The organism is Sorangium sp. So ce117 (genome assembly GCF_051524395.1).
In the GTDB taxonomy this organism is placed as follows: Bacteria; Myxococcota_A; Polyangia; order Polyangiales; family Polyangiaceae; genus Sorangium; species Sorangium cellulosum_B.
Genome location: NZ_CP150309.1, coordinates 10,720,379 through 10,778,049 on the forward strand (window position 1 = coordinate 10,720,379; position 57,671 = coordinate 10,778,049).

Sequence of the window (57,671 nt, forward strand, 5' to 3'; positions counted from 1 at the left end):
GAGCGATCGTCGACCGTTTTCCGTACGTCATTGCGTTCGAGGTGCACCCTGAGCACACGCTCGTGCTCGCCATCGCGCATGCAAAGCGACGTCCGCTGTACTGGCTCACTCGTGCCTTGTGAATGGCCCGCCCAGTACGGCAATGCACCCGACGCCTCTTCGCGCTGCGGGTGATTGTCAAGGCGCTGTGTGGGCGCGGGCGAGCTCCGACTCCAGCCATTCAGGAAACCGGAGCGTCTCCACAGCGACGCCGTCCTCTCCCGAGATCATCGTCGATCCACAGTCGAACGCCGTCACGAATCTGGATTTTTGATTCTGAACGCAAAGCATTTCTATGCCGGCAAACGACGACATCCCGCCCACCGCGCGATCATCTATGGGGGCGTCCTCGGCGGCATGAGCAACGACCGCATCAACGAACTGCTTCACGAGGTCAAGGAGCGAGCGCTGCCGAAGTCGAGCTACGACTCGATACGCAAGCACTATGTGCCCTACTTCGAGAAGGACATGCGCCGCCTCGGTGCGGCCATCGAGAATCCGCCCACGTGGTCCGCCCTGAAGAATACGGGCGAGCGCGCCATCCCGGCGGACGTCGCTCCCGACGACGATCCCACCGACGATGAGTGAGCTGCGTCGACGCGAGATTCGCGTGGAGTGGACCCCGGGGTCACGTGAGCGTTCGCCCGGCCGTCGACCGCGGGCAGTGTAGGGCGGGGAGCATCTCGGCCTTGCAGGCCGCGGCGTCGGGTGGGATCCTCGGGGTGCACCGGCAGGACGTGAGGCAGCATGGGCTCGTTCAACCTCGAGATCTCGGACGACATCCTCGACGAGGCACGCATTCCGCCAGTCGAGCGGGAGGCCGTGCTCAAGCGGGAGCTGGCCGTGCAGCTGTACGCTCGCGAGCTCTTGCCCAAGGCCGCCGCTCGCCGGCTGTCGGGGATGGATCGGGTTGCCTTCGACGACCTCCTCGGGCAGCGCGGGATCCCGTCACGGCTCACGGTCGAGGACTTCGATGAGGATCTCGCCGACCTCGCTGCGTTCCGGCGAGCCGCGGGCAGTGGCGAGCTCCCATGACGACGCCGCTGGTGGTGACGAACAACACGCCCGTGTCGCACCTCCTCCGGATCGGACAGCTTCCGTTGCTCGGGCTTCTGTTCGGGCGCGTGCTCGTTCCCGCCCAGGTGGTCGACGAGCTCGATCGAGGCCAGCACGCCCTCGGCGCTTGGCGTGAGGCGCCAGGTGCCAATGCGTTGGTCGTGGCCGCGCCGCTCGATGGGCCTTTTCTGCGGCAGCTCCTCGTGCAGCTCGACCCCGGAGAGGCTGCGGCCATCGCGCTGGCGGTCGAGAGGAGCGCGTCGCTGTTGCTCATCGACGAGGTTGACGGCAGAAAGGTGGGCCGGCGACACGGGCTACGGATGACGGGGACCCTCGGCGTCTTGCTCGAGGGGAAACGTCAGGGGCACCTTGGCGAGGTCCGAGCGTGGATCGACGCGCTCGGTCGTCAAGGTTTTCACATCGGCGCCGCGCTGAAGCAGCACGTCCTCGCGGCCGCCGGAGAAGCCTGAGAACGGGCGTGAAGCTCAAGAATTACGAATCTGCATGAAGAGACGACGCCGGGGCTGCCCAGGAGACTCCCCGGGGCTGCCCAGGAGCCGCCTTCGCCGCCGCCGTGGCCCGGCGTGCCCCAGACGCCGTCGACGGCCCAGTCCGCTTCCCAGCCAGCCTCGCCGATGCGCCCAGGACCCGCGGCCCAGGACCCGCGCCGAGGCGGGCCCGGCTCGTGACCCTGCCGAACTTGCGGTAAGCTCCCTGCATCATGAGCGACGTCGAGGATGTCCTCGTCGCAGCGCTGCGTCTGTCGGCGGAGGACCGAGCGGCCGTGGCGGCCGCGCTGATCCAGAGCCTCGACGAGACCGAGCAGACGACCGAGGGGGCCGAGGCTGCGTGGGCCGAGGAGATCCAGCAACGTCTCGCCGACGTCGACGCCGGAGTCGTCACGCCGGTACCTTGGCCGGAAGCCAGGCGCCGCATCCTGGCGGCTGCAAACGGCCGTCGTGAAGCTCCTTGAGGTCCTGCCAGCCGCACTCGCGGAAGCCGAGGAGGCTGCGGCATGGTACGCGGAACGGGATCCACGCGTAGCGGCACGGTTCGCCGAAGAGATCGAGGCGGCATTGAACCGAATTGCGGAGGCGCCGGACCGCTGACCCACCACCCGTTATGGGACGCGTCGGGTGCGCTTGACACGGTTTCCCTATCTCGTCGTGTACCGAGACGAGCCGACGCGCATTCTTGTCGTGGCCATCGCCCACGCAAAGCAGAGGCCGGGCTACTGGAGAAAGAGGTGATGGGAGCGCCGCATGCGGTCCCAACAGGCCCTTGGACGCCGCGCCGCACACGCCGAGCCCGCCCCTGCGGCCGCCGCCTCCACCGCCGCCCTGGCCCGGCGTGCCCCGGCCGCCGTCGCTGGCCCAGTCCGCCTCCCAGCCGGCCTCGCTGATGCGTTTGATGCTCGGGTGGGCTGCACGGCCGCCGATCCGTGGCGGACCTTGGACGGCAGACCAATGACATCCTGCCGCGAGGCGCTGAAGACGGAGACACGCATGGAGAAGCGAACCATCGAGCAGCTCGAGGCGGCGCTCGACGCCGTCAGCAAGGACCTGGCGCCCCGCGTCGAGGAGCTCGCTCAGAAGAGCACAAGCGGCGTCCTCACGCCTGAAGAGCACCGAGAATATACCGAGGTCGTCCGCTTGAACGACATGCTTAGCCTCCTCAAGCTTCAGGCAGAGGAGGTATGGAGCATGCGCGCGGCGTCGTGAAGCTGCCGAGCGACACGCGAGAGCTGGTCCAGCGGCGCGCCCAGGGGGCATGTGAGTACTGCCGCCTTCCACGACCAGTTGCCGGAGGGTGAGCGTGACGCGGGCGAGGCGTCATGTGCGGCGGCCGGTCGGGACCTCGTAGGCGAACGAGCCGCGCTCATCGAGGTGGTAGGCGGAGACGTCACGGTCGATCTTCCGCCCGCCGGCGCTCGTGAACATGCGCCGGGGAAAGACGCGCACGCGGGCCTGCGCGGCGCCGGGGAGCAGCTCGAAGCGGCCGGCGCTGAAGCCATGGAGGCGGGTGACGCTGCGGCCGCCGGGGCCGTCGTGCTCCTCGAGACCGAAGAGGGAGGCGCCCTGCAGGGCGTGACGCGCGTGGCCGCCGCCGTGGGCGGTCGAGGTGGCGGTGCCCTCGTGCATGTGGCCGAAGAAGTGGGCGGCGAAGCGACCGGCCGGGTCCACCTCCTGGCGGAAGTCCTGGCGTGCCTGCGGGTGGAGCCACTCGGGCGGGTGGTGGGTGAGCAGCAGGTTGATGTGATGGCGCTGCAACCACTCGGGGGCGTCCTCGTCGCAGACGACGTGGAGCTGGCGCGGGTCCACGGCGAGGCGCTCCTGGTAGTCGCCGCCGGTGAGCTGCAGGAAGGCCGAGTTGAGACCGATGACGCCGAGCTCGAGGCCGTGGAGCGACAGCGAGTACGAGCTGTCGCCCGGCAGGATGCCGAGCGTCCGGCGGTCACGGACGTGCCACCGGCAAGAATCGACCCACGCGGTGTAGGGCCTGAAGATCTGCGCGAGGCGCTCGCGGTAGCCGAGGCTGTCATTCACGTCGAACACCTGGTCGCGCAGGCGCGCGTTGGCGTGCCACTGCGAGAGGGCCAGCACGTACGGATCGAGATCGCTGGGGCGCCTCAGGTCGTGGTTGCCGGGCACGGTGATCAGCCGCGGTTGCGAGCCGAGCTGGTCGAAGCGCCGCCACAGCCTGTCGAGGGTAGCGTCGAGCTTCTTGAACTCGTCGGCGCTGCCGCGCTGGGTCAGGTCCCCGGTGAACAGCACGAGGTCCCACGGGCCGCACAGGTCGTGCAGGCGCGCGAGGTCGTCGAACAGCGTGGCCATGACGTTCGGCCACAGCCAGCTCGTGCCGCCCATGCCCTGGTGGAGGTCGGTGAGGTGCAGCCAGCCGACCGAAGCGGGCCTCGCGGGCGTGGACGGCGCTGGCCGCGGGGCGCTCGGGTCTTTCTCGGGAGGGCGGGTCGGGCGCGACAGCTTGGCCGAGGAGTCGAGACCCCGAGCGGCCAGGCCGACGGTCGTGGCGTCGCGTCCGGCGGTCGGCCGCGCGGGCTCCGGCGCGGGGGTCGCGGCCGGGGATTCTTCGAGCTCGCCCGCGTCCGAGTCCGCGGCCTCTCCCGCGAGCTGGGCCCCCTGCCAGAGCAGCACGTCGGCGCCGTGTGGCGAGATCGTGTGTTCCTCGAGGAGCTTGCGGACGCGTGCGCTGTAGTCGAGGTACCCGGTCGGCTTGCCGAGCGCGATGGGCGGGCCGCCGTCGATCGCGGCGAGCCCCCGCGCCATCGTCGTGGTCGCCGGCGAGAAGCGCATGGGATCCCGGGTGTGCAGGATCATCGACGGGAACAGCCAGCCGCCGCCCGGCAGGCTGCCCCCGCGGCGGAGCGCGGCCAGGTGCTCGGCGAGCCAGGCATCGTCGGCTTGCCATAAAGAAGGCACCGCCGCGTTCACGCTGTCCAGCGCGGCGACCAGCAGGTTCGCGTTGTTGCCGACCAGGCCAGTGGCGAAGCGATTGTTTACGTCGCGGCCGTCGACGTGGTCGGCGTTGAAGAGCTGGAGCAGCCGCCGGAGGCCGGTCTCGTCGAGCTGCCCGAGGGAGCTCTCAATCAGCATGCGCGCTCGCGCGAGCGCGCCCTCCCGCCGGGCGATGCGCTCCGGGTGCAGCCGGGTCCGCGTCTGGTGCAACACCTGTTGGCGATCGAGCATAGGCGGCGACTATACCCGGGCGCGGCTCCCGTCGGCCGCCTCGCGCGAACGGGCGTCGCCCTGGCCGGGCAAGGCCCATCTGAGCGATCATGCCCTTTCGCGTGCCTGGGTCGCGTAGGCACCGAGCTGCGCGACGAGGTGCTCGAAGACGAGGCGGACGCGGCGCACGGCGCGCAGATCCTCGTGCATGACGACCCAGGCGTCCAGGTGGAAGGCGAGCGCGGGCAGCACGCGCACGAGCGGCACCGGCCGCCGGCTGAGCGGGAGCTGGCACACCCCGATGCCGAGGCCGGCGCGCACCGCGGCGAGCTTCACGATGTCGCTGTCGCTGCGGAACGCATAATCGCGCGGCGTTGTGACGAGCCCGGCGGCGGCGAGCGCGTCGATGATGGCGCGGGAGCCGTCGGCGCCGATGAGGGCGTGGCCCGGCACGAGCCCCGCGAGCGACGTCGGGGCAGCGTGCGCGGCGAGGTACGCCTTGGTGGCGAAGAGGCCGAGCTCGATGCGCCCGGCGCAGCGCCTCACCAGGCCGGCCTGCGTCGGCTCCGCCATGCGCACGGCGACATCGGCGTCGCGGCGCAGGAGATCCTCGGTGCGATTCGTGGCGACGAGCTCGATATGAAGGCGCGGATGAGCGACGAGGAGCGGGGCGAGCATCGGGGGAAGCACCTCGACGCCAACGACCTCGCTGCACGTGACGCGCACGGTGCCGCGGTCGGCATCGGTGGGGCTCGACACGGCGCGCACGAGGGCGCGCGCGCTCGCGGCGATGGACTCGGCGTAGGGCAGCGTGGCAAGCGCGAGCTCGGTCGGCACCAGGCCGTTCGGCGCGCGGGTGAACAGCACGACGCCGAGCTGCGACTCGAGCTGCTCGATCTCCCCCCGTGTCAGAGAAGTTGTCGCCTCCTCTGATCCGCTTACTCAGGATCAGATCACCGGTTTCGGGGAGCGGAGACAGGCTTTGAGGTGAGAGAGTACTCAGAATCCTTCAAAAGAAAAATCATCCAACGGCTCCTCGCCCCAGGAGGACCGACGGCGGTGGCGCTGTCCGCGGAGACCGGGGTGCATCAGACGACGCTCTCGCGCTGGCTTCGCGATGCTCGTAGCCTCGCGCCCATGTCCGACGACGCTCGCCGCTCCGCGCCCACGCCTCCTGCCGCCGCTCGCCGCCCGGAGGACTGGACCCCGGAGCAGAAGCTGCGTGCGGTGACGGAAGCCGCCGCGCTCTCGGAGCGGGAGCTGGGCGAGTTCCTCCGTCGCGAGGGGCTGCACGAGGCGCAGCTCGCCGAGTGGCGCAAGGCCGCGCTGGAGGCGCTGGGCGGGCCGGCAAAGCCCGGGCACGGCTCGGCCCCGTCGCGACGTGTTCGGGAGCTGGAGAGGCAGCTGCGGCGCAAGGACAAGGCGCTGGCCGAGGCGGCGGCCATCCTGGTGCTCCAAAAAAAAGCCCAGGCCATCTGGGGGGACGGGGAAGACGACACGGACTCGGAGACCGACAAGTGACACTTGAGCTCATCGGCGAGGCCGTCCGTGGCGGTGCCACGCTCGCGGCGGCCTGCCGTGCGCTCGGGCTCAGCGCACGCACCGTGGCCCGCTGGCGAGCTGAGGCCGGTGGCGAGGACGGCCGCGCCGGACCGCGCCACTCCCCGGTGCACAAGCTGACCGAGGCCGAGCGCCGGCGCATCGTCGAGACGGCCAACAGCCCCGAGTTCCGCAACCTCTCGCCCAAGCAGATCGTGCCGCGCCTGGCCGACCGCGGCGTGTATGTCGCTTCTGAGTCGAGCTTCTATCGCGTCCTTCGCGAGCAGGGGCTGCTGGCGCACCGCAATCCGGCTCGACCGGCACGCGCCCATCGTCCTCGCGCGCTCGTCGCCAACAAGCCCAATCAGGTGTGGTGCTGGGACATCACCTACCTCAAGAGCTCGGTGCGCGGAGCGTTCTATTTCCTGTACCTGATCGTGGACGTCTACAGCCGCAAGATCGTCGGCTGGTCGGTCGAGGCCGAGGAGTCGATGCTAGCTGCCGCTCGGCTCGTCGAGCAGACCTGCGGCCGCGAAGCCGTGGGCTCCGGCTGCCTGGTGCTGCACGCGGACAACGGCGGGCCGATGAAGGGCTCGACCATGCTCGCCACGCTCCAGCGCCTGGGCGTGGTGCCCTCCTTCAGCCGCCCTCGCGTCAGCGACGACAACCCCTACGCCGAGGCCCTCTTCCGCACTCTCAAGTACCGGCCCGAGTACCCCCGCCGCCCGTTCGCCACCGTGGATCAGGCGCGCCAGTGGGTCGAGCGCTTCGTCGCCTGGTACAACGGCGAGCACCTGCACAGCAGCATCCGCTTCGTTACGCCCGACGAGCGCCACCGGGGCCGCGATGGCGCGCTCCTCGCCGCCCGGCACGCCCTCTACCAGCGGGCCCGCCGCAGGACGCCCCGGCGCTGGACCGGCCAGACACGCAACTGGACGCCTATCGGCCCCGTGACCCTCAACCCCCACACGCACGAGGCTCAAGCACTCACGAGGATGTGACCGAATCAACGGACAACTATCTTGACACCCACCGATCTGGCGGCGCACGGTGGGCTGCGCGACGTCGAGGGCGCGCGCGGCGGCGGAGAGGCTGCCGGTGCGCATGACGGCAAGGAAGGCACCGTAGAGGTCCCACGAGGGCTCGGCTGGGCTCATCAAAAGATGATGAGCGGATGGACGCATTTGTACAATGTTCATGAGCACCCGCAGCGACCATGCTCTCCACGTCGCCGGCACCCGCGCCGGTCCGCACGACGAGGACAACGACCATGACCACCGCCGCGATGCTCCCTGCGCTCGACCTCGCTCCCTCTACCCGCCGCCCCGCGCCGCAGCCCACCTGCGGGGTCTCGGCGGGCGGGGCCACGGGCATGCCGCGCGCGCTCCTGCGCCTCGAGGGCGCGCTCGTGCTCGGAGCAGCGCTGCTCGCCTACGGCCACCTGGGCGGGAGCTGGGGATGGTTCGCGGCGCTGTTCCTCCTGCCCGACCTGTCGATGCTCGGCTACCTTGCGGGCCCGCGGGTGGGCGCGGCGGCCTACAACGCGGGGCACAGCCATCTGGCTCCGGCGCTGCTCGCGGTCGCGTCGGTCGCGCTTGGCTCGCCGGCGCTGCTGCTCGGCGCGGCGATCTGGGTCGGGCACATCGGCTTCGATCGGATGCTGGGCTATGGGCTCAAGTACGGGACGGCGTTCGGCGACACGCACCTCGGCCGCGTGGGCGCGAAGCGCTCTTTCGTCCCCAGGGGACGGCGGTGACCAGCCGCTCCAGCGCGTCGGCCACCGTCCCGAGGTGGAGCGTCGCGCCACCTTCGACGAGCGCGCCCGCTGGTCGCGTGGCCGCCTGCGCCAACGCCCCGGGGCGTGGTGTTCACGCCGCCATCTTGGGCGCGGGCGGGCTATCCCGGAAGGTGGGGCTCACGCAGCGGAGTTGACGTCACGACATTCAAACCGCGACGACCCCGCCGTCCACGAACAGCTCGGCGCCCGCGACGTAGCTGCTGTCGTCCGACGCCAGGTAGAGCACGGCCTTGGCGACCTCCTCCGCGCCCCCGAACCGCCCGAGCGGCACGGACTGACTGAGGCCCGAGATCTGCGCCTCTGCAGCCGCTGTGTGGCCGCCGACGAAGCGGCGCATGCCCGGCGTGTCGATGGCCCCCGCCGAGACCACGTTCACGCGGATGCCGCTGCCTCTCAGGTCGGTCGTCCAGGTCCGCGCGAACGAGCGCACGGCGGCCTTGGTGGCGTTGTAGACCGACTGATTCGGGAAGCCTTTGCTCCCGCTCATCGAGCCGTTGAGGACGACGACGCCTCCGCGCTTCATGAGAGGCAGGGCCTTCTGCACCGTGAAGAGCAGCCCTTTGACGTTCGCGCCGAAAATGCGGTCGAAGTGGTCTTCGTCGATCGCGCCCATCGTCGCGACCCCGGAGATGCCGGCGTTGGCGAACACGACGTCGAGTTTGCCCTGCTCTCGACGGATCCGCGCGAAGAGCCGGTCGAGGTCGGCCAGGTTGGCGACGTCGCCCTGGACGCCGACCGCGCCGCCTCCGATCTCCTCGACCGCTTCGTCGAGCCTCTCTTGCCTCCGACCCGTGACGTAGACGGTGGCTCCCTCCGCGACGAAGAGCTTCGCCGTCGCGAGCCCAATGCCGTCGCTCCCACCCGTCACCACCGCGACCTTCCCGTTCAATTTCGCCATTGGACGCTCGCTCCTTGTGGATGCGCACCCCCGATATTCACACTGTGAACATAGGCGCCAGAGTTCACAGTGTCAACATCGCGTCGCACGAGCGCGCGAACGGCGCGGTTCGGGCCGGTCGTCAGGACGCGAGGGTCACGGGCGCCGCCGCCGTTGCCGAGGCCCCTTCGCGCCGGCCTGGCTCGCGCCGAGCCCTCGAAGCGCGAAGTCCAGGAGGCCCTCGAGCACCTCCGCGCGCGAAGCGACCGTGGCGAAGGCGCCGTCGAGCACCAGCGAAGCGAAGCCGTGGACCACGGTCCAGGCGCGGATCTCGCCGTCGATGCGGCTCTCGGGCGGGATCACCCCGCCGCTCACCAGACGGTCGAGCGCCTCACCGAGGATCCGATCCGCCGTGGGATGGTCCGCGGCGTCCGCACGTGGCTCACGCTTCATCTGACACAGGCCGCTCGGCCCGTGCATGAGACGAAAGAGCTCCGGTTCCTCGGTCGCGAAGGCGACGTACGCGCGACCGATCGCCTTGAAACACTCGATCGCGATCTCCGCGTCGTCTCGTCCCTCGAGGGCTCGCTCGGCGTCGGCCATCTTGCGTCGCATCCTCCGCGCGAGCTTGTCCGCTTCCGCGCTCGCGACCGCCGTGAGCAGCGCGGACTTGCTGTCGAAGTGCCGGTAGGTCGCGTTCGCCGAGACCCCGAGCGTCCGGGCGGCGTCGCGGAGGCTGAAGCCCTCCGCGCCGGAGGTGCGCACGAGCTCGGTCGCGGTCTCCACCAGCGCATTGCGCAGATCTCCGTGGTGATAGGCGGCCTTGGCGTCCGTCATCCAGCGGAGGGTGACACCGTGAACCTCGCGCGTAAAGCGCCCCATGGCTCGCTGACGACTTGCAGGTGGAGGCGTCGAGCAGCCAGCGCGTCGTGCCGGTCGCGCCTTCGTTGCAGCGTTCGGTCACCACGATGTCGACTCGACCGAGCAGCGCCTGATCGCGCTGCGGCTGATTCATGAGCGCGATCAGATCGACCATGGCTCCGTGGAGTTCGCGGAACTTCTATTGTGCAATTCGAGACGCTCCCGACGCTCGAGCCAGGCGATGTGCTCCAGATCCGGTGCACGTACAATAACTCGACGGAGAACCCGTACGTGGTCAAGGCGCTCAAGGAGGCGAACATGATCTCGACGATCGATGTGGCCTACGGCGAGGGGAATACGTTCGACGAGATGTGCGTCGCCGGGCTCTCGCTCGTGTACCCGATGCCCTGACGGGAGCGGACGCGGGAGGAGTAGAAGGCATCAGCGAGCCACGGCCCCTCGCCCAGGACCCGCGCCGAGGCGGGCCCGGCTCGTGACCCGCCCGAACTTGCGGCGTCAGCCCGCAGCCCCGGTGGGCTTGGGACGGCGCACAAGAAGACTCACTCTGGCACAGGCACATCCGCATCCCGCAGAAATCCTCGCGATTGACGCTGGCCCGCCACGTGCTTCAGGGGCGCGGCATGAAGACCTCGATTCGATGGCTCATCCCCGTTGCGCTGCTCCAGGTGCTCGCCTGCTCCGATTCCGTCGAGCAGCCCGCGGAAACCGGCTCGGGGGGCAACTCGTCCGGAGAAACCACGTCGTCGAGCGCGTCGAACGGCACCGGCGGCACCCCCGAGGCGTCGTCGAGCGCGTCGAACGGCACCGGCGGCGGCCCCGAGACGTCGTCGAGCGCGTCGGGCGATACCGGCGGTGGCCCAGTGGAGTGCGACGTCGGGGGAATCGGCGGTCCGCCCGGAGCGGCCTGCACGAACGAGGGCGAGATATGCGACAACCCCTGCTCGGGGTGCTGGAGCAGATGCATCGATGGCGTGTGGGTCGAGCAGTGCAATCCGTGCCCCGATGCGCTGCCCGAGAACGGGACGAGCTGCGAGGGCCATTACGGTGCGACGCGGTGCAGCTACCGCGCCGCATGCGGCACAGCGAGCGCCGACTGCGACGGAGCGACCGGGTTGTGGGTCGTCGAGGGGGACGGCGACTGCGACGACGAGGAGTACCGGCTCAGCTGCGGCTGAGCGTCTTCCGTGGCGTCAGAGCGACTCGAGGTACGCCACGAGATCGTCGAGCTGCGCCGGCGCGAGCGCGGAGACGTCGCCGTGGCGGTCGCCGCCGCAGGCCGGGTCGAACCGGTCGCGGAGCGTCTTCGCGCAGCCGTCGTGCATGAACGGCGCTCGCGCGGAGAGGCCGATCAGCGAGGGCACCTGGAGTGCCTCGCCGAACCCGACATCCTCGTTAAGGTTGTTCGTGAGCATCGGCCCTGCGTGGCATTTCGCGCAGCCTACCTGCGGGTCATGGAACAGGGCCTCTCCTCGCCGGACGGCGGCCAGATCGTCGGGGGGCGAGGCAGGGAACGCCGGCACGCCGTCGAGGAAGCGCTCGAGGAGCCCGACATTCCAATTTCCGGGCCATGAGCCGCCCATGCGCGAGACGAAGACCTCCTGCATCAGGTGGGTGAGGTCGCTCTGGTCGCCGCTCCAGTGGAAGGGAGCTGTCTTGAGCACGCCGCCCGCGACCGTCTGGGTGCGCCGGAGGCCGAGCTTGTCGAAGCGCCACGTGTGACCGTCCTCGTGCGCTTCCGGATGGCAGGAGGCGCACGCGATGCCGCGGGAGCTGAGCGGCGGCTTGTGGAACAGCGCGTGTCCCGGGTCCCTCACGCTGTCGCCGGGGAGGTCGATGCCCACGCGATCGAACGTGTCGAGTTCGAGCACCTCGATCCTCGCCGACTCGCGAAACTGGACGACCGCACGGCCCCGCGCCGTGAAGGCGACGGCGATCGGCTGGTTCGAGTGCTGCCACTGCTTGTAGGAACCGCACGTGCCCGAGGCGTCCTCGCTCGTGATGGTGTCGAGGTCGATGAACTCGATCGTGTAGTTGCCGGCGCCCACGACCGCGGCGCGCTTTCCGTCCGGCGCGACCGCGATGTCGACCGGGAGCGCGATCTGCCAGAGGGCCGGCGTCGGGAGCTCGGCTCCGTCCCCTGGAGCGGCCGAGGCCGGGGGCAGGACGCTGACGGCGCCGTGCAGGATGCCGCCATCGCAGGCGGCAGCCTCGTAGTAGCCCGTGGGGGCGAGCACGACGGGCGAGGTCAACGCGCGCTGGTGGACCATCGCCGCGCCGCCGCCGGGGAGGGCGACCATGCGCCAGGCGACCGAGGGGCGGTAGTCGGAGGCGACGGCGGCGGCGTTCGTTGTGAACGACGGGAGCGACCGCCGCGAGAGCACCTCTCCGTCCGGGCCGATGACGAGGGTCTCCGCGGATCTGAACCGGCTGACGAGCAGGCGATCGCCCTCGACGATCACGTCGCGCAGGTCGGCGTCGAGCCGTAGCTTCCGGAGCGCGGCGCCGCCCTGGGCCGGGAGCGTCACGAGCTCGCCGCCGGCGCAGGCCACATGGATCGCGTCGAGCGACGCGTCGTAGGCGAGGCCGCGCGGCGCGGGGCAGACGGCGCGCCGGTCGAGCACCTTCGCCGTCCCGACATCGATCGTCGCGAGCTCGCCTGCGCGGCGCAGGGCGACGTGGACGCGGCCGGCCCCGTCTTCGACGACGCGCCCGGGCTCGTCGCCGCGCGCGAGGGGGATCGCTCGGGGCTCGCCGCCGTCGGTGTCGACAACCCAGACGCCGTCGCGATCGGGGTCGGCCGCCACGGCGGTGTGCCCGTCGCGGGCGATCAGCAGCGTGCCGCCGCTGATGGGCGGCGGGGGCGCGTCGATCGCGGGGCTCGACGGCAACCGATTCCCGGAGTCGTCGGGGTGAGAGGAGCAGGCCGCGACGCCGGCGGCGATCGCGCTCAAGGCCGCGAGGGCCAGGTGGGTTGTCGTGCAGGAGAGGTTCCGATGCATGAGGCCTCCGGAGGTGGCGGGCTGCTCGGCGAGCGCGAGCAACAGCAAACCCTGAACGCGGTCGGGGAGTCGACAGCGCGCGGCCGAGCAAGAGCAAGACGCGTGCGCGGGCGCGGGGGCGCGCGGGCGCGCGGCGCGCCCGGGAGGCGCCGTGTTCAGAGGTGCGGGGAGCGATGGGCGGCGGCAAGGTGGGTGTGGTCGCCTGGCATCAGTGTTCTGGCATCAGTGTTACGGACAGCCACACGGGGGCGACGCGGAGCGGGCGGGAGCTCCGGCGCGAGGGCGTGCGGCGGAGCCTCGCGCGCCGTAGATCCCGTAGTTAAATCGCGCGCATGAACGCACGCGTGCAGATCTCGGGTATACCTCCCCCATGAGCAACCTGTCCGCGATCGGCTTCGCTGCTTCCTCCGAGGACGATTTGCGGCGTACGGTCGGCGCCGCGCTCGAGCGCGCCGCTCCGCCGCCGGACCTCGGCGCGTCCGCGGCGCAGTACCTCTGGTTCCGCGACGCGAGCGGCGCCGCGCTCGCTGCCCGGCTTGACGACCAGAAGGCGATCGATTGCATCACCCCCTTCTTCGCCGCGCCCGACGGCGGCACGCGCTGGCGGGTGCACACGAGCGCGCCGCACCTCGATCGCGAATGCCTGCATTGTAGCGGCGCGGACTGCGACGTGCTCGACCCTTCGTCCGGCGAGATGTGCACGCGGACCGCGCTGCAATTCCTGTTCTTCGAGCCCTATCAGGCCTGGCTCGCGGACGAGCGGACGTTCGAGGTCGTGATCGTGGGCTTCGCCTCGTCCCTTTCACTCTGCACCACGCCCGACGACCTCGAGCGCGCGCAGGCGGCGCTCTTCGGCGAGGCAGAGCCCGGCGTCCCACGCGAGCCCGGCAAGCCCATGCGCCTAGCGGACCAGGCATTCCTGCCGCACGGCATGTTCGGCGCCGAGGGCGAGCTCGGCGCGCGCGCGCGCGCCCTGCTCACGGGGAACGTCGAGTCGGTCACCCTTGCACGCAACGAGCTCACCGGGAGCAGGTTCGTACATACGCGCGTCCGTACCCTCGGCGGTCCCATCGACATCGTCGCGCCGGCGGACGCCGTGGAGGTCCCGGAGCGCGCGACGCTCGTGGTCGCCGACTGCTGGCTGGTCGGGCGACCCGTCGAGGCCCCGCCCCCGAAGACCGGTTTCTTCCGCCGCATCCTCGGCAGGGCCTGAGGACGGCGGGCGGAGATGAATGCGTGATCACTCGATGGGACATCGAAGGCACTCTGGCGCGCTGGTTCGCCGTCGATGCGGACTCCCAGCTTGGTGTCTTCACGGGACCGTACGCGGCGTGGCCTGCGTCGGTATTCGATGACTACCAAGCGGTCGAAGCGGCCGACGAGCTCCTCGCGTCCGCTCCCCTCATCACGGAGGCCATCTTCAGTGCTCGGTGGCGCGCATCAGGGGCATCTCCAACACTCCCGTCGCTCGAAGCTTCCTGTGGTCTCTACTCCTTTGATGCAGACCTCGGTTACGGGGGACAGACGGTCTACTATCTCGACGCCGCACCCGTGCGCCCTCTGCCGGAGCCCGAGGCGCCCCTCATCCTTCGTCGCGCTGCACGCCTTGTCTGCCTCCCAAGCATCCGATTTGCCACCGTCACGCAGATCGACCTTTCCGGCCTCGTCCCAATCGTGGTCGGCGGTGGTTGAGCCTGTGCCCATCCGGGCGGATTTCTCGCGGCACGTGCCGCCCAACTCGACGGCAGAACCGCAGTCGTTGGGCGGGTAAAGATCAGGGTACGGTCTTTCATGGTGCAGGTTCCGGCACATCGCGCCCGGTCGAGCCCGCGCCTGCCGGACGTGTCCGTCCGGGCCGCGCGCACCGGGCGGCCCGCCTCGGGCATCGCGCGTGACGCAGGGGAGCTCTGACGCTAGACTGAGTCCGCCGGTAACGGAGCAGGAGGAAGCAGCGTGCAAGCCGCCAAGATCCCCATCGTCATCCCCGCAGACCGTCGAGTAGAGCTGCAGGTGCCCGCAGACCTTCCAGAAGGTCCAGCGGAGGTGATCGTCCTCATCACCGCCCCGCAGAAGGCTGCGCCACGCGACAAGCGGGCAGCGCTTGGCATGGATCGGGGTACGGTCCAGATCGCCGATGACTTCGACGCGCCGCTGCCGGAGGACCTACAGCGAGCGTTCGATGGCGAGACATGAGGCTGCTGCTCGACACACACTGCTGGCTCTGGCTCGTCGCCGACCCCGAAAGGATCAGGCGCGACGTCGTGGAGATGCTCGTCGCAGAAGGGACTGACGTCTACATCTCGGCAGCGACAGCATGGGAAATTGTCATCAAGCACGCGCTCGGACAGCGCTCCCTTCCTATCCCGCCTGCCGAATACATTCCTTCTCGCATGGCCGCCCTCGGTCACCTTTCTCTGCCCATCGAGCAACGGCACACCCTCCAGGTCGCCGGACTTCCCCTGCATCACAAGGATCCATTGGATCGGATCCTGGTCGCGCAGGCCCAGGTCGAGGACATCGAGCTCGTCACCGCCGATCGGCTCATGGCGCCCTACGATGTCCGTGTGATCTGGGCAGATGCATGAGCGTGCAGCGCGATGATGCCGATGCTCGGGTAGCCGTTCTCGCCCCCTTGCCGCCTCGTCCGCCCAGCCGCCGGCCCCTCCCGATCCTCCCCCGACGCCTACTTGGACGCCGCGCCGCACACGCCGAGCCCGCCCCTGCGGCCACCGCCGCCCGGCCCGTCAGACAATTGAAGGCATCGAAGGAACCAGGTGCGATGAGTAAACCGGAGCTGGTGAGGTTCGAGATCGAAGGTGCCGAAATGGCGGTCCGCCTGGCGGGCGATCGGGAGAAGCCGGCGCTTCTCCTGATCCACGGTTTTCCAAGCTCCTCGGAATCGTTCCGGAGCGTAATCGACACCCTCGCGCGGGATTGCTTCGTGATCACCCCGGACCTTCCGGGGTTCGGCGGCTCCGAGCCGGTCGAGCGCCCCTCATTCTCGCGTTTCGCGGACCTGATCGACGGACTGCTCGCGCGGCTCGGAGCCGGGTCCTTCCACCTCTACCTCCACGATTATGGAACCGCGGTAGGACTTCATCTCGCCACGCGCGCGCCGCGCAGGATACGCAGCCTCATCGTCCAGAACGCCAATGCCCATGAGAGCGGGATGGGGCCGCAATGGTCGGCGACCAGGGCCTATTGGGGCGAGCCCACGCCGGAGCGGCAAGCCGAGGCGACCGCGCACCTGACCTTCGAGGGGACGCGCGACCAATATCTGGGCGGCGTGCCCCGGGATATCGCCGATCGCATCGATCCCCGGCTGTGGGAGGAGGACTGGCGGATCATGTCGCTCCCCGGCCGGCTCGAGACGCAGCGTGCGCTGGTGCTCGACTATCGCAGCCATGTCGCGCGGTTCGGGGAGATCGCCGATTATCTTGATCGCTGGCAACCTCCGGCGCTGATGCTGTGGGGGCGGCACGATGTCTTCTTCGATCTCGAGGAGACCCTCTCCTGGATGAAGGCGCTCCCGCGCATGGAGGCGCACATCCTCGACGGCCCGCATTTCCTGCTGGAGACCCATCCGGCCGAATGCGCCGCGTTGATGAGCGCCTTCGTCAGGCGCGTGGAGGGGCTGCGTTAGGACGCACGCACCGTGAGCTAGTACAGGGAAGCCTCCTCGCGTTGGTCCTCGCCGAGAGCGCTCGCGGGAATTGTACGACGCGCTGCGATCGACCTATCGTCGACGCCATGTCCACGATCGCCCGCTTCGAGGCGACGTACGGTGTCAAGCTGCTGCACCGTTCGACGCACGCGCCGTCGCTGACCGAGGACGCTCCGCAGCTGGGTTCCGGGCGCGTGACGCGGAGGCCGACCTGTGGACGAGCCGGGAGCATCTTGCGTCGACGTCCCCCGCTCTGGAGGAGCTTTGCCGGTCAGCAAGAGGCGCCTGACCGGCGCTTGCAGCCGACGGCGCTGACGCTCCCTAGCTGAAGCGGAGCACGTTCGCTATCATCAGGTGCATTCATGTCGAAAGTCGATCTCAAGCGGGAACTCAAACATCTCTACCAGGCATCCGCGAAGGAGGTGGTTCAGGTTGACGTGCCGACATTTCAGTTCCTCATGATCGACGGCAAGGGCGATCCCAACACATCGCGGGAGTATGCCGAGGCCGTGGAAGCGCTATTCTCCGTTGCCTACACGACGAAGTTCATGGTAAAGAAGGGGGCGCGAGGGATCGACTACGCGGTCATGCCTCTCGAAGGCCTCTGGTGGTCGGATGACATGTCCGCCTTCACCTCCAACGATAGGTCAAGGTGGAAATGGACGATGATGATCATGCAGCCTCATTTCGTTGGGGAGGCGGTGATTCAGGCGGCCATGGTGGAAGTGAAGCGAAAGAAGGCGCTCCCAGCGCTGGACGCGCTCAGACTGGAGAGCTTCACCGAAGGGTCATGCGCTCAGATACTTCACATTGGCCCCTTTACCGAAGAAGGGCCGACCATTCAGCGAGTCCATGATTTTATCGTTGCGCGCTCGGCGCTTGCAGGAAAGCACCACGAGGTGTATCTGAGCGACATACGTCGCGCCGATCCGGCCAAGTGGAAGACCATCATCCGCCAACCCATGGAGTGATGGCCAACAGATCGTTCAAGCGGACGCCGCTTCGCGGCACGGCTCAACCCAGGCGTCAGGTCGCAGAAAACGCACTCTCCCTCACCACCACCGTCCTCGGAGGTTCTATGAAGCGAGTCACCGGCATTGGCGGCATCTTCTTCAAAGCCAAAGACGCTCCGGCCCTACAGGCTTGGTACAAGCGGCACCTCGGGATCGATGTCCAGGAATGGGGTGGTACGGCTTTCAGCTGGACCGACGGTGAAGGTAAGCCGGTCGCCGGAACGACCGTCTGGTCCATTGCCTCGGCGCAAGGTGACCAGTTTGCGCCCAGCGCTGCAACATTCATGGTCAATTACCGGGTCGAGGATCTCCACGCCCTCGTCAAGGCCTTGCGCGAAGAAGGCTGCAACGTCCTCGAGAAGATCGACGATTCCGAGTACGGAAAGTTTGCCTGGGTCATCGATCCAGAAGGAAACAAGGTAGAACTCTGGCAGCCGCCTGCCGGCCAATGACCAGGGCAACCGGCCTCAGAAGCCCTCGCCGCACCGAGCCCCATTCCGCTCGTGCCGCCGACGATGACGACGCGCCGGCCCTGGAGAGATCCGTGAGGGTCGCTCGCTACTTTGCGAGCTTGCCGATCACCTTGAAGCCGATGTTCGCGCCGTACTTCGTCGCGCCGTAGCCGAGCTGGATGTTGAGAAAGCCCAGCGCTTCCAGGTAGCGGGCGTTCGCCAGCGGGCCTGCGTCGACGCCCTCGAAGCCGAGCGCCTTGCCGAGCTCGAGCACCTGCTTCTTGGCATCGTCGTGGTCACCCGCGACGAGCAGACTCAACGACTCGCCGTCGACCTTCCCGCTGGCCATGTTCTGCGCGAACACGGTGTTGAAGGCCTTGACGACGCGCGCGCCCCGGGCCCACTCCTGGACCTGCTCGGCGCCACTCTTGTTCAGGTCGCCCGCGTAGCTCCAGTCGGCGTTCAGCAGGTTGGTCGGGTCGACGAGGGTCTTGCCCTCGACGTCGCCGAGCTTCTCGATCGCGTCGGCGCGCGCCGGGGCCGGGACGGCCAGGACGATGATGTCGCCCCAGCTGCCGGCGGCCCGGACCTCGCCGGGATCGGAGCCGGTGGCGCGCACCTCGTAGCCCGCCTTCGCGGCGCCGCTCTGGATGGCACTTCCGACGTTTCCCTTGCCGATGATGGCGATCTTGCGCGTACCCATGTTCCGCTCCTTGGTTGCGTGAGGTGACGGAAGTCAGCCTAGCCTCGTTCCAGAGTTGTCGGCAGGGTGCAGAACGTGGTAGCAGCGTTCCATGCCTGGAACGCCGGATTGGAACCTCCTGCCCTTCTTCGTGGCGGTCGTCGAGAACGGCAGCATCTCCGCAGCCGCCCGCAAGCTGGGTGCTCCCAAGTCTTCCGTCAGCCGCTCGGTCACGGCGCTCGAGCAGGCGCTCGGCGTGCAGCTCTTCCATCGGACCGCGCGCGATGTGCAGCTCACCACGGCCGGCATCGCCTTTTACGAGCAGGCGCGCCCCGTCCTGGCCGCCTTCCGGCAGCTCACGGGCAGCCTGCCGGAGCAGGAGCCCGAGCCGTCTGGAACGCTGCGCATCACCGCCCCCAGGGACATGGCGCTGACCTTTCTCGTGGCCACGTTCGCCCAGTTCCTGATCCGCTACCCGGGCGTGAACCTCGACGTGCGCCCCTCGAACCAGGTGGCCGATCTCGCCGGGGAGGGCTTCGACGCCGCCCTGCGCCTCGCTCCCAGGCTCAAGGACTCGAGCCTGGTGGCGCGCCGGCTCGGCGCCGTGGATCTGGGGATCTTCGCTGCGCCCAACTACGTCGCGCAATTCGGTGCGCCGCGCTCGCTGGCCGACTGCGCCAAGCACCGCTGGGTGTCCTTCTCTGACATGCGCCGCCTTCCGAAGGAGCTGCAACGCCCGCCGTCGCCGCGCGTCTCCACCGATGATCTGCTGCTTGCCCACGGCATGGTGCGGATGGCCGCGGGGCTCGCCGTGCTGCCCGGCTACCTGGCACACGAGGACGTGCTCGCGGGGCGGCTGGTACGGCTGGTTCCGAGCTGGAAGCAAACCGTCGGAACGCTCTTCTTCGTCTACCCGCCGGCTCAGCACGTGCCGCGCAAAGTGACGGCCCTGCGCGACTACCTCGTCGACGTCATCGCCCAGCGGCCTCTCGCGCTCGCAGAGGGATGAGCGCCGTCAATACCGCTCAGGCGACCACGAGCCCGGCGCGCGCCAGCCGACGAAGGCCGCGAGGATCCGGCCCAGCGCTGCCCCGAGGCCAGGCGAAGGCTCGTCGCACAGCGTCGGTGCGACCGAGAGCCGCAGCCGGTCCTTGAGGATCTCCTGGGCGCGGCGAATGGATCGTGGATCCCGGCGGTCGAACCAGATGGCTTCGCCAGACGACTCGCTGGCCTCAGGGCCTTCGTCCTCCGCCGGCCCGACGTACAGGGTCACTGTGTTTCGTCCCAGCGTGGCAGGTGGGTCGATCCGCATGTTCCACAGCATGCTCCGCGCTCGTGACAGATCGGTGGCGCAGGCGAAGACTCTCCGTTGCAGCGCGGCGCTCACCCAGCTGCGGCGGCGCCCCTGGACGAGGCCGAGCGCCTGAAGACGAGCCCGTCACCCTCGCCGTGGACCGCGACGAGCGCATGAGCCTGTCGGCGCTCCTGTCGGAGAAATGCGCAGTTCCCTGAGTGCCATTCCGTCCACCGTACACGGCGCATGGTCTCGTGAGATCCTCGCCGCTCCGAGGAGGCCTTGACATCTGCCCCCCTCGGCTCGCCTCTCTGCACCATGCGACATCCCCACACTCGCCGCTTCGAGGCGGACGACCTGCTGTCGTTCAAGCTTGTCGCCGAGATGGTCCTCTCGCCCGACGGCCGCTGGATCGTTTATGTCCTCGAGGAGATCGACGCCGAGGCAGACACCTACGTCTCCAACCTGTGGCTGATCCCCGCGAGCGGAGGCGCTCCCCGGCAGATCACGTTCGGCTCGGACACGAACGAGAGCCCCCGCTTCTCTCCCGACTCCTCCCGGGTCGCCTTCCTTTCAGATCGGGACGGCGGCCCGGCGCAGCTCTATGTGATCCGGATCGACGGCGGCGAGGCGAGGCGACTGACCGACCTCAAGTCGGGCGCCGGCCTCCCCGCCTGGTCGCCTGACGGCGCTGCCCTGGTCCTCTCGGCGAAGGTCGCCTCCGATGCGCCGCCGGGGGCTCCGCGGGTGGTGACGAGGGCCCTGTACAAGAGCGATGGGGTGGGGTTCGTGCTGGACCGCCGGACACACCTCTTCATCGTCCCTGCCGACGGGGGCGAGGCGCGGCAGATCACGCGCGGTGACGCGAACGAGAGCGACCCGGCGTGGTCGCCCGACGGGCGCCTCATCGCGTTCAGCCGGACGCGGTCGGGCCCTCGTGACGCCCACTGCAGCGATCTCTGGGTGATGACGCCGTCGGGCGAAGGGCTCCGGCAGGTGACGCGCAGCTGCCCGCTCGCCACGATGCCCTCCTGGTCGCCGGACGGGCGCACCCTCGCCTTCTACGGCCCGCGCGAGGACGGCGCCTCGCGGCTGCACGTCTGGGTCGCCGACGCGCGCGGCGAGGCGGAGCCGCGCATGATCACCTCGGAGGACACGGAGGTCGCGATCTTCCCGCTCGGCAAGCTGATGCCCCCGGCGTGGTCCTCGGACGGGCGCGAGATCGCCGTGGTGCTCGCGACCGAGAGCACCTCGGAGGTCGCGCTGGTCTCTGTCGAGCAGCGCGCGCTCCGCAAGGCCATCTCGGATGATCGTCAGATCACCCAGATCAGCGCGGCGCCCGGCGCCGGAGCCATCGCGTTCCTGTGGAGCACCATGCGAATCTGCGGCCTGCTCGGGAGCGCGCGCTGGGACGGCTCGGACGCGCGGCTCCTCATCGACGTCAACGAGGCGTGGGGCGAGGATCGCGTGTGGCCCGACGTCTCGCTGCGGGAGTTCCCTGGCGCGTCGGGGATGAAGAACGTCGGCCTCCTGATGCTGCCGCCGGGAGGCGGCGGGAGACCCGTACCGCTGCTCGTCCATGTGCACGGGGGCCCGCACGCCTCTGTCGAGTTCGGCTTCACGTACCGGCCGTACTGGTATGTGCTGGTGTCCCGCGGGTGGGCCGTGCTGTCCTTGAACCCGGTCGGCTCGACCGGACAAGGAAAGGAGTTCGCCGATCGCCTGCGGGGGCGCTGGGGCGAGCGCGACCTGCCGGAGCACCTCGCCGCCATCGACGAGCTGGTCGCCGAGGGCACGGTCGACGGCGATCGCGTCGCCATCGCGGGCAAGTCGTACGGCGGCTTCATGGCGGCGTGGGCGATCGGCAAAACCACGCGCTTCCGCGCCGCTGTCTCGGGCGCGCCGGTGGCGAACCTCGAGTCCCATTTCGGGACGTCCGACACCGGCTACTACGTCGATCCCCACGACATGCGAGGAGAGCCGTTCGACAAGCGAGAGCTCTACCGCAAGCTCTCGCCGGTGTCCTCGGCCGGTGAAGCCACGACGCCCACCCTGATCCTGTGCGGCGAGGAGGACCACCGCTGCCCCATCGGCCAGTCGGAGGAGCTCTTCGCCGCGCTCGCGCGCTCGGGCAAGGCGCCCGTCGAGTTCATCCGCTTTCCGGGCGGCGACCACCACCTCGCCGAGCACGGCAAGCCGAGCCACCGCGTGTTCTATAGCCGCCGCATCGTCGAGTGGATCGAGCGCTACTGCGCGAGAGACCGCGCTCCGGACACGGCCTGACCGCGACGCGCGGCGGCGAGGCCATCGTGGTAAGGAACTGTGGACCGCTCGGCGCGCTCGTTTTAATGCTCGGCGGCCGCCGTGCCGGCTATCGAGAGGGCGGCGGCTTCAACGAGGGGCGGCGTCGAGCCGCATGTCTACGGGAGGACTTATGCAGGTGATCGTCGCGGGCGGTGGGATCGGCGGCCTGGCCGCGGCGCTGGCGCTGCACGCCGCGGGTCATGAGGTCACGGTGTTCGAGGCGGCGCCCACCATCCTGCCGCTCGGGGTCGGCATCAACCTCCTGCCCCACGCCGCCGAGGTGCTGGGCGAGCTGGGTCTTCTCGAGGCCCTGCTGGCCCAGAGCGTGGCGACCCGCGAGCTCATCTATTTCAACCGCTTCGGCCAGCGCATCTGGGCCGAGCCCCGCGGCCGCTTCGCGGGTCATGCCACGCCGCAGCTCTCCCTCCACCGCGGCGCCCTCCAAGGCGTGCTGTTCGACGCCGCCGTCGAGCGGCTGGGCCCCGACCGGGTGCTCTGCGATCGGCGCCTCGCGGGCCACGAAGAGGGCAATGGCCGCATCGTGGCGCGCTTCCTCAACCGCGAGGGCGTGGCCTGGAAGGTTCCAGCCGATCTCCTGATCTGCGCCGACGGCATCCACTCGGCGGCGCGCTCCGGCCTCTATCCGGACGAGGGGCCGCCGATCTATGGCGGTCACATCCTCTGGCGGGGGACCAGCCTGGCGGCGCCCTTCCTCACCGGCGCCAGCATGATCATTGCCGGGCATCAGGACCAGAAGTTCGTCGTCTATCCGATTTCCCCACCGGGGCCGGACGGCCGCCAGAAGATCAACTGGGCCGCCGATCTCGCGTTCGCCAGGAGCCTGCGACGGGAGGACTGGAACCGGCGGGGCGACCCCGCCGACTTCCTGCCCAGGTTCGAGGACTGGCGCTTCGGCTGGCTGGATGTGCCCGACCTGATCCGGAGCGCCGAGGCGATCTACGAGTTCCCGCTGGTCGACCGCGATCCGCTGCCGCGCTGGAGCCATGGGCGCATGACGCTGCTCGGCGACGCCGCCCATCCCATGTATCCGAACGGCTCCAACGGAGCGAGCCAGGCCATCCTGGACGCGCGCGCCCTGGTCCGCGCGCTCGCCGCCCATGCCGATCCGGTGGAAGCGCTGGCTGCCTACGAGGCCGAGCGCCTGCCCCCTACCGCCGCCATCGTCGCGGCCAATCGCCGCAACGGTCCGGAGCAGTGCTTGCAGATCGCCTATGAGCGCGCGCCCGACGGATTCGACCGCATCGAGGACGTCTTCGCCCCCGGCGAGCTGGAGGCCATCGCCGCCCGCTACAGGGTGCTGACCGGCCTGAAGCGCGCCTCGGAGCCCCGCACGCCGGCGTGAACCAGGCGCCGAGCGCTCAGACCTGCGCCATGCCGCCGTCGACGAAGAGCTCGGTTCCGTTGATGAAGCTGCTGTCCTCGGAGGCGAGGAAGACGGCGGCCTTGGCCACCTCTTCCGGCAAGCCGAGCCGCCCGAGGGGGATGCTGGCGACGAGGCTCGCCTTGATCTGCTGCGCCTGCTCCTCGGTCGCGCCGAGCCCGTGCAGCCCTGGGGTGTCGATCGGCCCCGGGCTGATCACGTTGACGCGGATGCCGCGGTCCTTCAGGTCGAGCGCCCAGGTGCGCGCGAAGCTCCGCACCGCGGCCTTCGTCGCGCTGTAGACGCTGAACGCCGGGGATCCGGTGGAGGCCGCCGTCGAGCCGTTGAGGAGGATCGACGCCCCGTCGCGCAGCAGCGGCAGCGCCTTCTGGACCGTGAACAGCAGCCCCTTCACGTTGGTGGCGAAGGTCTTGTCGAAATGCTCCTCGGTGATCGCGCCGAGCGCGGCAAACTCGCCGCCGCCGGCGTTGGCGAACAGGACGTCGATGGGGGCGCCTTGCTGCTTCACCACCTCGAAGAGGCGATCGAGATCGGCGAGGTTGGAGACGTCGCTCCGGACGCCGGTGGCCCTCTCGCCGATCTCCTTCACGGCCGCGTCGAGCTCCGCCTGACGCCGCCCGGTGATGAAGACGCGCGCGCCCTCCGCCGCGAACCGCTTCGCCGCCGCGAGGCCGATCCCCGTGGTGCCGCCTGTGACAATCGCCAGCTTTCCCTGGAGTTTGTTGCTCATGGTGTCCGTCCCTCGATGGCGGCGCTCAACGTCGCCCGCCCCCCTCGAGGTAGAGCCGAAGCGGGGGGCGGCCAGCCGGCGATCGTGGCACGCTGCGTTCCGCTGACAGAACGAAGAGATCACCGATGCAGGATCTGAACGACTTCTTCTTCTTCGCCGAGGTCGTGGCGAACGGCGGGTTCGCGAAGGCGGGGCGCGCGCTGCGGCAGCCGAAATCGAAGCTCAGCCGGCGGATAGCGCAGCTCGAGGCGCGGCTCGGCGTTCGCCTCATCGAGCGCTCGTCCCGCCGCTTCAACGTCACCGAGGTGGGCCAGGCGTTCTATGAGCGCTGCCGATCCGTCATGAGCGAGGTGGCGCTGGCGGAGGCTGTCGTCGCCGAGGCGCAAGGCGAGCCGCAGGGGCTCGTCCGGCTGAGCTGCCCCACGGGCATGATGGAGCTGGTCGGGCCCATCCTGCCCTCTTTCATGGAGCGCTACCCGCGTGTCGCCCTGCAGGTCATCCCCACCAATCGGCGCGTCGATCTGATCGAGGAGCGAATCGACATCGCGCTTCGGGTGCGCACGAAGCTCGACACCGACGCCACGCTCACCCGGAAGACGCTCGCGAAGAGCCGCCGGTTCCTCGTCGCGAGCCCCGCCCTCGCGCGTCGCCTGGGGGGCGCGCCGGAGATCGCCGCGCTCGCCTCCGTACCGACCCTCAGCCAGAGCGAGCAGGCCGGCGAGGATGCGTGGGAGCTCGTCGGGCCCGACGGGCAAACGCATGTCGTGCATCACGCGCCGCGCCTCTCGTGCGGCGACTTCGCCGCCCTGCGAGAGGCGGCGATCGCTGGGCTGGGCGTGGCGTTGTTGCCCGATCACATCGCCGCGGCGGACTTGAGGGCTGGCAAGCTCGTCCGCGTCTTCCCCGAGTGGTACGTGACCGAGGGCATCGTCCACATCGTGTTCACCTCGCGCCGCGGCTTACCGCCCGCGGTCCGGGCGCTGATCGAGCACCTCGCGAGCCACATCCATGACGACGTGATGAAGGAGGGTATCGACTGAGGATGCTGTCGCCCCGAACTTCAGTCTTCGCTCGACAGAAGCCTCAGAAGGTGAATGTTTGGGCCCTGAGAACATCGGGGCTCTGCGTGTGGCTGCGTGTGGCTGCGCCTCGCCTGCCGGCCTGGCAGAACCAATTGACCCGCGGCAAGCTCGGGAGTAGGATGAGCCCACCATGCCGTCTGTCCACCTGACGCGCCATCTCTTCACCTTCTTCCCGCACCTCGAAGGTCAACACCTCATCGTCGAGGCGTCGACGGCAGGCGAGGTCGTGGCGGCCCTGGAGAGGCTCGCGCCCGGCATCGGCTTCTACATCTGCGACGAGCGCGGCCGCTTGCGGACGCACGTCAACATCTTCGTCGGCAAGCAGATGATCCGCGACCGCAAGGGACTCACAGACGCGGTCGCTGCCGACGACGAGGTCCACATTCTGCAAGCGTTGAGCGGAGGGTGAAATGGCAAGCCGTATCCTGGTAGGCACGCGAAAAGGCACGTTCATCGTCGAGAAAAAGAACGGCTCGTGGAAGCCGCGCCTCGCGGGCCATGCCGGCGGCGGCGTCAACTATGTCGCGCGCGATCCCTACACGGGCAAGCTCTGGGCGCTGCTCGGCTTCGGCCACTGGGGCGCCAAGCTGTCCGTCTCGACGGATGAAGGCGAGACCTGGAACGACAACCCCGCCCAGATCAAATATCCCGAGGGCGCTCGCTACATCGGCCAGGACATGTACGAAGACGCCGGCAGCGACTTCGGCGTCGGCATCAAGATCGTCACGCGCCCGGCCACGGTACAGAAGCTCTGGATCATCGGCTTCGGCCCGGGCGGCGCGGTCTACGTGGGCACCATTCCGGGTGGCCTGTTCGTCAGCCGCGACGGCGGCGGCTCCTTCGAGCTCAACCGGCCGCTCTGGGACCACGAGTCACGCGGCGGCGACCTGTTCACAGGCGAGGGCAAAGGCGAGACGAAATGGTTTGGCACGCCGGCCTCCGAGGGCGGCGAGTTCGCCCCCGGCATTCACTCCATCGTGGTGGACCCGCGTGACCCGAAGCGAATGCTCGTCGCCGTGTCCACGGCGGGCGTCATCGAAACAGCGGACGGTGGAGAGACCTGGCGACCGCGCAACAGCGGCATGCGGCTCGATCACACGCCCGAACCGGACGCCGAGTGGGGCCACGATACGCATTACATCGAGCAATGCGAGGGCGATCCCGACCATGTCTGGCAGCAGAACCACGTTGGGATCTACTACAGCAGCGACGGCGCGAAGAGCTGGCGCAAGGTGAGCCGCCCGGAGCAAGGCGTGCATTTCGGCTTCCCCATCACAGCGGACGCGAAGGACGGACGCACGGCGTGGGTCGTCCCCGGCAAGTCGGACATGCAGCGAATCACCGTCGACGGCGCGCTCTTCGTGGCACGCACGAAGGACGGCGGTGAGACCTGGGAGCAGCTCCGCAGGGGTTTGCCCCAGGAGCAAGCCTACGACGTCATCTACCGCCACGCGCTCGCCAACAAAAACGGCACTGTCGCATTCGGCACCACCACGGGCAATCTCTACGTGAGTGATGACGGCGGAGAGGGCTGGACGACCGTCACCAATAACCTGCCGCCGATCTATTCAGTACGCATGGCGTGATGGGTTGGTTGGCCAGGGAAAGCGGTGTACAAATAGCTCCGCGCAGAAGGCGGAGCTGTCCGCACTGCTGGAGCTGACCGGGGCGTCCGACCTGGCCCGACGGGGCGCGGGCGCGCCGGCCGGCCGCGGATGAAAAAACTTCGCGGCCCCCGAACAGTTTCGGCCCCGGCGGCAGTCTTGGAGGGGAGAGGCCAAGACTGCCATGAAACTTTACGATTTCGCGTTTTCTCCCAACTGCCGCAAGGTCCGTGCCGTCGCCTACGAGCTCGGCGTCTCGTTCGAGCCGGTCCACGTCGACCTGTTTCAACGAGCTTCGCGCGCTCCCCAATTTCTCGAGCTGAACCCGAACGGGCGCGTCCCGGTGCTGGTGGACGACGACCTGGTGCTCTGGGAGTCGACCGCCATCATGCGTTACCTGGCCACGAAATGCGGCGGCGGCCTGGTGCCGGCCACGGCGCGCGCCCAGGCCGAGCTGGATCGCTGGCTGGCCTGGCAGCTCGCGCACCTCGGACCGGCCATGACCGCGGTCGCGTTCGAGCGCATCGTGAAGCGCCTGACCGGCCAGGGGGCGCCCAACGAGGCGGTCATCGCCGCCAGCAGCGCCGACTTCGCGCACCTCAGCAAGGTGCTCGATGGGGCGCTGTCCGGTCGCGACTACCTGGCCGGATCGCTCTCGCTCGCCGATTTCGCGCTCGCGTCGCACTACAGCCTGGCGCCCCTGTGCGGGCTCTCGCTGGCCGGGTTTCCGCACCTCGAGTCGTGGCTCACGCGCGTGCTCGGCCGCGATAGCATGCGCCGCGCCCTCGCCGACGCCCAGGCCGCCATGAGGCCCCATGCCGCCTAAAGACGACGCCACGTTCTTGCGATCGGTCGAGCCCCTGCGCGGCGCGATCCGCCTGCATTGCTACCGCATGCTCGGCTCCGCGCACGACGGCGACGACGTGGTGCAGGAGACCTGGCTGCGCGCCTGGCGCGCCAAGGACTCGCTGGAAGACGAGGCGCTGGTCAAGCCGTGGCTCTACCGCATCGCGACCAACGTCTGCCTGGACGAGCTGAAGCGCCGGCCGCGGCGCCTGTTTCCGACGGACGCGTTCCCCGCGACGGAGGACGCCCAGCCCCCGCTGCCGCGCGTCGAAGAGCCCGTCTGGCTGGAGCCGATGCCCAGCGCCTGGCTGGAAGGCGTCGAGGAGCGCGACCCCCAGGCGCGCTACGCGCTCAAGGAGAGCGTCGCCTTGGCCTTCGTGGCGGCCCTGCAATGCCTGTCCCCGCTGCAGCGCGCGACGCTGCTGCTCCGCGACGTTGTCGGGCTGTCCGCGGCGGAGACGGCGCAAGCGCTCGCCACGAGCGTGGAGGCCGCGAACAGCGCGTTGTTCCGCGCCCGCAGCGCGATCGGCAGCAAGCTCGGCGGGGCGGAGCCGGTCGACATCGCGACGACCACGCAGGTGGATCCGCGTTTACTCGAACAGTACGTGCGCGCCTTCGAGGAGGCGAACCTGGACGCCCTGGTCGCGTTGTTCCACGAAGAGATGCGCACCACCATGCCGCCGGCGCCGACCTGGGTCTCCGGGCGCGCCGCAAACGAGCGCTTCTACCGGCGGATGTTCGGCGGCATCGTCCCTCGACAATTCCTGCACTTGCGCATCGCCGCGAACGGACAACCGGCGCTGGCGTTCTATCGTCCCCGAGCCGCCGGCGCGCCACACACCCTGTCGGCGATTCAGCTCGTCACCACGCGCGACGGCGCGATCGCGAGCGTCGACCATTTCATGCTGCCCGAGGTGTACCCGCTGTTCGGCGTGCCGTCGGAGCTGCCCACCTCGTGAGCGAGCCCATGCTGCTACCAGGCGCCGCGCGCTTACCGGCGACCGCGAGCGCCACGATACCGGCCATCGCGGCGCGCAGCGCGGGCCCGTCGAGGGCCGCTCGCTGCGCGCGCCGCCGAGCCCTTGCAACATCACAACATCAGCGCTGGCGCTTGCATCGATCCGCGGACCTGGCTACGTCATCGTCTCCGTGACTCCCGCCCCCTCGCCCTACGGTGTCCTAGGCCACCTCGACGTCCCCCTCGGCCTCGGCCTGCTCCGGCTGGCCACGGAGGGGCGCCCCTCCGAAGAGGACGCGACCGCCGTCATCCACGTTGCCCTCGATCGAGGCATACGCCTCCTCGACACCGCCGATTCTTACTGCCTCACCGACCGCGAGGCCCACTATGGAGAGCGCCTCGTCCGCAAGGCGCTCGACGCGTGGTCCGGCCCGCGCGACGACGTGCGCGTCATCACCAAGGCGGGCCTCACCCGACCCAAAGGGCGATGGGCCCCGAACGGCAGCCGCGACCACCTGCGCCGCACGGTCGAGGGCAGCCTGAAGGCGCTCGGCGTCTCGCGGATCTTCATGCTCCTCCTCCACGTGACCGACCCTAGGACCCCCCTCGAAGAGAGCCTCGCCGCGCTCGCCGAGCTCCAGAAAGAGGGCCTCATCGAGCACCTCGGCCTCAGCAACACCTCCATCGCAGAGGTCCGCCAGGCCCAGCGGCACTTTCCGGTGCGGGCCATCCAGGAGGAGCTGAGCGTCCTCGATCGCGGCAGCGCAACCCGAGGCCTCTTCGAGCTCGCCAGGCAAATGGGCATCCCGTTCCTCGCCCACCGGCCGCTCGGCGGTCACGCCAAGGTCGATAGCCTCCTCAAGAACCGCGCGATCAAGCCCATCGCCGCGCGGCACAGCGTCACGTCCCAGGAGGCGGCCCTCGCGGCCCTGCTCGATCTCGGCCCCCCGGTCCTTCCCCTGTTCGGGGCGACCAAGCGGGAGAGCGTCGAGTCCTGCTTGCGCGCGCTCCGGGTCCCCTTTGGCGCGCGCGATCGAGCCGACCTCTCGAAGATTAGCTTTGCGCCCACGGCCGATGTGCTGGCCTCGGTCGCGCCGCCCGTGATCCCCGCCGGTCTGCGCAAGCTCGAGCCCGGAGAGGGCCCCGGCGATGCGCCCGAGGTGGTCGTGGTCATGGGAATTCAAGGGGCAGGCAAATCGTCGGAGGTCGCCCGCTACACGGCCAAAGGGTACGCGCGCCTGAACCGCGATGAGCTCGGCGGCACGCTCGACGGCGTGGTCAAGAAGCTCGGAGAGCTGCTCTCCTCGGGGCAGACGCGGGTGGTCCTCGACAATACGTACGGCACGCGCGCGTCGCGCTATGCGGTGCTCCGGATGGCGCACGCGCACGGCGTGCCGGTCCGGTGCCGGTACCTGGCCACGCCCATCAACGAGGCCTATGCGAACGTCGTCCTCCGCGTCCTCGAGCGCTACGGCAAGCTGCTCGGGCCGGAGGACATGAAAGCGCTCGGCAAAGAGGATCCCAACCTGCCGCCGCCGCAGGCGCTCTCGCGGTGGGCTGCGAATTTCGAGGCGCCGCACGTGGATGAGGGCTTCTCGGTGGTCGAGGAGATCCCGTTTGCCCGGCGCGTCGATCCGCTCTTCACGGGCAAGGGCCTGCTCCTCGACGTGGACGGTACGCTGCGAACGACAAAGAGCGGCGAAATCTACCCGCGCGACCCCGACGACGTCGAGCTCCTGCCCGGTCGGCGCGCGGCCCTGGAGCGCTGGGTCAACGACGGATACACGCTCTTCTTCGTGTCGAACCAGAGCGGCATCTCGAAAGGATCGGTGACCGAAGAGGCTGTCCTGGCCGCGTTCTCGCGGACGATCGAGCTCCTCGGCCTGCCCGTGGCCGAGGTCGTGTACTGCCCGCACCCGGCGTTTCCGGTCGGCTGCTTCTGCCGCAAGCCCCTGCCGGGGCTCGGGATATCGCTGATCCAGCGCCACAAGCTCGCGCGCGAGCACCTGGTCATGGTCGGCGATATGGAAAGCGACCGGGAGTTCGCGCAAGCGCTCGGGGCGAAGTACATGACGGCCGAGGAGCTCTTCCCAGGCGAGTGAGCGCCCGCGATGGCGTCCTGCTGCGGGCGCCCCGTCGGGCCACACCGGAGCCGTCCTTGACGGCGAAACAGGCGGGAACCATGGCAATCGCTCCTGTTTCCAGCCTGCTTCACGGCTCTTCCCACGAGGGCTCGACGGCCGGCCGCTCGCGCTCGATGCGCCCGCTCCCCTCCTCCTGCCGGTCGCGGAACGGCGTCGACGCCGGCGGGAAGTCGCGGAGGCCGCGGAGGGCGGTGTAGTCGTAGCGGAGGAAGACCAACCCCGAGACGCGCGGCGAGGCGCGCGGCGAGGCCTCGGCCGGGCTCGGGAGGTCGAACAGGAACGTCCCCTCCGCGCCGAGCGAGACGCGGTGTCCGCGGGCGAGCCAGCTCCAGAAGGTGAGCCCCGCGGTGAACGCGTCGCGCAGGAAGGCCTCGTCGCGCGTCTCGTTCACCGGCCGGTAGCTCGCGAGCCAGCCGAGCTGGATCCATGGCCACAGCCCCCGGCCGGGGAGCAGGTCGAGGTCGAGCGTCGCGTCGATGCGGTCGAGCGCCGACGGCACCGGGCTCAGGCGCAGCGACGTGCCCGCCGTGACGAGCGCGTCGACGAACGGCCGGTACCGCAGGCGCGCCCCGAGCGAGGCCTGCGTGTCGTGCCTGGCGCCGTAGGGCGTGTAGACGTCCTTGTCGGCGCCGACGAAGCCCCGCAGCGACTCGTCCACCATGAGCCACGTGAAGCCCGCCCACGGCGAGAGCGTGAGCTCGCCGAGCGGGATGGACCAGAACGCGCTCGCGCTCGCCCTGGCGCCCATGGCGTCGCTGGCGTCCGGCTGGAACACAACGCGGCCGCTCAGCGAACCGCCGGGAACCCAGCCGCTCGAGCTCAGGTCGAAGCGCGCCTCCGCGCCGAAGCTCTCCGGCCCGTCGCGCAGGCGGCCGAACCCCGCGGCCGCGATCCAGGCGCGCCGCTCGATCAGCTCGCGGTGCACGTCGAGGCCGAGCTCGAGGAAGCGGACCGGAAGACGGGCGTCCTCCTCGGCGAGCTCGCTGTCGATGAGGCGCGCGTAGCCGCCGACGGAGAGCGGGCCCGGGTCCGGGTCCTCTCCCACCGGGGGCGCCGGACGAAGCAGCTCGTCCGCGGGAGCGATCGGCGCGGGCAGCGGCGGCGGCGCGGGCGGCGGCACGCGCGGGCGGGGCGCGCCGTTCGCGACGGCGAGCTCGACGCGAAGCAGCGCCCGGCCGCCGGGCGAGGCGACGCGCAGCACATGCGCGCCCTCGGGGAGGACGGCGACGCGGGACTCGACCTCGCCGCCGAGCCAGAAGAACGGCTCGCGCGTGACGCCCAGGCGGCGCGCGGCGCGGTCCTCCGAGGCGTCGAGCGCGAGGGTCCCCTCCTCCACCGCGTCGCCGCCGGCCTCGCCGCCGACACCGTCGAGCGGCGCCACCGAGAAGCGCAGCTGGCCGGAGGGCGCGGCCGCGGCGACCTCGGGACGGCAAGCCGGATCCCCGCCGTCCGCGGGCGCGGCGCGCGCGCGGGGCGACGCGCACTCGTAGGCGGCGCGGGCGCGGATGCGCACAACGGTCGGGCCGACGAACGCGAGCTCCAGGGGGCGCGCGGGGTCGATGTCGTTCCATGTCGACAGGACGCGGCCCGAGAAGGGCTGCGCCGCGCCGGCCGCGGTCGCGCGGATCCAGCCGAGGACGCTCCGGTCCGCCGGAGGCCGCGCCTCGATGCGGTGGCTGCCCCGCGGCACCTGCACGACGCAGCGGTCGGCCATCGGCGCGGACGCCGCGGAGCACGCGACCGGCTCGCCGTCGAGCGCGATCGAGAACGCGCAGGGGGTCTCCTCGCGGTCGAGCGCCCGGCAGACGCCGTCGAGCACGACCGCGCCCGGCGCGGCGCGGTCGAGCCGGAACTCGGCGCGCGCGCCGTCGGTGATGAGAAGCGACGCCTCCGGCGCATCGACGAGCGCGCGCCGCACCCGCACGCGGAGCGGCAGATCGCGATCGGCCCTGGCCCGGATCTCGAGCGTGGCCGTGCCGGCCGTGGCGTCGGCGCGCGGCGGCACGGCCCAGCCGGTCACCGGGGCCAGCCGCGCGAGGGCGGCCGGCGGGAGCTGGACAGACAGCGGCGTGGCGCCGGCGGGAGGCGCCACGGCCGGGCCCTGCGGGGCGTTCCCCGAGGCTGAAGGCGCAGCGCCTTGCTGACCAGCGGAGGCCTCGCGGGCGGCCTCCTGCACGGCGAGCTCGGCGAGCACGAGGGCGCGCAGCGTGAGCCGTCGATCGGGCGCCGGGGCGGCGGAAGCCACGTCGGTGGCCAGGTTCGAAGCACGGGCGAGCGCTGCGGCGGACCGGTGGGCGAGCCCGATCCGGGTGAAGGCGTCGGCGGCGAGCTGCACCTCGCTGGAGCGCTCGGCGAGGAGGCCGAGCAGCAGCGCGTCCGCGCCCGAGCTGTCGCCCGCAGGGCCCGCGAGCAGCGCGACGCCGCGCCGCGGGTCGACGCTGGCGCGCGCGCCGCGCGCGGCCGCGAGGGGCGCGCGGTCGTCGGGCAGCGGGAGCGGCGGCACGCGCGCGGGCAGGCCGAGCGGGACCGCCACCGGGCTGCCCGGCGGCAGGGTGAGGACGGTGCTCGGCGGCGCGCCCGCGGTCGACGCGCCGGGCAGGTGCGCCGCGTCCCAGGGATCCTCCTCGGCGGGGCGGTCGAGCGCGGCGAGCGCCGGGAAGCCGAGGGCGTCGAGCGCAGCGGCGCGCTGCGCGTGGAGCGCGGCGCGGGCGGGCGAGGGCGCGGCGCGGAGGGCGCGCGTGGCGCCGCGGATCTGCTCGAGCGTGCCGTCGACGGGCGCGCCGTCCGGCGGGCGCACCGGCGTGACGGCGCGGGGGGCGCCGGGCGCGGCGGGGTGCAGGCGCACCGAGGCGCGGAGCAGCGTCGGCGCATCGGTCTCGACGCGCAGCTCGTGCGCGCCGGCGGGGACCGGGACCTCGATCGAGCCCGTGGCGCCGGCGCGCACCCAGGCCTCGTGGACGGCGGCGCCAGCGCGCACGCGGAGCACGCGCGCGGGGCCGTCGGCGGGGGGCGGCGCGCCGCCCGCCGTGGCGGGCGCCAGCGCCGCTGCTCCGGACGCGGGCGCTGCGGCGCCCTGCGCTCCAGGCGCCGGCGCAGCGACGCCTTGCGCTCCGGACGCCAGCGCCGCCTCGCCCGCCACGGCGGGCGCCGCGAGGACGACGCGGGCCAGCGTGGCGCGCTCCGGATCGGGGAGCGCGAAGGTCGCGGAGCCGTCGACCCAGGCCCACTGCACGATCTCGCGCAGGGACGCGCACGGCGCGCGCCCGCTGCGCGGGATGCGCGCGAGCACCGGCGGAGCGCCCGCCGGCCGCTGGAACGTGCGCGCCCCGGGCGCCACGGCGACGACCGACGTGAGCCCGGCGCCGCCGTGCACCGCGGCCGGCGCGCCGTCGATGAGCACCGGCGACTCGGGGACCACCTGGTTCGAGGCGCTCCGCAGGAGCACCCGCGCGTGGGCCCCCGGCGGCGCTTCGACGTCGATCTGCGCGCGCGCGGCATCGAGGAGCGTCCAGCGGAGCCCGGACTCCGCGTCCACCTCGCAGAAACCGTCCGCGGCGGCGCGCCCCGATGTGCCGCCTCCCGCCGGCGGCAACGCGTCGCGAGGCAGCGCGATCGCGCTCCACGCGGCCACACCATCGGGGATGTCGAGCGCGTCCCACGGGGCCTCGCGCGCCCAGGCGGTGCGCGCGAGCGGCGCCGCGCTCTCGACGTCGCCATGGCCGAGCGCATAGCGCTCCGCGAGCGGCGCCCCCGCTGGCCGGCGGCCATCGCGCGGCGGCGACATCGCCGCGCCCAGCGCGGCCACGGCCGCGACGTCGTCCGGGTGCGCGCGGCCTCCGGCGGGCTCGCGCGGCGCCGCGGCCCCGGGCTGAGCGGGCCCGGGTCCAGCAGGCCAGGACCAGGGCGCGTCCGCGGCGCCGGGCTCCGCGTGCGCCGCGGCGAGCCGCGCGAGGATGGCGCGCTGGAGCGACGTGGCGCCCGCCGCCGCGCGGCCCTGCGCCGCCGCATCACCTTGCGCGGCGGCCGACGCCTGCGCCGCCGCGTAGGCTTGCGCCGCGCGCGCGAACGCCGCGCCGGAGGAGGGCGCCCACCGCACCGACTCGGCGAGGAGGAGCGCCCGGAGCGGCGGCGGCACGGCCGGCCGCGCGGCGAGGTCGAGCGCGGCCTTCGCGGCGTCCGGCGCGGCGGCCCGGTCCGCGGCGGCGAGGAGCCGCGGCGCCTCGGCGTGGACCGGCGCGCGATCGCCGTCGCCGGCCTGATCGCGCCGCGCCGCGCGATCGAGCAGGCCGGCGCGGTCGCGCTGCGGCGCGAGGAGCTCGGCGACGCCGGTGCGTTGCTGGTAGCCGCTGGCGGCGACGGCGAGCTCCCCCTCGACGACGTCGACGGTCGCCGCGCGCGCATCGACCGGCAGCGGCACCCGGATCCACCGAGGCTCGCTCCAGCGCGCGGCGTCCGCGAGGCGCGACCCGGTGCGAACGACGAGCTCCCGGACAACGGCGCCGCCCGCGCGCACAACGACGCGCGTGGTCCCGTAGGTGCGCGCCCGGAGCGCGATGCGCAGCACGTCCGCGCCGGGCGCGCGGAGCTCGAGCCGCGCCCCGGCGCCGAGCGAGCGCCATGGCGTGGCGCGCTCGACGGCCGGGAGGTCGGGGCCTTCGCGGCCTCCGCGCAGCTCGACGCCGCGCGCCCCGAAGTACGGCTCGACGAGCGGCCGGAGGAGCAGCGACTCCTCGAGATAGCGCGCGGTGAGCCATGCGGCCGCGGCCGGGTCGAGGCGCGCGGAGGGCGCGCCCACGGCGGCCCGGGCGGAGAGCGCCGCGCGCGCGGCGTCGACCCAGCGGAGCAGCGCGCCCGCCTCGCCCGGCGCGGTGGCCGGCGCGGGCGCGCGGCCGCCGAGCCATGCGGCGACGTCCTCGTCGAGGCGGTACCAGGCCAGCGGCGCGCTCTCCCGTGCGGCGACCCGCACGGTGACCGGCGTGCTCCCGGCGCCGCGCGTGGCGGCCGCGCGCACGACGACGAAGCGCGCGCTCGACCACGTCGGCACCGCGACGTCGCGCGCGCCGGCCCTGGCGGGGGGCAGCGGCATCCAGGTGATCACATCGGGCACGCTCCCGACGCCGGAGCCGAGGCCGATCCCCGCGACGTCGCCGCGCACCTCCAGCCGGTCGCCTGGCTCCACGGGCACGAGGAGCAGCCGCCCCGCGGCGAGCGCGACGGGCGCGGTGGGGTCGACCGCGGCGGGCGCGGCGCGCGCCTCGTCCGGAGCGGGAGCACCCTGCTGCGGGCCGTTGCTCCACGGCACGATGCCGGCGCTGCCGGGCGCCACCCAGACGAGCGGCTCTGCGGCGGCGGCTTCGCGTGCCCCCGGGACGCCGTGGGCGACGCCGAACGCGAGCACGAGCGCCGCGGCGAGCAGCGCGCGGCGGGCGGCGGCCCCGGGGAAGGCGTCGAGATCCACGGCGATTACCCTTGCACCATGCCCACTCACGCCCCACGCCGTGACCTACCGGGCTACCCGATTTCCGGGTTCGAGCGCAAGCACGCGATCGGCGAGGGGGCCTGCGTTCCCGGGCACCGGTCCGACCGCCCGCAGGACACCGGAAACGCTCCCCGCCGACCGGTCCTACCGCCTCCGGGACACCGGAAACGCTCCCCGCCGACCGGTCCTACCGCTCCGGCGCACCGGAAACGGTGCCTGAAAGCCATCGAGTCGACGGCACCACAGGCCTCGGCACCGCCGTCGTATCGCCGCCCCTACTCGCCCCGCGCGCAGCGGAACCCGTAGAAAGACAGCGTCCTCTCCGGCAGCTCGCCGATACGGTACGTCGGGCTGAGCGTCTCCTCGGTGTGCGAGAACGCCCCTCCGCGGGAGCCCCTTCCGAAGCCTCCGTCGGTCAGCGCCGCGCAGTTGGTGCACGTCGCCGTCAGATCGGCGTGGTAATCGAGGACCCACTCGAACAAGCTGCCCGCCAGATCGGCGTGTCCCCATTTCCCGTCGCCCGCAGGGGATTTCGACCCGACGGACGGGATCGGGCACACCGTCGTCGTGGAGTCGCAGCCGAACACCGCCAGATCCTGGCTCGGGACCTCGTCTCCCCACGGATAGGCGCGGTGCTCGTTCCCCCCGACCGCGGCGTAGTTCCACTCTGCCTCCGTGGGCAGCCGGCCCTCGTCCCATGCGCAGAACGCGAACGCGAGATACCAGCTCACGCAGTTGATCGGCGCCGCCTCGTTACCGGCGGGCTCATCGGTCCACGTCCGGAAGTTGGCGTCGCATTGCAGCGAGGCCCGCAATTCGTCCTGCCCCGCGGGCAAGCTCGCATCCCACGCCGGGTCCCAGCCGCTGCCCTCGATGAGCGGATGAGCGCCCGCCCCCGCCTTCGGCTTTGTCGCCGGGTACCCCGCGACGAACTGCCGGAACCGGCCCACCGTCGCCTCGAAGCGATCGAGCTGAAAATCGGCGACCGTGGCCGGATAACGCGCGTCGTTCAGGCGGTTGAACTGGCCGCCCACCACCACGCCCTCCGTGGGCTCCACGTCAGGAATGCACGCGCCCGCCGCAAACAGCGGGATCACCATCGCGGAGAGAGCCCTGAAGAACACCACCCGTCTTGTCTCGCCCGTTCGCATCAGAAGCTCCCGGAGATGCTGGCGCCGGCGCCGGACGGCGCGATCCACGGGAGCGCGACGGCCGCCGGCGCCTCTTCGCCGCCCGACCGGACGATCCCATAGGCCGCCACCCCCACCGCGACGAGCCCCGCGGCGCCCAGGCCGACGAAGAGGCCGAAATCGCGGTTCTTGCGCGCATTGTCGGCCGCGAAGTCATAGCCGGGGTCGCAGTACGTCCCGCCAGCGACATCGCGGCAGTTCTCGCGCAATGCGCTGATCGCGGAGAGGTCGTCGATCAGGAACCCGACCGACGCGCCGGCAAGGGCGATCCCGGCGGCTCCGGAGATCCAGGCCCAGGTCGGGGTGCCCCCGCCTCGCGTCTCGTCCGCCTTGGTGGGCGGCGTCGCGGCGCTGGCCGCGTCCGCAGCCGCGGGTCGCAGCGTGAGTTCGACCGTCGTCGTCTCGCCCTCCGCGAGCGTGATCGAGCGGGTCTCTGCCTGGTGCCCGGGGGCGCTCGCGCGGATCTCGTGCGGGCCGGGATCGACCGGCAGGGGCTCTCCGAGCGCGGCCGCCGGGAGCGCCGTGCCGTCGCGCAGCACCTCCACGCCGGCGGGCGCGCCCTTGACGACGATGACGAGCTTCGGCACGCGCGGCTCGAGGGCCGCGATCCCCTTGTTCGCGACCTCCTCCAGGCTTCGCCGCCGCTGCTCCCCGGCCGTCTCGCGGTTCAGGACGAGGGCCCGATGGTAATCGTGCCAGGCCGTCGCGAGCTTGCCCTCGCGCTCGCGGCAACGCGCGATGTTGATCTGGGTGCTCGCCGAGGGGTTGAGCGCGAGGCTCGCCTCGAACTTCGGGCACCCCGCCGCGTCGTCCCCCTTGTCGACGAGCGCGCGCGCGGCCTTGAAGAGCGCCTCCGCGGCCACCGGGTCGCGCGCCGGCCCCTGCGCGTGCGCCGCCGCGCCCCCGAGCGCGACCGCGACCGCAGACGCGAGGCCTGCGAAGGCACGCGCGCCTCGCGCGCGGCTGGCGCCACGACGGGGCTCCGGGCGGCGAAGGAGCGCCACCGCAACAAGGCATTTCCCGAGCGGGCTCGTCGTCGTTTCCGCCATGTGTGCTCGTTCCGCTGCCGCGCCGTGTGGGCGCGCGGGGAGACCCTACAACAAAAAAGGCGCACGACCAACCCGTCAATGAGCGAGCGCATGGTTCGGCTTGACGAGGAGAGCCCCTTCCAATGCCATCCGCACCGCTCGACGTAGCTCCCACGTGGCTGTGCGGCGCGCGGCGCGGCAAGCCGCTCGTGACGAGGACAGCGACCCATCGAGTCGATCCGCGACATAAACGCTCACGAGGAGCAGAGTTCAGCGGCGCGCAACGTACGAGGCGCTTCGACGACGCTCTGCCCTCCAAACCGATCCGGCGCTCCACCCCGGCTCCACATCATGGGTCGTCCTCTACTCACCGCCGCGGCCCGTCGTCCCTCCCCGGCGCCTTCTGCCCGACCAGCACCGCCCCCACCCAGACCGCCTTCGCCGGCTCACCCGTATCGGCCCCAGCAGCGACCACCTCGGCCGGTCGGCGCGGATGGGAAGCGCGTCAGGAGATCGTCACGGTCGAACGCGGCGGCGGGGTTGGCGCTGGTCTCCATCGGCGTGCTTGCAGGCGGTGGTGCGGCCGTGGCATGCGTCAAGGCAGCGTACAGGGGAGCACGTCCGCGTCCGTGCCCCTCGCGGACTCACGCGCCACGCATGTGGACGTGCTCGGGAGCAAGCTGCCATACTCCCCAGGTGATCACGCGGCTCGAAAAATTCCGTGAGTACATGGCGCGGTTCAACCCCGCCGGAGATCCGCGCGGCGCGGTCCGCGACGGCCTCTACATACCGCGACCGGGGCGGTCCACGGCCGACGAGGTCGCTGCTCGGCTGGAGATCGACCCCACCTCGTCGCACCTGATTGTCGGCGGCATCGGCTCGGGCAAGACCACGCAGCTCCTGGTCGCGTGCGACCGCTTGAATCAACTCGCGGATACACGCGCCGAGTACATCGACCTGAGCCTCATCCATGATCTCCAGAGCATGGTACCTGGAACGCTGATCATCGCTGCCGGGCTTGCAGCCCGCCGGCACCTGGAACCCGGGGATGACAAGGTGGCGCTCGAGGCCGGCGAGCAGTTCCGGCGCTGGGCCTACGGTCATGATCGTCACGTATGGATCCCCTTCGACGAACCCGGTGAGCCCGATGATGATGAGCCGGAGCGCGGCTACCATGACATCATTGAAGAGAAACCGCTCCTGTCCTCGCCGGAGAAGCCGCTCGATTCGTCTGTGGAGGACAAGGCTCAGCGGCTCGCCCATATCCGCAGCGGCCTGCGCAGGCGCTTCCCGTACCTCGTGCTCCTGTTCGACTCACTCGACCGGCTGCCGGACCCGGCGGCGTTCGCGACCGTGGTCGAGCAGGACGTCCGCGCCATCCAGGAGGCCGGCATCGGTCTCGTCCTCGTGGGGCCGCTCCGATCCATGTTCGGTCCGCACCGCACGGTCACCGACTACTTTCAGCACTTCTACCCGCAGCACGCGGTCGACGTTCAGCAGGACGAGCGAGGGCGCGCCTTCCTGGTCGACGTCCTTCAAAGACGAGCGCCGTCGGAGTTGCTCCCCGAACCCGTGTGTCGAAAGCTCGCCGAGCGCTCCGGCGGCGTACTCCGCGATCTCATTTCTCTGGCGCGTTCGGCGGGAGAGGAGGCGTATATGCGCGGCGCGGATCGTGTCGAGGAAGAGCACATCGACGTGATCGCCGACGCCTTCGGGCGTCAGCTGATCTTCGGGCTCAAGCCCGCCGAGATCGAGGTCCTGCAGCGCGTACGGCAGACCGGGACCTTCGTCCCGACGTCGGACGACGACATGGTGCTCCTCATGACCCGCCGCGTGCTGGAGTATCGGAACGGCAGCGCGCGGTTCGTCGTTCAACCCACACTGGAACCTCTCCTCGATCAGATGGCCAATCGCCAGGGGGCAGCATGAGCGCTGTCGGGCTCCCGTCGATTCGTCTTGACGAGTTGTGCCGCAGGAACGACGCGGCGCTCGCTCCTGGCGGAATCCGGGCGGTCGTCGTCTCCGAGGGAGATACGCTGTCCCTGGCGCGGCGCATCGCTGGCCGTTCCAGGGGGCAGCATCTGGAGGCTCCCCCGGATGCGGCCGCGCTCGCGAGGCGCCTGCGCGCGGGCGGAGGCGCGCTGTTCGTCGTCTCCGGGCTGGAGGCGTTCTCGGGTGACGAGTGGAAGCGCCTCGATCTGCTGAGGAGCCGCCTCTCACGCGAAGGGTCCACCGTCCTTGTCCTCTCGCCGAGATCCCTGGATCTGCTGGCCAGAGCCGCGCCCAACCTGTCGAGCTTCATCAGTCCACCTCTATGGAACCTGGAAAGCGACCCTGACGATGCGGCCGAAGAGGGCATAGAGGCGGCTCAGCGGTCGTCGGCTCATGTCAATGACTCGTCGTCCCAAGCACGGCAGCGCTTGATCCGGCGCCAGTATGAGGAAGCGAGCAAGTTCCCTGGCGAGTTCGTCGTCATGATCGGGACGCGAGTGTTCTTTCATTCCACCGATCGGGAGGAGGCGATCCACAGCTACGAGTCGGCGTTTAAGGAGGTTCCCGACGGCACGCCAGTCTTTATCGAGCCTGGGGTTCGGCTACCCGAACGCGATCCGGTAGTCCGTGGTCGCTCGCTGCGCGGCGCCTGAGCATGGTGATCGTCCAGCGGCAGCCGTTCGGCGTCTCTCGGTTCTTTACGGAGCACCAGGGCCAGCCTCAGGAACATGACCTGGGTCTGGTCGTCCCGGTCAGGATCCAGTTCGAGCGGTGGCTCGGGGGCACGCCGCTAGAAGCTGATGTCTTCATCGACTCTGGAGCGGACTGCACGCTGCTGAGCCATCGCTGGCTCGAGGCATGCTGGAGTACCGCGTTGCCTCGCGAAACGCTCCGCTTGCCGCTCATCGGACCTGGGGGCTGGATCCGCGAGAACGTCTCGATGAGCATCGGCGACTGCGTGCTTGATCTCCCACCCTCGCCCCAGCTCGCATGGCAGGTCGGTGGGGCTGAGCGGCCGGAGCTCCGAGAAATGTCAGGCTATGAAGATCTCTTGCTGGGCCGGGATTTCCTCCGGCACCACGGGATACTCCTCGTGATCGACAGCGAAGACTTCTCGCTCCTGTTACCCGACGACGAGGACAATCAGCGACGGCGCGATCAGGTTCGTCGGGCGCTCGAATAACTCGGGGGAGGAAGTGCTCATCGGGCTGGCTCGATCGCCTTCCTCCTCACGGATCGTCCTCCACCCACAGCCTCGGCCCGTCGTCCCGCCCCGGCGCCTTCTGCCCGACCAGCACCGCCCCGACCCAGACCGCCTTCGCCGGCTCCCCCGTGTCGCCCGGCTGCGCCCCCAGCAGCGACAGCCGCACCGCCCGCTCCCCGGGCTCCAGGTCGTCGCCCAGCCGGATCACCGCGCGCCCCACCCCGTCCGTGCCGCGCTTCTCTGTCGCCGCCTCCCACAGCGTCGCGCGCGTCAGGTCGCCGCCGCGGCCCGCCAGCACGCCGTCCGGGATCGTCACCCGGCGGAAGAACGCCGCCTCCCGCGACGCCGGCTTCGCCCCCTCGAGCCGGTACCGGATCCGGTAGTCCGCGTTCTCCCCGGGCGTCACCACGAACAGCACCAGGTGCAGCGTCTCGCCCGCCTCCTGCTCGAACTCGTACGTCATCGGCCGGGCGCGCGTCAGCTCGAACACGTCGCGCCGGCGCACGATCGCCCCGCCGTTCGCCGGCGGCGCGTCCGTGTACGCCACCCCCGTCTCGCCCAGCCCTTCGACCTCGACCCGCCGCGCGCCGGCCGGCGCCGCCACCCGCAGCGACCCCGAGAGCGCGACGATCGGCTCCTTCAGCGCCACCTCGCCGTCGACGCGCACCGCCACCTCCTTGCCAAGCGACGCGCGCGCGGCCCGGTAGATCACCGACAGCCGCCCGGCCCGCGCCCCCGCCCCGTCCACCCGCACGTCCTTCGCCACGAGCAGCGGCGTCCACGCGTCGCCCGGCGACGGCTCCCCCGCCGACTGCCACGCCGGCATCAGCAGCCGCCGGCGCACCGGCGCGTGCTCCGGGACGAGCACCCGCTCCGGCCGATCCGCGTTCGACCTCCCGCCCTCCCCCGCCCGCTCGATCCGCACCTGCTCGCGCAGATCCGAGAAGCGCTCCTTCCGCTCCAGATCGTCGAGGTTGAACGCCCGGACGTCCGTCCACGTGCTCACGTCGAACGGCGCGTAGCGCCACGTCTCGTCCTCGGCCAGCGTGACCCGGTACGGCAGCCGGTACAGCGTCTGGTTCACGCCCGGCTCGATCGCGCGCAGCCGCAGGCGCGTCCTCGCGTCGCCCGTGATCTCGATCCGCTCCACCCCCGCCGGCGGCCGGAGGATCGCGAGCCGCGGATCGGACGCGTCGAACCCCTCGTTCCACCACTCGAACCGCGATCGCGGGAGCGTCACCTTGAGCTCCGCCCGCTCCGACGGCCCAGGACCCCACCGCGCTACCACCGTCGCGTCGCCCTGGTTCGCGCCCCCGCTCGCGTCGATCTCGGTCCGGATCAGCAGCCCGAGGAGCTCTTGCCCGGGCGCCATCCGCGCGATCACCGGGTCGCTCGGATCCAGCGCCAGGTAGCGCACGATCCGCACGTCCGGCGGCGTCTGCAGCCGCGCCGGAGCCGCCTCCGCCGCCGCGGCGGCGGGCGCGGACGGCGCGGGCGGCTCCGCGGCGGCCCCCGGCGGGAGCGCCCCCGGCGCGGCGCCGGGGCCGCCCTCGCCCGCGGGCGAGGGCATCGCCGGGTGGACGATCTCGCCGATCTGCTGCATCGCCTGCGCCTCCGGCGCGCTGAACCGCACGCCGAAATCCGGGCCGACGCCGTCGATCACCACCGTCCGGATGTCATCCCGCAGGAGCCGCACCGTGGCCCTCCCGAGCGGGCCGAGCGCGACGCTCGCGGACCCGCTCGCGCCGTCGGCGACCCGCACCGTGCGGCCCGGCGGGCCCTCGATGTCGAGCGACAGCGGGCCCCGGAAGTTCAGCGCGGCCGCGCGGCGCTCGCCGATCACGAACTCGGACGCGCCGCGCCCCTCGGCGCGCGGGTACGGCATCCGGAACCGCCGCAAGAGCAGGCGCGACATCTCGTAGTCGATCCCCTCGCGGCCCCCCGCCTCGAGCCGCCGCGCCCAGCCCCGGAGCAGCTCCTTCCGCGCCGGCTCCGGCAGGTCGGCGAAGCCGAGCGCCGACGCCCGGAGCCCGAGCTGCCGCCGCTCCTCCGCGTCGAGGCTCTGCTCGTAGACGGCGCGCGACGCCTCGCTGCGCTGGTAGCGCCCCTCGAGCCGGGACAGGATCGTCAGCTCGCTCGGCACGCGCACGCCGTCGCCGCCGTCGCTCCCCACCGCGGGCTTCGCCCGGAGCCGCACCTGCCCGCCCTGCGGGAGCACGTCGTGCGTGATGAGCAGCGTCGAGCGCGGATCCGTCACCGCGCCCCCGCCGCTCGCGAGCCGCGCCGCGTACTCGCCCTCGCCGAGCGGACGATCGGGATCGCAGCTGACCCGGCTCTCCAGATCGATCGCGTGCCGCGCGACCTCCTCCCCGCGCTCGTTCACGAACGCCGCGACGAACCCGTACGGGTAGCGCCGCGCCGAGTCGCAGGCGTCGGCCCTCACGCTCCCCCAGGTCGTCACCTCCACCGCGTCGATCTCGGCCGGGACCTTGACCACGAGGTCCCGCTCCGGCTCGATGTGGTAGGCGAGGATCTCGTCCTCGGCCGGCAGCGCGCTGCCCAGCGGCGGCGCGCTCGACAGCTGCGAGAGCGCGAACGCCGTCACCCCGAGCAGCGCCATCGCGATCAGCCACCGCGGGTTCAGCGCCCTGCGCGGCGCGCCGTCGCGGGCGCGGAACCCCGCCGTCGCCAGGCGCGCCCGCGACGGCGGCCGCGCCGCGTGGGAGCGCGGCGGCGCGGGCGCCTCGTGGCCCGCCGGCGCGCGGCGCTTCGCCGGGGCGGTCACGGGCCCCCCCGCTGAGGCGCCGCCCCGGGCCCGGCCGCATCGACCCGGAGCGCGCTCGTGCCGACGGTGACCGCGCGCCGCAGCCGCGAACCGCCGGGCACGGCCGCGCCCGGCACCGCGACGAGCGCGCCGTCGATCGGCAGCAGCTGCGCCTCCCCCGGCCGCGCCGCGATGACCCACGGGCGCCCCGTGATCACGTCGCGCCCGATCTCCACATGGCACTGCGCCTCGCGCCGCGGCGCGGCCGGCGCGCTCCCGCGCAGCGCGGCCGCCGCCGCGGCGCGCGCCGCGGCCGCCAGCCCCGCCCGAGGCACAACCGCCACCGCTGCCCGCGACGCGTCCGACCCGGCCCGCGCCGCGTCCGCCACCGCTGCCCGCGTCGCGTCCGCCTTCGCCGGCCCGGCCGTCGGCGCCGCCTGCGTCGCGAAGTGCGCCCTCAGGTAATACGGGTTCCGCTCGGTCGTGTAGCGCCGGAAGGGCTCTATCGCAGCGGAGAGATCGCACGCTGCGGTCACCGCCCGGGTCGGGCAGAGCTCGTCCCCGCTCGCTCCTGCGCCGGCGCTCCCCGCGCACGACGCGAGCGCCTGAGCCCGCGCGGCCACGTCGATCGGCTCGGGCGTCACGCCGAGCCGCGCGAGCCGCGCCTCGAGGCGCGTCTCCCCCTGCCCCGGCTCCACGAAGCGCCGGAGCTCGAAGAAGCGCCGGATCGCGCTGCCCAGGTACACGATCGCGAACCGCCCCTCGGCGAACCGCTTCGCGTAGGCCATCGCCATGTCCGTCGCGCCGCTGAACGGCACCTGCTCGCGCGTGCCGTCGAAGATCCCGACGCGCAGCTCGAGATCGCGCAGCGTCTCCAGCAGCGGCCCCGCGAACGTCGGCACGTGCCCCGGCCGCACGACCTCGTACCCGAACGAGATCACCGCGTCCCGCTCGTAGGTCCGATCCGCCTCGATCGCCTGCACCGACAGCGCGTTGCCGCCGTCCCCCACCCAGACCTCGTGCGCCCGCTGGAAGTAGCTGCGCAGCCCCTCGGCGCGCCGCACGTCGGCGGCCCCGCTCGGCTCCGCCGTGGGCACCGCCCCGGCGAGCAGCAGCGACTGCGCCGAGAGCGCGTCGGCGAGCGCGAGCCCCGCCCCGAACGCCCCGATCTGCCACCGCGGCGCGGGCACCTCGACGAGCATCGCGCCCGTCAGCGGCGACCTCACCGCCTCCGTCGAGGGCGCCGCGGGCAAGATGGCGCTCGTCGACGCCGCCGGCGGCGACGCCGACGCATGCGCCAGCACGAGCCACGCCGGGTTCCCGCGCCGCTCCGGGCCGCCCTCGGCCGGCCCGGGCTCCGCGATGCCCCACGCCGCGGGCGCCGCGTCGGTGCCGCCGATGCGCACCTCGCGGAAGCCGAGGCGCCCGAGGATCGCCCGCTCCCACGCGGTCGGCGGCGCCGCGCCGGACGCGCCGCCGGGGCGCGTCGCCGCCGCGATCAGCCGCGGCGCCACCACGGCGTCGAACAGCCTGAGCTCCTCGAGCGACGGCGGGCGGAAGCAGCCCGGCTGGACCTCCGTCAAGGACACCATCCGCTTCGCGAGCTCCTCCTCCAGCGTCCCGGTCCAGCGCACGGCCTCCGGCGCGCCGAGCGAGCGCGCGCCGACCGCCTCGGCGACCTCGCGCGGCACGTGCAAGCGCGGCGCGTCGCCGAGGGGCGTGGACGGCTCCGCCGCCGGGCGGAACGTCATCGCCGTCTCGGCGCCGAGCCCCAGGCCGATCGACACAACGGGCAGCCCCGCCGGCGAGCCGACCACGCTGAGCTCCGGCCCGTCACCGCCGCCCGGCTCGACGAGGAGCACCTGGGGGCTCTCCAGGGCGTCGATCATCGCGGCCACGAACGCCTCGTCGTGCCGCCGGATCGCCCCGTGGCGCGACAGCAGCACGACCCCCGCCGCGTCGAGCAGCTCCGCGACCCGGAGCGCCACCGCCGGCAGCGCCGAGCCGAGCTCGGTGGGCGCCGCCAGCACCAGCCACTCGGGCGCGGACGTCGGGCTCCGGCCGACGCGCTTGCGGATCGCCGCCCGCGGCGCGCTCGGCGTGTCGTCCGGATCGTCGAACCGCGGGCTCAGCACGAACCACGGCCGCTCGCCGTCGCCCTCCCGCGCCACCGACACCCGCGCGCGCTCCGCCGCGCCGAGCAGCTCGTCCGCCGGCCGCCCGTCGCGCAGCACGCTGCGCGCGAGCCGGTGGGCGATCCGCCGCGACTCGATGTCGGCGGCGATCGCGGCCGCCCTCGGGCGCGGGCCGGGCCGGGGCGCCGTGTCCGCCAGCACGAGCGACAGCGCGGCGCTCTCGACGCGCGGCAGCGGCCTCGCCGCGGCCGCGGGCGGCGGCGGCGCGCCGCCCCAGCCGAGCGCCACGAGCGCGTAGCCGACGCCGTTGCCGACGAGGAACGCGGTGAGCGACACCTGGATCGTCGGCATGATCACGATGCCGACGTGCTCCTTGTTCCACATCTTCACGGCGAGCAGGCTCGGGAGCAGGTAACCGAAGCCGAAGTAGTCGACCATCTGCAGCCCCGGCGCGTACCGCACCATGGCGAAGCCGATCGCCATCTTCAGGGCGAAGCCGAGCACGTACACGAAGATCATCCGCCGCGGCCCCACGAGCAGCATCCGCGAGAACGGGCGGACCGAGGTGATCCAGCGCGAGAGGTAGAAGACGACGAGCGCCTCGATCGTCGTCGTGAGCAGCTTCGTCGGCTCGTACCACGCCACGGCGAGCAGGCCGGGCACGAGGATGCCGTTGTAGTCCCACCCGTAGCGGACGTTGTTGCGCGCGCCGAGCAGCGCGCCGATGACCAGGATGATGTGGGCCTTCGGCAGCTCGAGGAACTCGAGCGACAGGCTCTCGTTGAGCACCTGGAAGCGCGAGACCGAGAGGTTCGTCGTCCGGAGCAGCACGCCGAGCACGAGCGCCGTCAGCGCCGTGACGAGCGCGAGCCGCGGCGCCGCGCGCAGGAGGCCGCTGTTCCAGAAGGCGTTCGCGATGAGCGGCACCAGCACGAGCCCGATGCTGTAGAGCTCCCGCGAGTGCACGAAGTCGTAGCGCGCCGAGACCTCGGGCACGACGAAGCCCTCGACGAAGAGCCGCACGATCACCGCGCCGACGATGAACAGGTAGAACCGCTCGCGCCCGAACGCCGTGGACCACGCGCCCGTCCGGGTGATCCAGCGGCCGATCAGCGCGACGAACAGGTACGTCACGATCGACTCCGCGACGATGAACACCGCGGTGACCGGGGCCGCGAAGAACACCGTCGCGAGGTAGCCGGGCACGACGAGCCCCGCGTACGTCCAGCCGAGCGTCTCGGTGAAGAAGGTCCCGAAGACGAGGCCGATCAGGACCGCGGTGTGGAGGCTCCGATCGAGCCCGTTCGGGGGAAAGAGCGGCAGGTTCTCGAGCATGCGGCGGGACGGCGGCGGCGGGGCGGGTCGGCGCGCGCCGGCGCCCGGCGCGGTTGCCGGCGCGGGCGCGCTACGGCAGCGAGGTGGCCAGGCCGATCGCGCTCGGCGCGCCCCAGCCCGTCGGGTAGTCCCAGCCGGGCCCCGCGGCAAAGAACTCCGTCTCGCCGCGCACCACGTCGCGGAACGTCGCCTGCACCGCGGGGGTCGTATAGAGGATCGAGTTGAGGAACCCGGCGCGCGGCAGGCCCTGCGCGGCGCGGTAGCTGTTCACCACGGCCATGAGCCCCGCGAACGCGGGCGCCGAGAACGACGTCCCGCCGTACGTCCGCCACTCGCCGAGGTAGTAGACCCAGTACGGCCTCGGCGAGGTCGCGGCGTGCATGGCGACGTCCGCGACCGCCCGCTTGCCGCCGGATCCCTCGACGACCCCGACCTGCCAGGAGGGGATCGGGAACGAGAGCGTCGGGCCGGAGCCGGAGCCGGACCAGGCGCGCTCGTCCTCGACCTCGCCGTCCTCGTCGAGCGAGAGCGACGTCCCGCCGACCCCGGTCACGTACGGGCTCGCCGAGGGCGTGTCGGTCTGCGCCGAGTCGCCTGTCGCCGCGACCACGGTGATCCCGAGCGCCGCGGCCATCTGCGCCGAGCGGTGGTACTGGAGCCGCACGGCCGGCGGCTCGGAGTCCTCGCGGTGGGCGAACGAGTCCGTGATGACCGACACCTCGCCGCGGCCGATGGCCTCGTTGAACGTGTAGACCATCGACGTGTTGCGCGCGTCGGGGCCCTGGTACACCACGAGATCCGCGCCCGGCGCGAGGCCGCCCGACCACGCCACGTCGAGCGTCGACTCCACGTAGCGCGTCGCGACCGGCTCCATCGTCTGGACGACCTCGGGGTTCGCCCGCTCCACGCCGAGCGCCCGCCAGAACGACTGCAGGTCCTTGTACTTGAAGGTCGCGCCGATCGTGACCCCGAGCTTCACGCCCTCGCCGGTGAACCCGAGCTCGTAGAGATCGTCGACGTCGTACGCGCCCGCGATCTGCGCCGGGGTCAGCCCCCCCTCCACGCCGGGCGGCGGATCCGGCTCGATCTCCCCGGCCTCGCCCGGGAGCGCCCGGGTGCTCGCCGCGAGATCCGCGGTGATGATGCCGGTCGTGCGAGCGGACACCCACGTCGGCACGGTGAGCTGGCCGAGGGAGCCGAAGACGTCGAAGGGCGGATTCCCCGCCTGAGGGTTCTCCCGCTCGAAGACCCGGAGCTCCGTGTCGAAGGTCTCGTTGAACTGGCTCACCGTGCCGGTGAACTGGATCAGCAGCCGGTTCGTCGCCGTGAAGTTCACCTGCATCCCCTGCTCCTCGAGCCAGAGCTTCACGAGGTGCACGTCGCGCTCCCGCGGCGCGTACGCCGCGATCCACTCGTCGCGGGTGAGGTACTGGCGGAACCGCGGGCTCGCCGGGTCGTAGATCTCGGCGATCCGCTGCTCGAGCAGCCCCGAGTTGCGGATGGGGAAGCCCATCAGCGCGCGGACCACCTCGTCGCCCCCGGCCACGCCCTTGTCGGTGTACACGCCCGGCAGCGGGCTCGGGATGCCGTCCGTGGCCTCGGTGGGCTCACGCTCCTCCTCGGTGAAGTCGGGCAGCTCGTCCGGCAGCTCCTCCCCACCGGCGCCGCCGGCCCCACCGCCGCCGGCCTGGGCCGCGCCGCCGCTCCCGGCCGCGCCGCCGCCGCCGCTCCCGGTCGCGTCGCCGGCTCCCCCGCCGCCTGCGCCGCCGCCTGCGCCCCCGCTGCCCGAAGAATCTGCGATCTGCACATCCGACTCGCAGCCACAGCTGGAGGCCGAGAAGGCCACGCTGCTGACCAAGCTGAGCAGACCAAGGATGGGCGCGGCACGAAGCACAGGTGAAGCACGGCGCATACGCACCAAGGATTCAAACCCCTTCCGACAGGCCGATCCAGCCGAATCGTCACAGCGCGCTGACGTCGCATCACAAGTGCGCCGCCCGCAACACAACGCGCGTCGGCGGAGCGTTGGGAGCACCACGTCGCACCCTGTCGCGAACCGCTTCGCCGCGGCGCCGCGGCCCGGGATTCACCGCGGCGCCAAGGCCAGGCCGGCGATCGCGGCGCACCGGACGACGATAGAGGCGGGCGCAACGGCTGCGCCTGGTGCCCTGGGGAGCGACGGTCTCGTCGCACAGCCGATGTTTTTGGCGCGGCGGACCTGGGTGGACAATTGTATTGATTCGACCACGATGCGACGCTCAGGCTGCCCGGGGCGTCCCGCGCCCCCCTCGAGGGCCGCGGCCTTCAGCGATTATGGCGAAGACTTACCGTCCGCGGATCCCCAAGCCCTTTCGCATCCCGCGCCGGATGGCCGCGCAGGCGGAGGCGACGCGCTTCGGGTGGCTCACGCCTGACGTGCTCTCGATCGTCGCGGGGGCGCTGATCGCCGCCGTGGCGCCGCTCGATCGGCTCGACTACGTGGCGCGCGGCCTCACCGCGTCCGCGCTCGCCGACGCCGCGCCGTCCGCGCAGGTGCTGCTCGTCACGGCCTCGCCCGAGGCGCTGCGCGAAGGGCTCTGCGAGCGCTCGCTCCCCGGGCTGCTCGAGCGCGGGCGCGCGCGCGGCGCGCTGCTGATCCCCCCGGCCGACGCGTTCTGCGGCGGCGGCGCCGCCGCGAGCCGCGCGGGCGCCGCGAGCGCCACGAGCGCCGCGGGCGCCGCGCCGGTCGTCCGGATGCCGCCCGAGCTGCTCCGCCTGAGCGCCGGCGATGTCGTCGGCTTCTTCCCGCTCGCGGCGGGGGAGCGCGCGCCGGAGCTCGGCGCGCTCGGCGTCTCGGCGGCGCCCTGGGTGCTCAAGAAGGCGCCGCAGAGCGTCCCGGCGGTCAGCCTGCGCGATCTCGCGGACGGCCAGGTCCCCGCGAGCGCGCTCGAGGGCCGCGTCGCCGTGGTCGCGGTGGGCGCCGGCGGCGTTGCTCCCCAGGCGGTCGCGACGTCGGCGCTGCCCCCGGCGAGGGGCGTCGCCGCGGTGCTCGGCGGGCTGCTCGACGGCGGCCGGCGCGCCTCGGCGCCGGCGTGGGTGCCGGCGCTGTTCGTGCTGCTCGCGGGCGGGCTCGTGAGGACCGCGCGCCGCCGCTACGGGAGCCTGGCCGCCACGGCCGCGCTGTTCCTCGGCGTGTTCGCGCTCGCGGCGGGGCAGGGCGTGCTCGCCGCGCGGGCCGAGGCGAGCCTCATCGCGCTGCCGAGCGCGCTGTTCGGCCTCGCTGTCGCGTTCGCGGGGGTCATGATCGTGCGCGGGCTCGTCGTCCAGCGCTCCGTCGATCGCGCCGCGGAGCTCATCCAGCGCGCCGCGCTGTTCCGCATGCAGGGGGTCCACACGCTGCCGGACGAGGAGTTCTGGCCGCGCGTGGCGCGCCTCGCGGAGCAGGCGCACCCGGCCGATCTCGTGCTCGTCGCGGAGCTGCCCGCGGGGAGCTGGCACCTCCGGTTCTGGAACGACACGCAGGGCGGCGGCGAGAGCCTCGTCGCCGAGCTCCGCCGCGACGTCCGCCGCCCCCCGTACAGCAGCGAGCAGGGCGTGCCGGCGATCCGCCTCTCGCGCCGGTTCCTGGCGAAGCAGGACATGCCGGCGGTCGTGGTCCCGCTCATCGCGTTCGGCGAGATCGAGGGGTACGTGTTCTTCTGCGGCCCGGTCGCCGAGCAGACGTTCTCGCGCGAGCCGGAGCGCGCCGAGCACGTCGGCCGCGAGCTCGCGCTGCTCCTGCGCAGGAAGCGCCTCGCGCGCACGGCGCAGGCCGGCGCGGGCGAGGCGCGCGGCGGCGGCTCGCCGGAGGACGATCTGGTCGAAGGCGCGCGCGTCGCGCTCGACGACCTCCAGCTCTTCGGCTCGATGCTGCGCAGCGCGCCGGTCGGGCTGCTGTACGCCGACGCCTTCGGCGACGTCCGCTTCGTCGCGCCGGAGTTCGCGAAGTGGCTGCGGGCGCGCGACGTCACGGTGCCCGCGGAGAGCGCGAGCGCGGCGCTCCCGCCCGGCTCGCTCACGCTGGGCGACGTCCTCGGCGCCACGTCCGCGAGCGACGCCGCCGTGTCGCTCTCCAGCGTGATGGCGAGCGACGACGGCATCGAGCTGAGCGTCACCGCGCCCGAGCCGGCCGTGCTCTCGGTGCGCCCGCTGCGGCGCGAGTCCGACGGCTCCTCGTGGATCGCGGGCTACGTCGCCGCGCTCATCCCCGTCCAGCAGGCGGCCCCCGTGTCCGACAACGTGCGGCCGCTCGCGGTGCGCGACGCCGCCGATCCGCTCTGCGCCTTCCAGCTCGGCGACGTCGTGGCCGATGCCGTCGCGAGCGCCTCCCGCGCGACGGGCCGGGCCGTGCGGCTCGAGCCCATCCGCGGCGCCACGCACGCCCTCGGGCACCGCGGCGAGCTCGAGCAGGTGCTCGAGGCGTTCCTCACCGACGTCGCGGGCCGCGGGCTCCCTGGCCATGGCCCCGTGGTGTCGGTGCGCGAGGCGCCCCAGGGCGTGCAGCTGTCGATCCTGGACGTCGGCTTCGGCCTGGGGCTGCCGGAGTCGGCGCTCCAGCGCGTGCTCACCGCCCCTGGCTCCGCCCCGGCCGGTCTAGAGCCGCTCGGCCGGCTGATCCTGGCGGTCGAGGACAGCCATGGTCACGCCGAGCTCAAGACGAACGACGGCTGGGGCATCACGCTCACCGTGACGCTCCTCAGGGCGCACCCGCGTGCGTTCGTGTCAGCGAACGAGGGCGGCAAGCCGGCGGCGCAGCAGAACGTCATCGCGATCGGCAGGGCGGGGCCGAAGTAGCGCCGAGGAGCGGGGGACGACCCGATTCCCGAGGTCGGCCGGCGGCTCGCCGCGGGGCGCCCCTGGTTGGCCCGATTCTGCTGATTGCGCATCAGTACACCGCAGTTCAGACAACCATCGCGCTCCCCTTCTTCGTCCGTCCTGGGTCGATTCGACGGACTTCGATCTCCCGCAGGGCAGCGCGCAGGTGGTTGTTGTTGGTGTCGTCCGCCGATCCGCACCTGGCTCTGGGGAGCTCGTTCCGCCGCTCGTACTCGTCATCGAACGTTCGCTAGGATGCTGGCGGGCTGGGGGGCGTGGGCAGCGCCAACCCCCCTGGCGGCACAGCTCGGTGCCAGATCTCCCCCTCCGGAGATATAACTGGTTGAATGTGCCGCCTTTCACGGGCAGGCGAGCAAGGCTATTGATGTTCGTCGAAAGAGGGTATGCGCGCCTCGAGAAGATCGAGGAACACGCTGATTTCAGCTTGTTCCGCGCGTGCCGCGAGGACGACGGTGTCCCGGTCTTGCTGAAAGTCCTGCGCGCCGAGAGAGCGACTCGCGCCGAGGTCGCGCGCTTCAAGCACCAGTGCGAGCGCATCGCGCAGCTCGCCTCACCCCGCCTCGTCGCCCTGCACGCCGTCGAGGAGCTCGCCGGCGCCCTGATGGTCGTTCTCGAGGACTTCCCGGGCCCCGATCTCGCGCAGATCCTCGCCGCGCGCCCGTCGCGCACAATGCCTCTCTGCGAGGCGCTCGATCTCGCGGCCGCCCTCGCCGAAGGCCTCGCCGCCGTCCACGCGGCGGGGCTCATCCACCGCGATCTGCGCCCTCACAACGTGCTCGTCGGCGCATCCGGCGCGGTCAAGATCACAAGCTTCGGCGTCGACGCCGAGATCACCCGCGCCCACGAGCGGCTCTACGCGCCCGCCGTGCTCGCCGACGTGCTGCCCTATGTCTCCCCCGAGCAGACAGGCCGCATGAACCGCGGTGTCGACCACCGCACGGACCTCTACGCGCTCGGCGTAATCCTTTACCAGATGCTCGCGGGTCAGCGCCCCTTCGAGGCCCTGGACCCGATGGAGCTCATCCACGCGCACCTGGCCCTCGCTCCCGCGCCGCCGTCCCGCGTCGACCCGACGATCCCTGAGGCCATCTCCGGCGTCGTGCTCAAGCTGCTCGCGAAGAACGCCGAGGACCGCTACCAGAGCGCCGAGGGCGTGCTCGCCGACCTCGACCGCTGTCGCGAGGCCCTGCGCGGCACGGGGACGATCGAGCCCTTCGTTGCGGGCCAGCACGATCGCCAGGACCTGTTCCGGATCCACCAGAAGCTCTATGGCCGCGAGCAGGACATCGAGGCGCTGACCACCGCGTTCGAGCGCGCGCTCGAGGGCAGCCGCGAGAGCGTCCTCGTCTCCGGCTACTCCGGCATCGGCAAGTCCTCGCTCGTGCAGGAGATCCTGCGGCCGCTCGCGCGGCAGAAAGGCTATTTCACGAGCGGCAAGTACGACCAGTACAACCGCGACGCGCCCTACAGCGCGGTGATCCTGGCGTTCGACGGCCTGGTGCGGCAGCTCCTCACCGAGAGCGAGGCGCGCATCGAGCGCTGGCGCAGCGCGATCCTCGAGGCGCTCGGGCCGAACGCGCAGGTCGTCTGCGACGTCATCCCCTCGCTCGGCCATGTGGTCGGCGCGCAGCCGCCCGTGCCGGCGCTCGCCCCGCTCGAGGCGCAGAACCGCCTGAACCGCTGCTTCTTGCTGTTCGTCTCGGTGTTCGCGCGCAGCGCGCACCCGCTCGTCCTGTTCCTCGACGATCTCCAGTGGATCGACGCCGCGAGCCTCGGGCTGCTCCGTACGCTCCTCGCCGACGACTCGCTCGCGGCGCTCTTCTTCTGCGGCGCCTACCGCGACAACGAGGTGTCGCCCGGGCACCCGTTCGTCCGGGCCATCGAGGAGCTAAAGAATGCCGGGCTCGTCGTGCGCGACATCGTCCTCGCCCCGCTCGCGCGCTCGCACCTCCTCGAGATGCTCTCGGACAGCCTGGAGCGCGACGACTGCGGGCCGCTCGTCGATGCGGTGCAGAAGAAGACAGGTGGCAACCCGTTCTTCGTCAAGGAGTTCGTCCGGTCGCTGCACGACCACGGCGTGCTCACGTTCGCAGCCGGGTCAGGCTGGCGCTGGGACCTCGCCCGGATCGAGGCGCTCGCGTACACGGACAATGTCGTCGACCTCATGGTGCGCACCATCGCGCGCCTGCCGCCGGAGGCGGTGGAGGCGCTCAAGCTCGCCGCGGCGATCGGCAACCGGTTCGAGCTCGACATGCTCGCCACGGTGAGCGAGTGCTCGCCGGAAGAGGTGTACGGCCGCCTCGATCCCGCCGTCGGCGAGGGGCTCGTGCTGGCCGGGCGCGAGGGCTACCGCTTCGCCCATGACAAGGTCCAGGAGGGCGCCTACGCGATGATCCCGGAGGCGGACCGGCCCGCCTTCCACCTCCGGATCGGCCGGCTGCTCGCGGGCAAGCTGGACCTCTCCGAGAGCCAGAGCCTCTTCGACGTCGTCGGCCACCTGAACAGCGCTGGCGACCTCGTGTCGGACCCCGCGGAGCGCCTTTCCCTCGCCCGCATGAGCCTCGATGCCGCCTGCCGCGCCGAGGACTCGGCCGCCTTCGGCGCCGCCCTGCGCTACCTTGAGCTCGGCCTCCTGCGCCTCCCGGAGGACGCCTGGACGTCGCAGTACCCGCTCCGCCTCGCATACGCGATGAAGACCGGCCTCATGCTCTCGCTCTCGGGCCAGCACGACGACGCCCTGGCGCTCCTCTCCGATTGCCTGGAGCGGACCGCGAGCCGGCTCGATCGCACCGAGGTGCGGCGGCTCAAGATGAACGTGCAGGTGCTGAGAAACGACCTTTCGGCCGCCCTCGCCGAGGGGCTCGAGGCCCTCAGGGGGTTCGGGATCGACCTGCCTCTCATGCCCGACGACGAGACGCTCGACGCCCACATTCGCACGACGATGGCTATCGTCCGCGAGCGCTCGCTCGAGGCGCTCTTGGACCTGCCCCCGCTCGTGGACCGGGAGATCGCGACCCTGCAGAACGTGCTCCAGGAGCTCTTCTCCTCCACCTACCACATCAGTCCGAACAACTACGGCATCATGTTCGCGAAGATCTTGGAGATCTCCTACCTCCACGGCCTGTCACCAAACTCGATCTACGGCTGCGTGAACTTCGGGTCTTTCCTCTGTGCCCGGGGCGACGTCGAGCTCGGCTACCAGTTCGGCCGCGCCGCCCTCGCGCTCGCCGAGCGATACCCGGATAAGAAATCCGAAGCGATGTTGTGCAACATGTGGGCCGCCCACATCCAGCACTGCAAAGATAGCTTCGACGCCTGCAGGGAGCCGCTGCTCACCGGCATTCACGCCGGGGTCGAGACCGGCCAGTACATCTGGGCTTTCTACAACACGGCCAACCTCAGCACGAATAGCCTCATCCGCGGTCTGCCGATCCCTGACCTCCTCGCCGAGGCGAGGAGCCTCGTGCCGATGTTCAAGCTCGACCGGTTCAGCGCCATCACCTGGATATCCAGCTCGGTCGGGCAGATCGCGCACAACCTCTCGATCGCGACCGAGCGCCCCGCGGTGCTCGTGGGGGAGTGGGTCAACATCGAGAACATCTTCGACGAGGCGCGCCGGCACAACTACCAAGCTTGGCATTACTTCGCGAGCTTATACGTCGTGTTCCTGCTCGTCTTCCAGGGTGAGTTCGAGGAGGGGGCGCGCGCGACCCTCCAGGTTAACTTCGGGTTCGAGCCCAATCGGGCCTGGCTCGGAACCCCGTCTTTCCACTTCTACAGCGGTATCGCGCTCGCGCGGGCCTCGGACGTCGTTTCGCCGGACGAGCGTGCGCTCTTCATCGCCCGCGCCGAGCAGTTCGCCGCCAAGGTCTCCCGCTGGGCCGACCTCGGCCCGGAGAACTTCGCCCACCGCCGCGCCCTGCTCCTTGCCGAGCTCGAGCGCGTCCGAGGCGATGCGCACGCTGCGAGCGATCACTACGACGAGGGGATCGCCCTCGCGAAACAGAATCGCTTCCTCCAGGATGAGGCCCTCGGCAACGAGCTCTGCGCGCGCCACTGGCTCGTCCTCGGCAAGACCACCATTGCCCGCGCTTACATGACCGAGGCGCAAAGGGCCTACGGCCGCTGGGGCGCGACGGAGGCGATGCGGCGCCTCGAACGCGCGTACCCCGACCTCGTCCCCTGCGAGATCCTCCGCGGCGCGACGTGCCCGGAGGCCGCCGCGCCCGCCGGCGCCGCGCTCGACCTCGGCTCGGTGCTCAAGGCCTCCCAGGCCATCTCGGGCGAGATCGTCCTCGACCGCCTGCTCGACGGGCTCATGCGCATCCTGGTCGAGAACGCCGGCGCGAGGCGGGGATGCCTGCTCCTGGCCCGCGCCGAGACCCTGCTCCTGGCTGCCGAGGCGAGGGCGGAGGGGCCCCAGATCGAGGTGCGTATTCCCCACGAGCCCGAAGCCTCCCCTTCGGACCTGCCGGCGCCCCTCCTCAACTACGTCCGGCGCAGCCGGGAGAAGGTGATCCTGGACGACGGGACGGCACGGAATCCCATCATCGCCAGCGACGACCTCTATCCGTACCCCAAATCCGCCCTTTGCCTGCCCATCCTGCGGCAAGCGGAGCTCGTGGGGCTGCTCTACATG

At 71.5% G+C, this 57,671-nt stretch carries 44 protein-coding genes and 2 pseudogenes (1 of these 46 cut by a window edge); 31 read left to right on the forward strand and 15 right to left on the reverse strand.

Going from position 1 to position 57,671, the window contains the following annotated elements; all coding sequences use genetic code 11:
- The first annotated feature begins 189 nt into the window (after nucleotides 1-189).
- From WMF46_RS40225 to WMF46_RS40250, 6 genes and pseudogenes are all read left to right on the forward strand, one after another.
- A complete protein-coding gene (locus tag WMF46_RS40225) occupies nucleotides 190-627 on the forward strand; it encodes a hypothetical protein (protein WP_437982061.1) in 438 nt (145 codons plus the stop codon).
- A gap of 159 nt (nucleotides 628-786) precedes the next feature.
- Nucleotides 787-1,074 (forward strand): UPF0175 family protein, encoded by a 288-nt coding sequence (locus WMF46_RS40230; protein WP_437982062.1) that lies wholly within the window; start codon nucleotides 787-789, stop codon nucleotides 1,072-1,074.
- Nucleotides 1,071-1,565: a DUF3368 domain-containing protein gene (locus WMF46_RS40235; protein ID WP_437982063.1), complete on the forward strand. Its 495-nt coding sequence runs from the start codon at nucleotides 1,071-1,073 to the stop codon at nucleotides 1,563-1,565. The genes WMF46_RS40230 and WMF46_RS40235 overlap by 4 nt, the downstream gene beginning before the upstream one ends.
- Before the next feature lie 251 nt (nucleotides 1,566-1,816).
- Entirely contained in the window at nucleotides 1,817-2,068 is a 252-nt protein-coding gene (locus tag WMF46_RS40240) for an addiction module protein (RefSeq protein ID WP_437982064.1), read from the forward strand.
- Between the two features lie 160 nt (nucleotides 2,069-2,228).
- Nucleotides 2,229-2,345 (forward strand): annotated as a pseudogene (locus WMF46_RS40245) (hypothetical protein); the annotation flags it as partial.
- Between the two features lie 255 nt (nucleotides 2,346-2,600).
- Nucleotides 2,601-2,816: a hypothetical protein gene (locus tag WMF46_RS40250; RefSeq protein WP_437711724.1), complete on the forward strand. Its 216-nt coding sequence runs from the start codon at nucleotides 2,601-2,603 to the stop codon at nucleotides 2,814-2,816.
- Nucleotides 2,817-2,927: 111 nt separating this feature from the next.
- Here the strand turns inward: WMF46_RS40250 and WMF46_RS40255 are convergent, their stop codons facing one another.
- Nucleotides 2,928-4,802: a metallophosphoesterase family protein gene (locus tag WMF46_RS40255; protein ID WP_437982065.1), complete on the reverse strand. Its 1,875-nt coding sequence runs from the start codon at nucleotides 4,800-4,802 to the stop codon at nucleotides 2,928-2,930.
- An 87-nt stretch (nucleotides 4,803-4,889) separates the two neighbouring features.
- Nucleotides 4,890-5,648 carry a LysR substrate-binding domain-containing protein gene (locus WMF46_RS40260; protein WP_437982066.1) on the reverse strand — a complete coding sequence of 253 codons (759 nt, stop codon included), beginning with the start codon at nucleotides 5,646-5,648 and terminating at the stop codon, nucleotides 4,890-4,892.
- Nucleotides 5,649-5,768: 120 nt separating this feature from the next.
- Here WMF46_RS40260 and WMF46_RS40265 point away from each other — a divergent pair.
- Nucleotides 5,769-7,321, forward strand: a protein-coding gene (locus WMF46_RS40265; RefSeq protein WP_437982067.1) for an IS3 family transposase whose coding sequence is annotated in 2 segments (ribosomal slippage) — nucleotides 5,769-6,237 and nucleotides 6,237-7,321 — 1,554 coding nt in all. Because the reading frame shifts where the segments join, the coding sequence is not laid out codon by codon here.
- Between the two features lie 45 nt (nucleotides 7,322-7,366).
- Here WMF46_RS40265 and WMF46_RS40270 read toward each other — a convergent pair.
- Nucleotides 7,367-7,519 (reverse strand): annotated as a pseudogene (locus WMF46_RS40270) (helix-turn-helix domain-containing protein); the annotation flags it as partial.
- Between the two features lie 71 nt (nucleotides 7,520-7,590).
- Between WMF46_RS40270 and WMF46_RS40275 the strand changes: the two are divergent.
- On the forward strand, nucleotides 7,591-8,076 hold the full coding sequence (locus WMF46_RS40275; RefSeq protein ID WP_437982068.1) for a DUF4260 domain-containing protein: 486 nt from the start codon (nucleotides 7,591-7,593) through the stop codon (nucleotides 8,074-8,076).
- 187 nt (nucleotides 8,077-8,263) lie between these two features.
- Here the strand turns inward: WMF46_RS40275 and WMF46_RS40280 are convergent, their stop codons facing one another.
- Both WMF46_RS40280 and WMF46_RS40285 read right to left on the reverse strand, forming a co-directional pair.
- Nucleotides 8,264-9,016: an SDR family oxidoreductase gene (locus WMF46_RS40280; protein ID WP_437982069.1), complete on the reverse strand. Its 753-nt coding sequence runs from the start codon at nucleotides 9,014-9,016 to the stop codon at nucleotides 8,264-8,266.
- A 135-nt stretch (nucleotides 9,017-9,151) separates the two neighbouring features.
- Complete coding sequence (locus WMF46_RS40285; RefSeq protein WP_437982070.1) at nucleotides 9,152-9,832, reverse strand: TetR/AcrR family transcriptional regulator; 681 nt, start codon at nucleotides 9,830-9,832, stop codon at nucleotides 9,152-9,154.
- 228 nt (nucleotides 9,833-10,060) lie between these two features.
- Here WMF46_RS40285 and WMF46_RS40290 point away from each other — a divergent pair, with 228 nt between their 5' ends.
- Both WMF46_RS40290 and WMF46_RS40295 read left to right on the forward strand, forming a co-directional pair.
- Nucleotides 10,061-10,267 carry a hypothetical protein gene (locus tag WMF46_RS40290; RefSeq protein ID WP_437982071.1) on the forward strand — a complete coding sequence of 69 codons (207 nt, stop codon included), beginning with the start codon at nucleotides 10,061-10,063 and terminating at the stop codon, nucleotides 10,265-10,267.
- Between the two features lie 230 nt (nucleotides 10,268-10,497).
- Nucleotides 10,498-11,052: a hypothetical protein gene (locus tag WMF46_RS40295; RefSeq protein ID WP_437982072.1), complete on the forward strand. Its 555-nt coding sequence runs from the start codon at nucleotides 10,498-10,500 to the stop codon at nucleotides 11,050-11,052.
- A gap of 15 nt (nucleotides 11,053-11,067) precedes the next feature.
- On the opposite strand, the gene WMF46_RS40300 is transcribed toward WMF46_RS40295, so the two are convergent.
- Nucleotides 11,068-12,876: a cytochrome-c peroxidase gene (locus tag WMF46_RS40300; RefSeq protein ID WP_437982073.1), complete on the reverse strand. Its 1,809-nt coding sequence runs from the start codon at nucleotides 12,874-12,876 to the stop codon at nucleotides 11,068-11,070.
- A gap of 370 nt (nucleotides 12,877-13,246) precedes the next feature.
- Between WMF46_RS40300 and WMF46_RS40305 the strand changes: the two genes are divergently transcribed.
- The 7 genes from WMF46_RS40305 to WMF46_RS40335 all read left to right on the forward strand — a co-directional run bounded on the left by WMF46_RS40305 (nucleotide 13,247) and on the right by WMF46_RS40335 (nucleotide 18,005).
- Complete coding sequence (locus tag WMF46_RS40305) at nucleotides 13,247-14,089, forward strand: hypothetical protein (RefSeq protein WP_437982074.1); 843 nt, start codon at nucleotides 13,247-13,249, stop codon at nucleotides 14,087-14,089.
- Between the two features lie 23 nt (nucleotides 14,090-14,112).
- The gene (locus WMF46_RS40310; RefSeq protein ID WP_437982075.1) at nucleotides 14,113-14,568 is read left to right on the forward strand and encodes a hypothetical protein; all 456 of its coding nucleotides are present in this window, start codon (nucleotides 14,113-14,115) and stop codon (nucleotides 14,566-14,568) included.
- Nucleotides 14,569-14,829: 261 nt separating this feature from the next.
- On the forward strand, nucleotides 14,830-15,069 hold the full coding sequence (locus WMF46_RS40315; RefSeq protein ID WP_437741883.1) for a hypothetical protein: 240 nt from the start codon (nucleotides 14,830-14,832) through the stop codon (nucleotides 15,067-15,069).
- Nucleotides 15,066-15,461: a type II toxin-antitoxin system VapC family toxin gene (locus tag WMF46_RS40320; protein ID WP_437982076.1), complete on the forward strand. Its 396-nt coding sequence runs from the start codon at nucleotides 15,066-15,068 to the stop codon at nucleotides 15,459-15,461. Before WMF46_RS40315 ends, WMF46_RS40320 begins: the two co-directional genes overlap by 4 nt.
- Nucleotides 15,462-15,655: 194 nt before the next feature.
- A complete protein-coding gene (locus WMF46_RS40325) occupies nucleotides 15,656-16,519 on the forward strand; it encodes an alpha/beta fold hydrolase (RefSeq protein ID WP_437982077.1) in 864 nt (287 codons plus the stop codon).
- 383 nt (nucleotides 16,520-16,902) lie between these two features.
- Nucleotides 16,903-17,511, forward strand: a complete 609-nt coding sequence (locus WMF46_RS40330) for a GyrI-like domain-containing protein (protein ID WP_437982078.1) — start codon at nucleotides 16,903-16,905, stop codon at nucleotides 17,509-17,511.
- Nucleotides 17,512-17,618: 107 nt separating this feature from the next.
- On the forward strand, nucleotides 17,619-18,005 hold the full coding sequence (locus tag WMF46_RS40335) for a VOC family protein (protein ID WP_437987994.1): 387 nt from the start codon (nucleotides 17,619-17,621) through the stop codon (nucleotides 18,003-18,005).
- A 106-nt stretch (nucleotides 18,006-18,111) separates the two neighbouring features.
- On the opposite strand, the gene WMF46_RS40340 is transcribed toward WMF46_RS40335, so the two are convergent.
- Nucleotides 18,112-18,708 (reverse strand): NADPH-dependent F420 reductase, encoded by a 597-nt coding sequence (locus WMF46_RS40340; RefSeq protein WP_437982079.1) that lies wholly within the window; start codon nucleotides 18,706-18,708, stop codon nucleotides 18,112-18,114.
- A gap of 91 nt (nucleotides 18,709-18,799) precedes the next feature.
- Between WMF46_RS40340 and WMF46_RS40345 the strand changes: the two genes are divergently transcribed.
- Entirely contained in the window at nucleotides 18,800-19,696 is an 897-nt protein-coding gene (locus tag WMF46_RS40345) for a LysR family transcriptional regulator (RefSeq protein ID WP_437982080.1), read from the forward strand.
- A gap of 6 nt (nucleotides 19,697-19,702) precedes the next feature.
- On the opposite strand, the gene WMF46_RS40350 is transcribed toward WMF46_RS40345, so the two are convergent.
- Nucleotides 19,703-20,011 carry a hypothetical protein gene (locus WMF46_RS40350; protein WP_437982081.1) on the reverse strand — a complete coding sequence of 103 codons (309 nt, stop codon included), beginning with the start codon at nucleotides 20,009-20,011 and terminating at the stop codon, nucleotides 19,703-19,705.
- 288 nt (nucleotides 20,012-20,299) lie between these two features.
- Here WMF46_RS40350 and WMF46_RS40355 point away from each other — a divergent pair, with 288 nt between their 5' ends.
- Nucleotides 20,300-22,264, forward strand: coding sequence for a S9 family peptidase (locus WMF46_RS40355; protein WP_437982082.1), 1,965 nt, complete (start codon nucleotides 20,300-20,302; stop codon nucleotides 22,262-22,264).
- 151 nt (nucleotides 22,265-22,415) lie between these two features.
- Nucleotides 22,416-23,648 carry a flavin-dependent oxidoreductase gene (locus WMF46_RS40360; protein ID WP_437982083.1) on the forward strand — a complete coding sequence of 411 codons (1,233 nt, stop codon included), beginning with the start codon at nucleotides 22,416-22,418 and terminating at the stop codon, nucleotides 23,646-23,648.
- A 16-nt stretch (nucleotides 23,649-23,664) separates the two neighbouring features.
- Here the strand turns inward: WMF46_RS40360 and WMF46_RS40365 are convergent, their stop codons facing one another.
- The gene (locus WMF46_RS40365) at nucleotides 23,665-24,417 is read right to left on the reverse strand and encodes an SDR family oxidoreductase (RefSeq protein WP_437982084.1); all 753 of its coding nucleotides are present in this window, start codon (nucleotides 24,415-24,417) and stop codon (nucleotides 23,665-23,667) included.
- A 125-nt stretch (nucleotides 24,418-24,542) separates the two neighbouring features.
- On the opposite strand from WMF46_RS40365, the gene WMF46_RS40370 reads away from it, so the two are divergent.
- From WMF46_RS40370 to WMF46_RS40395, 6 genes are all read left to right on the forward strand, one after another.
- Entirely contained in the window at nucleotides 24,543-25,457 is a 915-nt protein-coding gene (locus tag WMF46_RS40370; protein ID WP_437982085.1) for a LysR family transcriptional regulator, read from the forward strand.
- Nucleotides 25,458-25,629: 172 nt separating this feature from the next.
- Entirely contained in the window at nucleotides 25,630-25,908 is a 279-nt protein-coding gene (locus tag WMF46_RS40375) for a MoaD/ThiS family protein (protein ID WP_437982086.1), read from the forward strand.
- Between the two features lies 1 nt (nucleotide 25,909).
- Nucleotides 25,910-27,085, forward strand: coding sequence for a WD40/YVTN/BNR-like repeat-containing protein (locus WMF46_RS40380; protein WP_437982087.1), 1,176 nt, complete (start codon nucleotides 25,910-25,912; stop codon nucleotides 27,083-27,085).
- Between the two features lie 202 nt (nucleotides 27,086-27,287).
- Nucleotides 27,288-27,929, forward strand: coding sequence for a glutathione S-transferase family protein (locus tag WMF46_RS40385; protein ID WP_437982088.1), 642 nt, complete (start codon nucleotides 27,288-27,290; stop codon nucleotides 27,927-27,929).
- Nucleotides 27,919-28,908, forward strand: coding sequence for an RNA polymerase subunit sigma-70 (locus WMF46_RS40390; RefSeq protein WP_437982089.1), 990 nt, complete (start codon nucleotides 27,919-27,921; stop codon nucleotides 28,906-28,908). Before WMF46_RS40385 ends, WMF46_RS40390 begins: the two co-directional genes overlap by 11 nt.
- Nucleotides 28,909-29,098: 190 nt before the next feature.
- A complete protein-coding gene (locus tag WMF46_RS40395) occupies nucleotides 29,099-31,009 on the forward strand; it encodes an aldo/keto reductase (protein WP_437982090.1) in 1,911 nt (636 codons plus the stop codon).
- 109 nt (nucleotides 31,010-31,118) lie between these two features.
- Here WMF46_RS40395 and WMF46_RS40400 read toward each other — a convergent pair whose 3' ends face one another.
- From WMF46_RS40400 to WMF46_RS40410, 3 genes are all read right to left on the reverse strand, one after another.
- Complete coding sequence (locus WMF46_RS40400) at nucleotides 31,119-36,509, reverse strand: hypothetical protein (RefSeq protein WP_437982091.1); 5,391 nt, start codon at nucleotides 36,507-36,509, stop codon at nucleotides 31,119-31,121.
- A 296-nt stretch (nucleotides 36,510-36,805) separates the two neighbouring features.
- Nucleotides 36,806-37,654 (reverse strand): formylglycine-generating enzyme family protein, encoded by an 849-nt coding sequence (locus tag WMF46_RS40405; protein WP_437982092.1) that lies wholly within the window; start codon nucleotides 37,652-37,654, stop codon nucleotides 36,806-36,808.
- Nucleotides 37,655-37,680: 26 nt separating this feature from the next.
- Entirely contained in the window at nucleotides 37,681-38,769 is a 1,089-nt protein-coding gene (locus WMF46_RS40410; RefSeq protein WP_437982093.1) for a PEGA domain-containing protein, read from the reverse strand.
- 675 nt (nucleotides 38,770-39,444) lie between these two features.
- Here WMF46_RS40410 and WMF46_RS40415 point away from each other — a divergent pair.
- Genes WMF46_RS40415 through WMF46_RS40425 form a run of 3 tightly spaced genes read left to right on the forward strand, consistent with a single transcriptional unit; the run spans nucleotide 39,445 to nucleotide 41,923 of the window.
- The gene (locus tag WMF46_RS40415; RefSeq protein WP_437982094.1) at nucleotides 39,445-40,677 is read left to right on the forward strand and encodes a hypothetical protein; all 1,233 of its coding nucleotides are present in this window, start codon (nucleotides 39,445-39,447) and stop codon (nucleotides 40,675-40,677) included.
- Entirely contained in the window at nucleotides 40,674-41,393 is a 720-nt protein-coding gene (locus tag WMF46_RS40420; RefSeq protein WP_437982095.1) for a hypothetical protein, read from the forward strand. Before WMF46_RS40415 ends, WMF46_RS40420 begins: the two co-directional genes overlap by 4 nt.
- Nucleotides 41,394-41,395: 2 nt before the next feature.
- Nucleotides 41,396-41,923 (forward strand): hypothetical protein, encoded by a 528-nt coding sequence (locus WMF46_RS40425; RefSeq protein ID WP_437982096.1) that lies wholly within the window; start codon nucleotides 41,396-41,398, stop codon nucleotides 41,921-41,923.
- A 46-nt stretch (nucleotides 41,924-41,969) separates the two neighbouring features.
- Here WMF46_RS40425 and WMF46_RS40430 read toward each other — a convergent pair whose 3' ends face one another.
- From WMF46_RS40430 to WMF46_RS40440, 3 genes are all read right to left on the reverse strand, one after another.
- A complete protein-coding gene (locus WMF46_RS40430; RefSeq protein ID WP_437982097.1) occupies nucleotides 41,970-44,729 on the reverse strand; it encodes a hypothetical protein in 2,760 nt (919 codons plus the stop codon).
- A complete protein-coding gene (locus tag WMF46_RS40435) occupies nucleotides 44,726-48,178 on the reverse strand; it encodes a poly-gamma-glutamate biosynthesis protein PgsC/CapC (RefSeq protein WP_437982098.1) in 3,453 nt (1,150 codons plus the stop codon). The genes WMF46_RS40430 and WMF46_RS40435 overlap by 4 nt, the downstream gene beginning before the upstream one ends.
- Before the next feature lie 70 nt (nucleotides 48,179-48,248).
- Entirely contained in the window at nucleotides 48,249-49,985 is a 1,737-nt protein-coding gene (locus WMF46_RS40440) for a S53 family peptidase (RefSeq protein ID WP_437982099.1), read from the reverse strand.
- 506 nt (nucleotides 49,986-50,491) lie between these two features.
- On the opposite strand from WMF46_RS40440, the gene WMF46_RS40445 reads away from it, so the two are divergent.
- Together WMF46_RS40445 and WMF46_RS40450 are read left to right on the forward strand one after the other, a co-directional pair.
- Nucleotides 50,492-52,990, forward strand: coding sequence for a hypothetical protein (locus tag WMF46_RS40445; protein ID WP_437982100.1), 2,499 nt, complete (start codon nucleotides 50,492-50,494; stop codon nucleotides 52,988-52,990).
- Between the two features lie 406 nt (nucleotides 52,991-53,396).
- On the forward strand, nucleotides 53,397-57,671 hold the 5' portion of the coding sequence (locus WMF46_RS40450; protein WP_437982101.1) for an AAA family ATPase. It continues 2,016 nt past the right edge of the window; 4,275 of the gene's 6,291 nt are visible here — the first part of the coding sequence; its start codon is at nucleotides 53,397-53,399; its stop codon lies beyond the right edge, outside the window.

Bases quoted from the DNA above. Each gene is read 5' to 3' on its own strand.
- WMF46_RS40230 (WP_437982062.1), top strand. From the start codon at position 787: ATGGGCTCGTTCAACCTCGAGATCTCGGACGACATCCTCGACGAGGCA.
- WMF46_RS40235 (WP_437982063.1), top strand. From the start codon at position 1,071: ATGACGACGCCGCTGGTGGTGACGAACAACACGCCCGTGTCGCACCTC.
- WMF46_RS40240 (WP_437982064.1), top strand. From the start codon at position 1,817: ATGAGCGACGTCGAGGATGTCCTCGTCGCAGCGCTGCGTCTGTCGGCG.
- WMF46_RS40250 (WP_437711724.1), top strand. From the start codon at position 2,601: ATGGAGAAGCGAACCATCGAGCAGCTCGAGGCGGCGCTCGACGCCGTC.
- WMF46_RS40255 (WP_437982065.1), bottom strand. From the start codon at position 4,802: ATGCTCGATCGCCAACAGGTGTTGCACCAGACGCGGACCCGGCTGCAC.
- WMF46_RS40275 (WP_437982068.1), top strand. From the start codon at position 7,591: ATGACCACCGCCGCGATGCTCCCTGCGCTCGACCTCGCTCCCTCTACC.
- WMF46_RS40280 (WP_437982069.1), bottom strand. From the start codon at position 9,016: ATGGCGAAATTGAACGGGAAGGTCGCGGTGGTGACGGGTGGGAGCGAC.
- WMF46_RS40285 (WP_437982070.1), bottom strand. From the start codon at position 9,832: ATGACGGACGCCAAGGCCGCCTATCACCACGGAGATCTGCGCAATGCG.
- WMF46_RS40295 (WP_437982072.1), top strand. From the start codon at position 10,498: ATGAAGACCTCGATTCGATGGCTCATCCCCGTTGCGCTGCTCCAGGTG.
- WMF46_RS40300 (WP_437982073.1), bottom strand. From the start codon at position 12,876: ATGCATCGGAACCTCTCCTGCACGACAACCCACCTGGCCCTCGCGGCC.
- WMF46_RS40305 (WP_437982074.1), top strand. From the start codon at position 13,247: ATGAGCAACCTGTCCGCGATCGGCTTCGCTGCTTCCTCCGAGGACGAT.
- WMF46_RS40320 (WP_437982076.1), top strand. From the start codon at position 15,066: ATGAGGCTGCTGCTCGACACACACTGCTGGCTCTGGCTCGTCGCCGAC.
- WMF46_RS40325 (WP_437982077.1), top strand. From the start codon at position 15,656: ATGAGTAAACCGGAGCTGGTGAGGTTCGAGATCGAAGGTGCCGAAATG.
- WMF46_RS40330 (WP_437982078.1), top strand. From the start codon at position 16,903: ATGTCGAAAGTCGATCTCAAGCGGGAACTCAAACATCTCTACCAGGCA.
- WMF46_RS40335 (WP_437987994.1), top strand. From the start codon at position 17,619: ATGAAGCGAGTCACCGGCATTGGCGGCATCTTCTTCAAAGCCAAAGAC.
- WMF46_RS40340 (WP_437982079.1), bottom strand. From the start codon at position 18,708: ATGGGTACGCGCAAGATCGCCATCATCGGCAAGGGAAACGTCGGAAGT.
- WMF46_RS40345 (WP_437982080.1), top strand. From the start codon at position 18,800: ATGCCTGGAACGCCGGATTGGAACCTCCTGCCCTTCTTCGTGGCGGTC.
- WMF46_RS40350 (WP_437982081.1), bottom strand. From the start codon at position 20,011: ATGCTGTGGAACATGCGGATCGACCCACCTGCCACGCTGGGACGAAAC.
- WMF46_RS40355 (WP_437982082.1), top strand. From the start codon at position 20,300: ATGCGACATCCCCACACTCGCCGCTTCGAGGCGGACGACCTGCTGTCG.
- WMF46_RS40360 (WP_437982083.1), top strand. From the start codon at position 22,416: ATGCAGGTGATCGTCGCGGGCGGTGGGATCGGCGGCCTGGCCGCGGCG.
- WMF46_RS40365 (WP_437982084.1), bottom strand. From the start codon at position 24,417: ATGAGCAACAAACTCCAGGGAAAGCTGGCGATTGTCACAGGCGGCACC.
- WMF46_RS40370 (WP_437982085.1), top strand. From the start codon at position 24,543: ATGCAGGATCTGAACGACTTCTTCTTCTTCGCCGAGGTCGTGGCGAAC.
- WMF46_RS40375 (WP_437982086.1), top strand. From the start codon at position 25,630: ATGCCGTCTGTCCACCTGACGCGCCATCTCTTCACCTTCTTCCCGCAC.
- WMF46_RS40380 (WP_437982087.1), top strand. From the start codon at position 25,910: ATGGCAAGCCGTATCCTGGTAGGCACGCGAAAAGGCACGTTCATCGTC.
- WMF46_RS40385 (WP_437982088.1), top strand. From the start codon at position 27,288: ATGAAACTTTACGATTTCGCGTTTTCTCCCAACTGCCGCAAGGTCCGT.
- WMF46_RS40390 (WP_437982089.1), top strand. From the start codon at position 27,919: ATGCCGCCTAAAGACGACGCCACGTTCTTGCGATCGGTCGAGCCCCTG.
- WMF46_RS40410 (WP_437982093.1), bottom strand. From the start codon at position 38,769: ATGGCGGAAACGACGACGAGCCCGCTCGGGAAATGCCTTGTTGCGGTG.
- WMF46_RS40420 (WP_437982095.1), top strand. From the start codon at position 40,674: ATGAGCGCTGTCGGGCTCCCGTCGATTCGTCTTGACGAGTTGTGCCGC.
- WMF46_RS40425 (WP_437982096.1), top strand. From the start codon at position 41,396: ATGGTGATCGTCCAGCGGCAGCCGTTCGGCGTCTCTCGGTTCTTTACG.
- WMF46_RS40435 (WP_437982098.1), bottom strand. From the start codon at position 48,178: ATGCTCGAGAACCTGCCGCTCTTTCCCCCGAACGGGCTCGATCGGAGC.
- WMF46_RS40445 (WP_437982100.1), top strand. From the start codon at position 50,492: ATGGCGAAGACTTACCGTCCGCGGATCCCCAAGCCCTTTCGCATCCCG.